This is a genomic window from Paenibacillus sp. NAIST15-1 (assembly GCF_001894745.1).
GTDB lineage: Bacteria > Bacillota > Bacilli > Paenibacillales > Paenibacillaceae > Paenibacillus_B > Paenibacillus_B suaedae.
Genome location: NZ_BBYF01000008.1, coordinates 57,672 through 115,342 on the forward strand (window position 1 = coordinate 57,672; position 57,671 = coordinate 115,342).

The window sequence follows — 57,671 nt, forward strand, 5'->3', positions numbered from 1 at the left end:
GAGTGACAGGTGAGAACAGCTCCGAACAAGCTAGCAAAGCCATCGTTTTGCTTTAGGTACGGTGCTTTTTTTTGATAAAAGGGATGCACATGAGTTGAGCGAGCAACGGAGGAATGAGATGTGAGTAAGCAAAATAGCAGCGATCAAGTTCAACGTCATGCCAATCGGAATAGCGGGTGGATCGCGCTCATTGATATAGGGGTTGCAGCTATTGTGGTTGCTGCTCTGTTATATGTGTACATATGGAACATCGATCCCGTCCTGAAGGCGGCGGTCGGAGTCCTTCTGGCGATCGCGATAATCGCGTATGCGGCGCGGCGTTCCGGTAGTCGTGAAGCAGGCCGGCAGGACGAAGTCGACACCATTGCCAAGCTTGTACTCCTGAATGAAGAGGGAGAGAGCGTAAAGGAATGGTATATCCACGGCGAAACATCCTTGCTTATCGGCAAAACCGGTGCAGAAGGCGAGGTTGACATAGATCTGTCGGATTCGGAATATGCGTCGCTTATTAGCAAACATCATGCGGTGCTCAATTATGCCTCGGGCCATTGGTTCATCGAGGATCTTGATTCCCGCAGCGGGGTGGGCATTCGAAGAGCCGGGGGAAAAAGGGTGAATCAGTTGGAGCCGGAGGAGCCATGCCGGATTCATTCCGGCGATGTCATCAGCATTGCCAACACGCGGTTACTGGCGAAATAACGAACGATACATTGACTTCATGATCATAGGAGAACTATTCAAATTGACGGGGGAATGAAGAAAGATGAGTCTGACAAGATGCGCTAACGGACACATGTTCAGTACGAGGAAGCATGGCAGCATATGCCCTTATTGCAGCATATCGGTGGAACAGCCGCAGAGTGCGGACGCGAAGAGGCCGCCGCACGTGGAGGACAATGAGAAGACGATGCCGTACTTGGGGGAAACGACTGGCATTGAGCCAGTTACTGGCTGGCTCGTATGCATCGAAGGCCCTCAGCTCGGTCAGGACTATCGAATTATGGCGGAGAAGAATTTTATCGGCCGCGCAGAGGAGATGCATATTCGCATCTTGGGCGACAATGCCATCTCGCGCAGGAATCATGCGGTAATTGTATACGATCCGAAGAAGCGCAATTTCTACCTGTTGCCAGGAGATGCCTCAGGACTTGCTTATCACAACGAAGAAGCCGTTTATTCGCCGGTGGAGCTGGCAGCGTATGACGTCATTCAGCTCGGTCGCAGCAAATTTATCTTCATTCCGCTCTGCGGCATACATTTCGAGTGGAATCACAATATGGGTTAGGGATGATGACCACAATGGATGTACAGAATTGGGTACCGTATCTGATCGTGTTGACTTGTACTGCCGCAATTCTGCTTCTGCTGGGTGTGCGGCGCCGGCTGCTGCTGGATACAGTGAGCCTTGATCCACCTGCGTCCGGCATGCCGATCGGCAATGGGCAGACGATTGGCGCCCGTGAGGAGCAGGATGATTATTTTGCTAGCGTCACGACCGCACACGGTACGGCCGCCGTACTTGCGGACGGCATAAGCGGCCTGGCGCACGGCAGAATGGCGAGTACGCTCGCGGTGACCGTATTTATTCGAGAGTTCCTCAAGCTAGAGCATATTCGGGAAGTCCAGAGCTTTTTCGCGAAGGCGGCCAAGATAAGCAATACGGAAATTTTGCGGAATTTGAAGGGCGCTCCTGGAGGAACGACGCTGGTAGCTGCCGTCATTGCGGATGATCTTCTGTACTGGGGAGCCGTGGGCGACAGTATGATCATGGTGTTCCGGGAAGACAATTTCATCCGCATGAATGAACGTCATATCTTGGAGTCGGTGCTGCAGGAACGCTGCTTAACGGGGCAGATCACAAGGGAAGAAGCAATGGAGCACCCGATGAAGAGGCGGCTCATCAATTACTTGGGGTATGAGAATTTCAAGAGCATTGAGATTGGCAGCGAGCCGTTCAGACTGCAACCGGGAGACCGGATCCTTCTCTGCAGCGATGGGGTGTACAACACGATGACGGAAGTGGAATTGGAGCAGATTCTGTCCAAGCCGATTTCGCCTCACGATGCAGCCGAGGAGATCATCGAAGCGATCGAACAGAAGAGATTGATCAATCAAGACAATGCGACCATTGTCATTGTGGATAACGCATGAAGCCTGCTGTTCCTGGCTTCGGTAGATTTCTGGGAGAGACAGATCGAATCGACCACTTTACTCGCTTTTGATTGCGTGAAGGCGAGAATTTCCTTTTTGAACACGAGCTCCGTGATAGGTATGCGAATCATGGGACAGGAGAAGCGGGGGTAAGGATGAGAAAGGAGAACAGCGACTTTAAGACCAGCTTCGTGACGGAGGCCGGTTCTTTTCTACATAATAAAGACTATTTCGCCTATGTGGAGCTGGATGATATGGCCTGCTGGGTCATCGCGGACGGCTTGGATTCGGACATGGAAGTCGACAGTGCCGAGATGGTCGTCAAGAGCATTCTTGGCCGATTTACGGAGAAGCCGACGATGTCTTCGCTGCGGTTGAAGCATTACATGCAGGAAGCGCATGAATGGCTGCGAGCGGAGAGCAAGCGCGTGCGCCTTAAGGCAAGCCTGATTCTGGTCGTGACAGATTATGCGAAGATTCGCTGGGTGGCAGCGGGCAATGCCCGCCTGTATCATTTTCGCGGCGGACGCTTATTCGGTCGCAGCAGGGATCAGAGCTTGGCACAGTCCATGAAGGATGCCGGAGAAATCTCGGAAGAAGCGATGGAGGTTCATGAAGAACGCCACAATCTTCTTCAATATATGGGGCAGCCGGAGCGCCTGGAGCCGTACGTGTCGAAAAAGGTTCCTTTGTCTGAAGGAGATGTTCTGCTGCTGTGCACCCCAGGCTTGTGGGAGGATGTCAACGCAACGGAAATGGTCGACGCATTAGCGGATGCGAAGGAGCCAGAGGATTTCACGGATACGCTTGAGGACGTGCTGCTCAGCAAGCAGCGGCAAACGGTGAGCAATTACACGGCTGTTGCTGTGTATGCGAACAAGGTGTTCAAGGAGGATCCGAAGCGTAAATGGCGTTTGCTGAAGAAGTGGCTATTGGCCCTGATCGTGCTGCTGCTGGTTGGTGGAGGCGCGGCCTTCTACTTCATAAAGCAGGCGGCGATCCAAGCGGAGAATTTGGAGAACATGCTCGAATATCAGAAAAGTGCAGACATGTATATGAAGGATAGCGATTATCCGAAGGCCATTAAGGATTACAGTGAGGCGCGCAATATGGCGATTCGGTTGAAGGACAAGTTCCACCGGGATTTTTTCGCGAAGAAGCAGCGCGTGATGCAGCTTATGGTGGACGGAGACGAAGCCTTCAAGGGACAGGACTTCGCGAAGGCGCTGGACAAATACGGGAAGGCGCAGGAGGAAGCAAAGCCATACAAAGAGTTCAATCATAAGCAGCTGGAGGAGAAAATAGACCGTTCCCGCACGTACATGCAGATTATGAGCTGGGTGCAGGAAGGGGACAAGAAGTTCGAGGCACAGGATTATGTTGGGGCGCGCAGCTCTTACCAGAAGGCACGGAAATCCGCGCTTGAGGAAGGGTACACCGACGGTGAGAAGGATATCCGAGCCAAGCTCGATTCAGCGGAGGAGAAGCTTACTGGTTTGCGGAAGGAGAAGCGGCTGCTGGAGGGCGAGAAGTATGAGAAGAAGGGCGACCAGCAGTTTGCCGGGCAAGATTATCTGGGAGCTATCGATGCTTATTCCGCCGCGCAGCAAATCTATCAGGAAATCGACATGTTGGAACGTGTGCTGGGCATGGAGCGCAAGATCGATAAGGCGCTGGGCAAGCTGAATCCGGCGCCGCCCGCTGCACAGCCGCCTGCCGCCGCGAATGGAAGCGGGGACGCAGGAGGCAATGCCGGGGGCGGAGGCGCAGCGGGCAATACGGCAGGCGGATCTGCGCCGAGCAACGCCGGGGGCGGAAGTGCAGCGGGCAATGCCGCTGGTGGAGCCGTGCCGAGCAACGCCGAAAGCGGAGCAGCTGCGAGCAGCGGATAAGGGATGCCAACGGGGAATGCTTCAACTTCCGGCAAAGGGAATGAAGCTCCATCCCCTAGCAGGGAGAACAAGGGAACAAGGAAGGAGTCCATCAGGCGCCATGAAGGAACTGATACATGATCGATTAAGCAGGATGGAGGATCTGGAGCAGCGCAAGTTATTGAAAAATGTAATGACTGGATTGTTCCTGAACCTGGTGGAATATCAGGAAGACATGAATCGGAAAATAGAGCGCAAGGTATTCGACGAAATTGAGGATGGCGAGGAAAAGCACGATATTTTCGTATCGATGTGCCGCCGCGACGATGTCGACCCGATTCATGATTTCCTCCGCCCGATGCTGCCGGAGGACACGGCACACAAAACGATAGAAATGGGAAGTCTTGTCGAGCAGATGATGCAGCAGGGGAAAGCGCTGCTGCTAACTCTGTTTTTGCAGTGTGATTTTGCAAGGCTGCATAACCTGATGTCAGGGAAAAGAACATTCCGTGGAGAGATGAAGACATCAGGGGGCAATTATGCGATTACGGTGCGCTTGTCGCAAAGCCGACTGTACATCAACGAAATCGAGAAGCTATACCGTGTCTTTCAACAGAACAGCGTTCCGTGGAAGACATTGAATCATCCATACGCTTATAAATTTTTTGACGTATGGCTCACGGACTGCGACAGTGCTTTGCGGGAAGAGGACGAGATCAACGAGATTACCGTTAATCTAGAGGAGTTCGAGCCTCATAAGCACGTGGATCTCGTACCGCTCTGGAATATCGAGCGGCTTGCCATTCAGAACGACGGCTTTCCCGAGCCTGCAGCCGATCGAATTAATTACGAACATGTTCTGGCGATTCACAAGCTGGGCAGCGAACATGGCTATCTGGTGGAAGGAAATGAGGAGCACATTCGTTATATCAAGCGAACGAGAGACGATTTGACGATTGTGTCGCCGCATGAGAAATCCGGCATGTGGACGGTCGTGAAGATTGCGCAGCCTTCGGAATCCCGGCTTGGAAGCTTGGAATACAAGCTGGTATCCAATCGCAGAGCAGATGGCTTTATCGGCAAATATGCGCGGAAGCAAGCCCAAATCGTGCGATCCAAGGGCGAGATTGTGCGGCTCGTGAATGCTTTTGAGGCAGCGCAGATGCTTCAACTGGAGCATGTGGATATCCTGGAAGCGAATAACGGCGGAGAACAATCCTATGAGATGAACTCGTTCATTAGCGACAATGTGCGGACGGTACTGGATAAGAAAATTATGCGGCTTAGCTTCCGCGCAGTCGAGGACGAAGTGTCGGAAGGAGAGCAGTTCATTCTGCATGATCTGATGAGCTTTCTCGTTTCCGAGGTGCAGATGCATTTTCCCGAGTATAAGTGCGAAGGGGTATTGGCGTGAATTACATATGGGATTTGGTCATTAAGGCAGAGCAATCCGGCCTGAGCGCGTCGGATTTTTGCTTTGTCCCCGCCAAGGTGTATTCGCCCTATATGGAGCTGAGCTTGGAGGAGCTCAACGTTTGGGCGAATGCGGTGCCGGACACAATCGAGGTGAATCCGTATTATCGGTTCTACGATCTGTTCAAGGACATGTTCGACATTAACAATGAAGAGGATGTGGAGCTGCGCCAAACGCTGTTCGATATCGTGCTTCACTTTTTGACGGAAATTGATCGTTATCAGGGGATGAACCGGCGCGAGTATTACATAAAGTTCGTGCTGCGCGACATGGAAGAGGGGAAGTTCGGTTTGCGCGTCAGCAAGGGGATCGGCCTGTTCAATCAAGAGCAGCGCGAGATGATCGCGGGGAATGTGCTGCGGCTATATGAGACGGGTGAGGCGATATACCTGCTCAAGGATACGATGCGTGGCATCTTCCGCAGCTCGACGATCTATGCGAATTGCGAGGATCGGGACGAGCTTCTCTTCTATGTCGGACAGGAGGAAAGTGAACCGGCGCGAATGAAGCTCGAATTGATTCAGGAGCTGTTCCTGCCGGCAAGATTCCATACGGAAGTGTATTGGCAGGATCATTTCGGCATTATTGGCATGGAGGATACGATGCGGATTGGAAATGTGTCGCTGTATTAACTTATAAAGATAAGAAGCAAGGCTGGACGCGAGGCGGCCGGGAGGGGGCAAAGATGAGCGAGTATACATATAGGCTTTATAAGCAGCCGGCCAAGCGGGATGCGGGGCGGAAGCATGTGGAATATACCCGGGAGGAACTATCGGAGATGACGACATTTCAGCTCCGGAACATTTGCCATCAGGAGAAGCTCATTGAAGGAATGATCCATACGCTTGATCGCGACGGATTAATTGCAACCGTCATGAAATACCGGGGGGCGGAGGAAAGCCAGCTCATTCAAACGGCTAGCCCGGTCGGGTTTGAACGGGTCGAGAAGATGGTACGAACTTATCTCCGCATGCCGCTGCCGAATGACGGAGGTATTCGGGTTCCGGCCAAGATTACGCTATACGACGGCTTGAAGCTCGATCGACATGATGGATACAGGGTGGAAGCGGGAACGGAAATTGCCGAATCGAACGTGCTGCTTGTCAATGAGCATATGGAGCTGTGCGCGATCCTCAATCTGGTGAAGGATAGTCTGCGTCCGGGCAGCTATTGGCTTGCGATGGGCGAGGGAGCGGAAGTGAGGAAGACGGCGAATCGCCAATACAGTCTGCTTTTTTTCCCGAAGCAAGTATCGGAATATGTGTATCGCACGTATTATCGCAGCACCCCGCAGCCGCCGGCCAATCTGTACTATTACAAGATTCCTGTGGCGGATTTGGATATCCGTGAGCTGGAAGAGACGGACGCGGTGTTGGCGATTGACTTCGGGACGACGAATACAACGGCAGGGGCGTATTTGCACGGTGGGTACGTGGCTTCACCAAATGCAACGGATCTACTGAACGGGCGAATCCGGCTTGATCGTATCAACTATGTGTGCTTCCCTGACGGAACATCCAAGGAAGGGGAGTGGATCGAGTCGCTGCCTACTGTAATCGGAATCGCAGATTGCTCGGATCCGGAGCGAATCCGGTTCAGCTTCGGCAGCGATGCGCTGCAGGATAAGAGGAAGAGTGGGTACAGCTCCAGCGCCTCCGTGTTCCATGGAATGAAGCGCTGGGTGAACAATTACAAGCGGCTGGAGGAAGTGACGGACGGCCATGGGAATGCGGCAACGGTAAGCAGAAGCGATTTGCTGCGCGCCTATATGCTGCATGTAATCCGAACGGCAGAGCATCAATTCAAATGCCGCTTCAAGCATCTCCATCTATCGGGCCCGGTCAAGATGAAGACACAATTCATCGATATGTTCGCGGATATGTTGCCGGAGTACCGCATTGAGACCAGGGATGCGCTGGATGAAGGCTTGGCCGTATTGTACAACACGATCGCTGATCAGATGGAGAAGCAGCGGTTTCTGGACGGCGAAGAATATCAAGCGCTCGTGATCGACTGCGGCGGAGGAACGACCGATCTGTCGTCATGCCGGTTCCGCATCGAGGATGGGCATATCGCTTATAAGCTCGATATCCATACATCCTATGAGAACGGAGATACGAACTTCGGCGGCAACAATCTTACATACCGCATCATGCAGTACATGAAGATCGCATTTGCCGACTTCTACAGGAAGGCGAGTCTGCCAGACATCGACAGCTTGATTGACATTCCGGCGACGGACATTTATCGGCATGTCGACGAATTCGGCGCAGATGCCGTCTATTCAAACTTCGACGCCCGTTATAAGGAGACGGAGCACTTTCTTCCGACTCGGTTCAAGGAATATGAGAACCATGCGCGCGATGAATATCAGCGCGTGCGGAACAATTTTTATGTGCTGTGGGAGCTGGCGGACGGCATGAAGAAGGAATTTTTCCGCAAAACGGGCATCCTTCGCAATCGATTCCACTCAGGGCCGGGAAGCAGGACAGAAAGCGACTTGAATCTTACGGCCGTGGATCGATGGTGCCTGTCACTGCGCGAGAACGGGCAGTTCCGGGACGTATACGAGCCGCCGGACATCGTGTTCAACATTCAAGAAATGAACCAGTTGATTCGTGGAGATATTTACGCCATCGTACGCAAGTTTCTGGACGAGTTCTACCGCGACGGTAGGCTGCAGGACTACTCCATCATTAAGCTGACAGGCCAATCCTGCCGCATCGACGTGTTTCGGGAAGCGCTGAAGGAATTCGTACCGGGAAGAGCAATCGAATTCCGGCAGAAGGCGGAAGATTCGGGGAAGGTTCCGGAGCTGAAGCTGGCCTGCTTGCGCGGTGCCCTGCGCTACTTGAGCGCCCGGAAGTCGGGACTTATCGAAGCGCAGCTGACGAATCATGCGCCGGTCGTTCCGTATTCGGTCAGTGCCTGGACACATACCGGGCGGGAGAAGATGCTCATCTCCGGCTACGAGCGGCTGGATCAGGCGCAGGGCTCGATTTCGCGGCCGCTTAGCGCGCATGAGATCGAGTTCCATATTCGTGGAGGCGACGGGCAATTGAGACACACAGTGACATATCGGAATGATTTTGCCGATTACAGCCCTGCTCTATACGAGGAGATCGCCGCCCAGTACGGCGCCAGCATTCCACAGGACGATACGGATTCGATTGCCAACGGCGAGGCGAAATGGTTCGTTTTTGCGGGCGATGGCAGCTGGGGCTTCAACGCAGTGCCGGTTGCGCGGGTGAATGAGCAGCTCCATATCGGGAAGAAGCAGTTCTGTGCATTCGAAAATGATTTGTCAGAGCTGGATTTCTTCGACGGGTTGAAATAAGGAATCACGAATTTTTTAAACAAAGTCTAAGGAGAAAGGAGGGAACGCCTTGTTTACGCACCAAATGCCGCATTTCCATAAAGGCCGGATTCTGAAAACCGCCATGCTGGAGAGCCTGCGCGATTATCCACGCCAGTTCGCCGACATCATCTACCAGCACTATTCCGACGGTATCATCGTGGGTGGAGAGGTTCAGGTCAATGCGGAAAGCTTGATGATTACCAAGGGCATCGTCAAGCATGACGGCCGCTTATATACCATGGAAGAGGATTTCGAGCTCCCGTATTCCTCGAACGGCAAGGAGACAGTGCTCAAAATTCGCTTTCTCACGGAACAGGCAGCGAGCGACTTCACGACGCTTCCGGGCGAGATCGTGCTTGATGAGAACGACATGCAGGTGCAGACGGACGAGCTGGAACTCGGTCGGTTCAAGCTGAAGGAGGGTGCCCGGCTGCGTGCGGATTATCAGGGTTTTGCCGACTTGGAGACCGAGTATAACACGTTCAACGTCATCCATGTGCCGTATGCCGGCATCGGAAGCAGCACGCTGTCTCCATTCATTTTGCAGTATTTCGCCAATGAACTGCTGAAGAGCGGCACGGATCACCCCTATGATGCGAGCTTTGCCATGCTCTGTCTGAACGGCGGCGCCGTGGAACGGAACGTCATTCAGCATTATCTCGGTCAGCGTCTCGGAATGGGATACCGCGAGCTGAGCAATGAGCGCATCTTCGCAGGCCTGCGGAGAATCTTGAGTGAAGCGGGAGGAGGCAGAGCGCTGTCTCCTGATGTACGGCACGGCGGCCGGCAGCGGATGATTGTGGATTGAGTCAGGGGTTCTAAAAAGCAGGAGTTACCACCTGAAGCAGCAGCGGCGAATATTCATCGGCTCACAGACCGGATGTTATTTATTCGAACGACAGCGCTTCAATTCCGATTGCATTTTCCAAAAAGTCATATTTTTTTAAGAAGGGACTACCCTTATGAACTATATGGACGAGCAAATCCTTAGCATCAAAAACAAGCTTAATCAGAATGCTGCATTTAAAAATGAAAATACGATCCTATCTCAAATGACTATAAATAATCAAGATAAAAACATAACTGAGAAAAATTCAACGTTATGGCTGGGCGATAAGCTCATTACCATGGAAATGAGAGCGATTTTGGACGGACAAATGGCGGTTAGCGTCCCGAAATTCTTTAAGCTAATGCCGCTTGCGCAAGCCAAGTTTAAATATCCTTCGGAGCATCGTCCGGAGCTCATTTATACTTCGGAGGATGGAACGGTGAATATCACTTTTAATCGAACCGAAACCCCTTTGGCGGTCGAGGAGCTACCTGATTTTGTCGAGCAGATGGCAGACGTTCTGCGGTCTGTACAACCGATCCGTAACTGGATGGGTACTCAAGTGATTGTGAATCGTTCCGGTCTATCCATCGGGCAAATCCGTTTTATAGCTGCAGGTGTGGATACGAATTTGTACAACGAGATCCTGTTGTTCATCCATGCAGGACAGGTGATGATGGGGACGTTTAACTGTGTGGAATCGGACATGGAGGTATGGCTGCCTGTTGCGGAACATACGGTACAGTCGCTCCAAACGGTGTCAGTGCCCTTGCCTCCTACGTTTGAGAAAGGAGCGTATTCGCTATGAGCATAGGCTACGAAAATATCCAAATCCATCCTTACGAGCTGGTCAAACTGGAGCAGCTTACCCTCACGAAGAAAATAAACGAGCATACCCGTCTCTATTTTACCGGGATCATCCCCGAGGAGCTACGGGACAGCTATGTGGAAAAGACAGAGAAGAACACGGTCATTCAGGTGAGTCAGCGAGACGAATCGGGCGAAAGTAAGCCGTTATTCAGCGGGATCGCACTAACGGTCGAAGTAAGGGTTGAAAGGGACGTTTACTATCTCATGGTTGAGGCCATTTCTCATACCTACCGGATGGATATCCAACAGCGTACCCGCTCTTTTCAATATACGAAGATGACGATTCCTCAGATGCTGGAGATCGTCGGCAAGGATTATGAAGGGCTGGATGTGATTGATGGGGCGACAGGCGGAGAGCCCATCAGCCGAATTGCCATCCAGTATCAGGAGACGGACTGGGCTTTTTTAAGACGCATGGCTTCCCACTATCATACGAGTCTAATGCCTGTGGCCCGTTTTGACAGTCCTAAATTTTATTTCGGCATCGAGGATAGCCCTGCACAAGTGGTGCTGGATCATACCCGTTATACCGTGCGCAAGCAAATGCTGCCTTTTCGCTATTTTCAGGAGAATGAACAGGCAAAGGTGGGCGAGAATGATTTTATTGTTTATGAGGTAGAGACGGACGAGGTGCTGGACTTGGGGGCTCGGTTAGCTTTTAAGGGACATAGTTTGTTTGTCATTGAGGCCTATACGGAGATGAGGCAGGGCTTACTGCGTCATCAATATGTGCTTACTTCGTACCAAGGATTGCGACAGAAACGTTATTATCAGGACAAACTGGCTGGTGCTTCGTTAGGCGGGGTGGTCGTGGACGTGCGTCAGGATCAGGTACGTATCCATCTGGACTGCGATGAGAAGCAGACGATCGAGCAGGCGCATTGGTTCACCTATTCGGCGGTGTATAGCGGCGGAGGACATACAGGCTGGTATGTAATGCCGGAGAAAGGGGATCCGGTGTCTTTATATTTCCCGGGAAGTCGTGAAGAAGATGGCGTTGCGGGAAGTGCGGTTCGACGTGCGGGTAGAGGAAGCGGACACAACAAGTTCTCCAATCCGCAGATAAAGATCTGGCGAACGCCCCACGGGAAGGAAATCCGTCTGGGACCGGATGAACTGGTCGTGACGGGGAAAGATGGCTCTATTTTTATCAAGCTGGACGACAAGGAAGGTATTCATATTGTGAGCAGCAAGCAGGTAAGTATCTCGGCGGGTGGCAATTTGAGCTTGTCTGCAGGGAAGAAGATGAGCTTGTCCGCAGGCAGCGAGCTGCGTCTGGACTGCAAGGGCAGTCATATTCAATTGAGCGGATCAGCGGATATGAAGGGCAGCGAAGTGAAGTCGAATTAGGCTATAGTTCGCGAACGAATGAAGGCAGTTTGATGATATGACCTATGAAGAGCTTCAGATCGTGGGGGAATGTAAATGGAGAAGCCTAAAGAAGAGCTACACCCGCAGCAAGCCGCCTCGAATCTGGCGTGGTACCTGATCCGCAGACACTGGGCACTGAAGTTCAAGGCGGTGCAAGAACAGCGGATGAAAGCCTGTATCGAGGAATTTCGTAGGTATTGCCGGGATATTCGACAAGCGCAGATTCAAGGGAGAAAGGGGAAAATCGGCTATATTACGTACTCCGCGCTTCGTACCACATGGCTGGAGGAGCGGCCTGCTTATCTTGTAGAAGCTTCAGATGCCTTATGGATGCTTGATCCCCAGCCGATCCGATTTGAATGGGATGCGAGCTGGTCATATTCCTATTGGTCCGATTTACGGCAGCAATTACAAGGGGAAGTAGAGAAGCAGTATGTTTCGCTATCGGAGCTTGAATGGGAGCATGCCATGCTGGAGGCGGCAGCACATATTCATGCACTCCTTGTAAATATGATTCGTCTCGCGATGAAGCAGGCCGTGTGCTTGCCGGAATTTCAAGAGTTGGAGCGGGAAGAGACGTTCGAGATTCGTGTGGGCGAATACATGGACCACAGTGTATCGGTGTATCGAGAAGATCGCAGAGCCATGGAGGCAGATGAGATTCGGTTATGGCTAGAGGAAAAAGAAGAGCATGCATATGGTTATCAGGCTTTGACCCAAGTCCAACTGTCGGATGGAGATTATAGTTTGCTGGATTTTCGCTATACAGCTTTTCGCCAGATTGAGATGGAGCATAGCCGTCTATATGGCTGTGTTTTAGTAGGAACGGTGTGGCAGGAGAGTCAGTTGAATGGTAGCGACTTGACATACAGCTTGCTTCATGGAGCCGATTTCAGCGGATGCTCGATGAAAGGGGCGATATTGGATGCCGTTATGGGCAGCGCCGGATATGGATCAGATGTTTCTTTGGATTGGGAGCCATTGGGTTTTGCCGGTGTAGATTTCACAGGGGCAAGCTTGCATAAGACCAGCTTTCAAGGTGCGCAGTTGCGTGGAGCCGTATTTCAAAATGCGTTACTTCAAAGAGCGATTTTTACCGGAGCGGATCTAACGGATGCCTGCTTTGCTGGGACAGATCTATCAGGCGCATCTTTTGCCGGCGCTTGTTTGATCGGGGCTGATTTTACGGGAGCTAATGTACAAGGAGTCATTTTTACAGATGTACAGCGTAGAGAAGCCATTGGATTGGATTCGGGAACCTTTGAGAAATCCCATCTATATAGTGATCCATCTGCGCCTGCACAGTCGAGGGACACCGTTAGTAAAAGGGAGTGGCTGCATTGAGATATTTTCGACTGATGGTAGACGAGCGGGTAAAGAACAGAGTGGAGCCTGCTGCGATGTCTCCTTTGCAAGTAAGAGATATCCTGGCAGATCCACAGGGACAGAACCAGCAGGAGGACCCTCTTTTTCTAGCTGTGCATACCAGTCAACAAACGGTGTACCCGGATTTTTTGGAATTTCCTCTGCCGCTGGTGTCGGATCGGATGAAATCATTATTGGAGAAATATATGCCCGGACTGGAATGGAGAGCGGTCATTCTTACCGATTTCAAGCAGGCCAAACAGGACGTATATTGGTTGCTTCGTCCGCCGATGGAAGATTGTTTGTCCGCACAAACGGAATGGTACCCCAATCAGACATTGAAGCGTTTGATACTGAGACAGGGGGAGTTGGAATCGCCTGTTTTTCGGATTAAGGGCTCCATCGAACCTCATATTTATATCCATTTGGCTGTGGCGGAAAGCCTGTTACGACGATTCTTTACAGGCATTCGATTGCAAAGAGTTGAGATGGAGGCATGAAGGGGGAGAAAGCAAGATGGAAGAAACTCAGGTGAAGCCGGGAAGTGCTGCGAAAAAAAGCTATGTCGTGGCAGGAGCGATCTTAAGCTGTAGTTATGGTACGCAGCCTACCCGTCTGAAAAGGCCTTTTAGCCATGGCGTCTACATTAAAAACAAAGCACAAATGAATATTGGAGATTACGTGCCCGGGGTGAACATCGAGTCTTTTGGGAACTGCTCCAGCCCGCTAAATCCAGCCGTGCAGGCCAGTGAAATGGTAGACATCTATGGCGTGAAGAAGGCTCCATGTGTTCCGATGCTGACCATGCCGTGGCTGAACGGGAAAAGTGATGTGAAGATCGAGGGTCAGCCTGCCTTGATGCAGAACTGTACCCTTCAGTGTCTATATTGTGGTCATATCCAAATCGAAAATGACGGGCAGGAGTTGGATTAAGGTTCGGCTCTCAAAGACGTCAGGTTTCGGAAGTGACCGCGGCTTTATGCCGCCCGAAAGGAGAGATGAGCTCATTTGAGTGCATTACATAACGAAATCGGATATGAAAGTCTGCGTTTCTACGGTCCCTTTCAGCCTCAACATATAGAGAAGCTTCAAATTACAAGAACCATCAACGATCACGCATATGTAACGGTAAGCGGCATGCTGTCAGAAGAGCAGGGAGCTGCATGCATTGGACAGAACATGGAAGAGGAACCGATCGTTATCCGCCAGTTGGATGAGCGAGGACAATCGGTAAGACGACTGTTTCATGGGATTGTAACGCGCCTATCCGTGCATTGCTTTCGGGGCGTGTATACCTTTGAGCTGGAAGCCGCTTCGCATTCCTATCAGATGGATATCCAGATAAAGAAGCGATCCTATCAGGATATTCATCGTACCTACGATGATCTGGTCACAACGATGATTCGTAAATACAAGTTTGGAGACGCCATCGATACCGTAACCAACAATACCAAACTGGGAACTTTTGTTTTACAATATGAGGAGACGGATTGGGCATTTTTAAAGCGTCTGGCCGCTCGCTTTGGGTCAGTGCTGGTGCCGGAGGTAACTGCAGCGTCGCCTAAGGTCTTCTTCGGAATGCCGGTAGGCAAACTGTACAAGCTGGAACGGGATGTAAGTTACCAGGTTTGTAGGACGTTCCATGAACTGGAGACGGGGAAGCCGGGGAGACGAGCGGGCTCGTATGTGACCTATGTGTTCGAAAGCCTGCAATACTATGCGTTGGGTGATAGCATCGCGTTACCGATTGGATCTGGGAAAGAGCTCGTTGTTGTTCGGGCAGTAACACGGATGAAGGATGGACTGCTGCTTACCCGTTACGATCTCCAGGCTGAACAGGATATTCGCTATGCCCGCTATGAGAACGATCAAGCTACGGGGATTGCGCTGACGGGCAGCGTGTTGCAGGTACAGCAAGATTTGGTACAGCTCCAACTGGAGATCGACCCTAAGCAAGACCCTGCTAAAGCATGTTGGTTCCCGGTGGCCACTCGCTATGCAGCAGAAGACCATAGTGGCTGGTACGATATGCCGGAGGTTGGGGCGCGTGTGGAGCTTTATTTGCCGACGAGCCGGGAACATGAAGCCTATGTCATGGATTCGCGACAGCATCGCCAGGGACAAGGGGAGCCAGACGTTAAAGTATGGAGACATGCGCAAGGAAGCGGCGTGGACATGTCTGAACAAGAGCTGACGCTGTCTACCTCGGGAGGATTTTCAATTACACTCCATGAAGGGAACGGCATTACCGTCAGCAGCCCGGGAGATGTGCGGATTCAAGGCGGTCACGTGAAGCTGGATGCAGGTCAGGAGCTGTCGCTTACAGCAGGAAGTGCATTGTACCTCACAGGCGGAGCCAGCAGCATGGTACTAGATGGTGAAACGGATATCAAGGCCCCGGTGGTGGATCAAGAGGGAACGGTGAAGGCTCCAGTGTTCGTCATGGATCTTCCTCCCGTGCCGGAGCCGCCACTAATGAACATCAAAGACTATGAAGCAGCACAAGCCGCAGCCAAGAAGGGTTCATCTAATAACACAAATACCCCGACCGCGAAGATCACGAACCCGGCGGATCAAAAACAAGCTGATGGATTGCTGGGTACGGAGTCCAAACTGCTAGGCGCTATTCCGATAATAGGAGCAGTAGCTGGAGCAGTAGTGGGAGTAGCAATGGGAGCAGCATTAGGCGGATTTGTCGGAGCGGCTGTGAGTACGAGTCTACTAGCAAGCGCTGCTGTTCCTGTTCGAAGTACAGGGACGAGTCATGCTGGAGGTGGAGGCGCAAAAGGTGGATTGCATCCACTGAAATATCTGGCCGGTTTGTTCATGCAAGGACTCATCAGTCAATACGAGCACGAGAAAGCCAAAGATGCCTATTATAGTAAGTGGCTGCTGGGCAAGGTGTTCACAAGTGCGCGTCATATAGCAAGTTCTGGCGGTCTACTAGAGCTGGTTCAAAACATAGCAATAGAGTCAAATGCGATGGCTCAAGCGTATAAGCAGATTCCACCTGAAGTGAGACAACGCTGGAAGGCGAACTACGATCGTAACATGGCAGAGCAGCCGAAACCGAAGCAAGAAGAATCCCGGTCATGGCTGGCTATGCTAGGCGAAGCCCAGATCCAGCAAGCGGAAGCTCAACTCGCGATGGGAAAGAAAATTGCAGATGTGGGCGCGCAGACCGGAGAAGAAATTTGGTCTGGAGTTAAAAAAACGGGAAATAGCTTTGCAGAAATAGGAATTGATTTTTGGAATGGGTTAGAAGTACGTGCAAACAAATCGTTAGATTCTCCATACGACTTTGGCAACTGGTTAACGGTAGGGGCATTTGACGAAGTGAGTAGTAGAATTGAAGGATACAAGACAAGGGCCGACATGCGCAATGAATCCCCATATGACTATGTGAACTGGTTGTCGTCGGGTATTGCAGGTTCCTTCAAAGAAGCATTTAATCCAGATGATCCATTATCTAAGGAGCATTGGATGGGTTCCTTTGACGTATTCACTTTAATTTTGGGGGCGAAAGGAGCTGCACCAAAAGGTAGTGGGCCTACTCTTCCGAAGGTGAATGCAAAGACGCCGGTGCCAAAAGTAAGGGAACAAGGTAATCTGGATGTAAATAAGCGGAAGGATGGCTTTGAGGGGGCAGGTGAAGGTACACGTAAAACTGGTGCTAATAATTCTTCATATAGTGGGCAGACTGGGCAAGGTTTAGGTAAAATAGAAGGAAAGGAACTGAATGTATCTCCGAAAGGTTTAAACATTGTTAAAGAGCATCTTTCACAAAATTTTGGAGACTTCCCTGAGAATTTAGCTATGATTAAAAGGCTTGAAGAAGCTTTAGCTAATAATAAAAAAATATCTGGTGCCGATGCAAGCTTTTACATGCACGAGGTTTCGGAATCAACGATGATGAAAAAAGGAATTGATTATGACACCGCTCATGAGATGGCGCTTCAAAAATATGATGTTTCTCGATTTAGCGTATATCATGCTGATGTTATCAAATCAATGCCAGATATATTTAATAAAAACTGGAGAAAGTTTTGGGGGGTAGAAGAATGATTATATTAGATAATTTAGGACAGTTTCGTCGGGGGAGAATATGGATAAACGATTTACCTGAAATGAGATATAAAGTAGTGGATAATTTAACGTCATCAGTTAAAGTAAAACCAAAAAATTATACTAGGCCTACTAGTTTGGCCCTAGAATTGCTGCTTTCTCGTCGGGACATGAGTAACTACGCCCTCTTAGGTGTTAAGTTTATTCCTGGTAATGATGATAGGGTGAATATTACTGTTAATGTTGGGGAGGATGAGGATGAATTATTAAATGATAATATTGCAATGAAATCAGATAATGTTTTCGTTGGAATACCGCTTGAGTACGCTGAGGCTGTTTTAAATAGTGCAGTAAATGTTATTGAAGAAACATCGCAGTTTCCGAGCGGTGATCTAGAGTTTTATATTGGTGCTCATGGAGAATCAGGCTCCAGCAAATTCTCATTTTCAAAAGTAACTGAGGTAATTGTAAAGCTACTGATAAGTGCGCCTGAATCTAAAAACACTAATGAACTGGAAACTTTTGTTAGTAGCAATCTTTAGCGAATATGAGTCTGTTTCCCTAGAGAAACAGGACTAAGAGTAGAGGAATGAATATTAGTAACGTAAAGTAAGAAACCTGAAATTCTAATAAATTTTCTACGAGGCCAATATGCTGTTGCCAATAGGCTCCGTAGTACGAACGAAATAATTAAATATGAGGGTGAACTGAGATGGATAACGTTAACTCAGAAGGTAATCATTGCATGAATTTTACGAATGAAGAGATTATGAGTTATTTGGTGAAACCACTTAAAAAGCACCCAAATATATGTGTTAAAGCTCTTACTTTAGATGAAAAAGAGGTACAGGATACAAATGAACAAATTAGATATGTAAGCATCGATGAGGATAAAGATTGCTATTTCTCTTTTTTGGGATTTCAGACTTCATTATTCGTATTAGAAGAAGAGTTTATGTTTATAGATGACGAAGCGAAAGAAAATATTGTTTCAAGTCACACTTATGGGAATGTTGTTTATGAAGGAAATTTAAGAGATAAATCCCATAAGGAAATATTAGAGTTGATGTATCAAATATCGAGTATATTAGTAAATGTAAACGAACTTGAAATTGAGGAAAGAAAGGTTTCACAAACAGGAATTCAATATCCGAAGTGTGAGTATAATGTAAAACTAGTTTCTGATGTTGTTGATAAAGGGAGCATTCGTTTTAGTAACATTCTTTTTACTTTTAAGGATAACTTAGATTAACTGTAATTTTTGACTCTAAATTAGAGACTGGGAACTGAGAGTGCAGCAATAAAAGGGTTTATAGATTGTGAACCAAAATCTAATAAACTAAAATAAAAGGTCAGTTTAAGTGGAAGAAATAAACGGATGAATTCGGAAAATTAATGTCAGAAATTTTATGTGAATCAGATTTACAACTCCAAAAAAGAAAAACCTACTTATATAGGCTTATTCCAGCAGATGGAATAGGCTTTTTTGTGCAATTATTAATGGATCCGCACAGAAGATAGGTTTGCGCGATACTGCTTGGAAAAGAATTCACCGACGTGAGAGGCTGGAGAAACTCAGAGACCAAGGAATCGCGAGTACGATTCTTGCTGACTCTCAACAAAGAGATAGAACTGGCGGCGAGCAAAATCCTACAAGATGTCGCCACAGCTGAAAAATGAAATAGCGAAGCTGATATGATAAATACAAGGATGAAAGGAACCAGTGATGGAGTTGATGCATAGTTGGTGCTATTGATGCTAGGAAAGGATCTGTACGCTAGGAAGCAGTATCTAGGAAATTAAGGTAAACTGGAGTCAAGCGACGACGTTTATCGAGGAACACCTGATACGCCGACAGGAAGCCACAGGGTGTTTGAACACCTAGATGACCCTACTAGAAGTCCCCATTTTCCTTATGTGCCAAGAAATGAAAAATAAGTGGGTGAGAGTAATTGAGTTCATTTCTGTATCATGCCTACTTGCAAGAAAATCACGAACATTTTGTTTTAGCAGAACAAGTCATGCAGTTGAACTAAAGGATCCAACACATCATGGCAATTCCGATGACTAATCTTGATCGGCTTTGCATTAGATTTTGATTGCCATCATTAGTTCATTTTATATAGAAGGGATAATGTTTTCTACTAAATCTAATAATCGTTATAGTAACGGTGGTAGAGTGAAAATTGAAAAGACTGAAAGTTTAAGACCTTTAGTTACGCCTGATTGGGTTAATTTTAAAGGCCCCTCGCTATACTCTGTGGGAAGAGTGACTTTTTACCCGACCGATTTGCCAGATTGAGATGGAGCATAGCCGTCTATATGGCTGTGTTTTAGTAGGAACGGTGTGGCAGGAGAGTCAGTTGAATGGTAGCGATTTGACATACAGCTTGCTTCATGGAGCCGATTCTAGCGGATGCTCGATGAAAGGTATCAAAACCGAGGAAGCTTAGAGCAAATGAAAATGACTTATTCTGGATAGTTGAATTGGATGCTGATTTTAATATTAGAGGGGTAAGATAAATGAGAGTAAGTCTTATCGAAGGTTTAGAAAAAAAAGAGAATCTATCAAAGAATAAAAAATATATAGTTTATTCTGTGGAAACTAACAAAGATGGCGAGGAATTCTACAGGATAGAAAATGATGCCAATCCAGTTGTCCCTTATCCAGTTGCTTTATTTAAAATTGTATCCGATAAAATCAACTCTGATTGGACATTATGGAATAAGCCTAATAAATGTTCAGCGTTATTACCTAAGCAATTTGCGTATCTAAGCTTTTGGGAGGATTATTATAACGATGAATTGGAGGCTTTAAGAATATTTAATTTAGTTAGAGAACAGCTATTTCTAGAAGAATTAGAAGAGAATGAGATACGTGAGATTTTTGAAAAAGAAAATGAGGATGAGATTGCATTCATCATTAATGCCCTTATTAAGATGAAAGACATTAGATTTATTAATCCAGTAATTCAATATGTAAAATCAAAACTAGAAAAAAGTTATGGAGAAGATAGTGCTACATTACTTGCATTTCGATATCTGAGCCTTTTCAATCAAAGTGAAGTAGAAGATTATTTCATTTATTACTTGACTAACATTGAGTTAGGAAATGACCAATTAACTGCAATAGTAAATGAATATTTTGCTTAAAGGGTTCACAGTCGTCTTCACTCCCATTATCATTGTGGGTGAGGAATAATCAATAATTTTGTGTAAACTTATTTACAATCCCAACAACAAGAACGCACAATACAACCAACAAACAAAACACTAAAAACTTGATCTACACGTTTAATAAACTTTCAAAGGCTTATTCCAACTTGAACGATAGGGAGGATGAGCCTTTTTAATATGTCAATAAAGAAAAATGTTAGTTGTCCTTATCGTGGATCAACAGAGAATCGGAAATGAAATTGTCGAAATACACAGCAGTTAGTATGTAGGAAGAAGTATACAGTTCATCCAGTTTATACACGAAAGAGAACCTTGTATAATTAGAAAATACAGGATTATCGAATATAATGAGGCTTCTTTATAGGGAGACAAAAGGTGGTATCGAATGGAAAGTGATTCAGAATCATTAATTAGAAATGAAATAGAATACTTGGAGGAGACATATGGACAAAAAAATCATCTCAACGATATATGACTTTTGTTTAGAAGAAGATTATGATAGTACTTTGGCAGAAACGCTAAATTTATTAAAAAATAGCTCTGCTATAAATGCATTAGAAAGCGATAGTATTGCTTTTCTTGCTAGCATGATTCCCTTGGTTGAGGATAACAGTACAAAGGCTCAAATAATTGAAACTATTATCGAGTCTCCGCATTATGTTAGCAACGATACTAAACTGTTAGACGAGTATATAAGATTGGTGTCGTTAGGGGAAGTGGTTTTTTCGGAAGCAGTAAGATGTTTTAACTCATTTACAGTTACTGGCGTTACTATGAACGAAATTTTCACGAAATTGGCGGAAACTCCAAATAAAGAACTAGCAATTGAAATCTTAGTGTTAATGTCCGAAAGCGATTGGGGAGATTTACCTAGTCACTTGGAGTCATTCGCTAATGAAGTTAAAACGCTCAAGAGGATAAGATACCGCTCCGGGGTAATCTCAACATTTTTGTTAATTGTTCATCCTTTGTGTTCAAAGTATGCATATATCGGTTCATTGTCATTTGGATATCCGTCTTCTGAAGTAGCGGTAAATGATTGGGCTTGGGAAACACCAGAAAGCACAAAATATATGTTAGATCGAAAAATTGTCAGTCCAAAAGAAGCAAATATATTAGTAGAACTAGGGCGTTTAATACGCAGTGACAAGAACAACCTAGGTGCAGCAGATATGAAAAATTTGTATACTCGTTTTTTTGAAGATAAGAATCCTTTTGATGTGATGTATACTTTGCCCGAATAATATAAGATTTGTAGATAGGGATCAAAACACATTCTGCAGCCAGTCCGAAAATCACTCAGCGACTGGCTATTTTTTTTCGTCTGAATGTGAATTGAGTTATAGCCAGGTACTATAGCGGTCACGTGAAGCTGGATGGTGAAACGGATATCAAGGCACCGGTGGTGGATCAAGAGGGAACGGTGAAGGCTCCAGTGTTCGTCATGGATCTTCCTCCTGTGCCGGAGCCGCCACTAATGAACATCAAAGACTATGAAGCAGCACAAGCCGCAGCCAAGAAGGGTTCATCTAACAACACAAATACCCTGACCGCGAAGATCACGAACCCGGCGGATCAAAAACAAGCCGATGGATTGCTGGGTACGGAGTCCAAACTGCTAGGCTCTATTCCGATGATAGGAGCAGTAGCTGGAGCAGTAGTGGGAACAGCAATGGGAGCAGCATTAGGCGGATTTTTCGGAGCGGCTGTAAGTGTGAGTCTGCAAGCAAGCGCAGCTATACCTGTTCGAAGTACAGGGACGAGTCATGCTGGAGGTGGAAGCGCAAAAGGTGGTTTGCATCCGCTGAAATATCTGGCCGGTTTAGTCATTCAAGGACTTATCAGTCAATACGAGCACGAGAAAGCCAAGGATGCTTATTATAGCAAATGGTTGCTGGGCAAGGTGTTCACAAGTGCGCGTCATATAGCAAATTCAGGCGGTCTACAAGAGCTGGTTCAAAACATGGTAATAGAGTCAAATGCGATGGCTCAAGCGTATCAGCAGGTTCCACCCGAAGTGAGAAAACGGTGGAGGGCGAGCTACGATCGTTATACAGCAGAGCAGCCGAAACCGAACCTCGGTCATGGCTGGCTATGCTAGGCGAAGCCCAGATTCAGCAAGCGGAAGCCCAACGCGCGATGGGGAAGAAAATTGCAGAGGTGGGCGCGCAGACCGGAGAAGAAATATGGTCTGGAGTTAAAAAGACGGGAAATAGCTTTGCGGAAATAGGCATCGATTTTTGGAATGGGTTAGAGGTACGTAATAACAACAAGTTTGATTCCCTGTACGACTTTGGCAACTGGTTAACGGTAGGGTCGTTTGACGAAGTGGGCAGTAGAATTGAAGGATACAAGACAAGGGCCGACATGCGCAATGAATCCCCATATGACTATGTGAACTGGTTGTCGTCGGGTATTGCAGGTTCCTTCAAAGAAGCATTTAATCCAGATGATCCATTATCTAAGGAGCATTGGATGGGTTCCTTTGACGTATTCACTTTAATTTTGGGGGCGAAAGGAGCTGCACCAAAAGGTAGTGGGCCTACTCTTCCGAAGGTGAATGCAAAGACGCCGGTGCCAAAAATAGAGGAACGAGCTAATCTGGATGTAAATAAGCGGAAGAATGACACTAGGGCGACAGGAAATGCTTCCGAAGGAAATCCATATCGGGGTGGGGGTGGCAAAATAGATGATACTCCATCTACTATAAAATATTTAGAAGACATGATTAAAAATGAAGGATTTGAACATGGTGTTATATTTGATAGTAAAGGTAATGTATTAAGTAAATTAATTACAGATAGCCATCCTACGAAAATTAATTTTTCGCCTTATAAGGATCAAATTAAAGACGCTATTGTAACACATAATCATCCAACAAATGGGATGTTTAGTTGGCAAGACTTTGAAACTGCCATTGCTTTTGATGCAGCGGAAATTCGTGCATCTCTTCCAAATAATGTTACATTCAGTATGAAAAGGGGGTCAAACGGCTGGAGTGTCTCTTATAACGATATAAGGGATATTTTTGCAGAAACTCAAAATTCTTTTAGGAATAACCCGGAAATAATGAAAGTTTATAGAGAAGAAGGGTATGCTAAAGTTAACGATATGCTAATGGAAGACATAGCTAATAAAATTGGAGGAATCTATAGTGTTTACAAATAATGATGACACCGGCTTAAAAAGAGATTTATACGAACAATCAAAGCCTGGGATAATTGATACTTCATCGGTGAGCCCTAATTGGTTTACTTTTATTGATCATGAATGGGATGCACTACAGAAGGATTTCTTTGAAAAGCCTCTCGATGGTTTGTTAGTAGATCTAGTCTCGATATTTAGAAAAGGGAATCCCAATTACATCAATTTAGGTAGCCTATTCGGTACTGAAAAAAAGAGAATTGAAGATAGTAATAAGATAATCTACAGTGTTAATCAGGTGAATCGGAAGGAAAACGATATTACTAATGTTACAATGTTCCTTGATCCTGATAGCCACAAAATTACAGAGATTTATATAAGTGTACAAATATTACCTCCAATGAATGAACTCAAATGCAAAATAGAGGATAGTTATTCTGATTTACTTGTTAGTGTAAGCAATGAGTTTTTGATTATTGATAATGATTTTAAATTAACACTTAAAAATAATTAGGTAAAATAATTCACAATGCGAGCTAACTGATATGCTTCCATCATAGTAGACAGTGGAAAAAACAAAACTTCTAATTCTACAATGATGGAAGTTTTTATATTGTCCAAAAGAGTCCAGTTTCCTTAGAGGTAATTAAATGTAGTAAAGTGATGCCTTCAAGCTTAGATTATGAAGCGAACAGTTGGAGATAGATAAAAAACAGGGCAAAATAAGGTTGTCCCAGAAATAACATGAAGATTGAAGGTGTATTCAAGACAAATTTAGAGAAAATGTTGTAGATGCACTAACCGTATGGTAAATAAAGGGGAATAATAATTGTGAACATTAAGGAATTTAAACATACTTTATTCATAGGTAGAGCTGCATATGGAATTAGTTGTTTTGAGAACACACTTACAGCCCAAATATGATCTTAATGATTGGAAGGTTGAAGGTTGTTTTGAACTATTTATGGTGAGTTCACTAGTATACAGTACTTAGATGATTGGAATGATTGGCTGTTGAGTAAAAATGAATTTGTATATTTGTATAACATATATCAAAATATTGATGAATCAATTGATATTTTACTACGGATATCTATCAGCCATGTTTATACTGAAATTGAACGATATGGTGAGGATAGTCTTAAAAATTGGAGAGGATTATCCATGTCATGATTGTTAACAACTTTCCATCACCAGACATTGAGCCTTTTTTGAAATTTTCTATAGAAGAAAAAAGAGGAGGGGGGAATAAGTTTGAGGGTACAAAATTATCTAGAATTCTGTAACATCAGGTATTGTAAAGACTTTCAAAGGCTTATTCCACTTGAACGATAAGGAGGTAAGCTCTTTTCATGCCCAGAATCAATCAAGCTTTCTCTTCATTATGATTACCGATCGCCAATTTCCCCTCTTTTAGCAAGGCTTTATAGTACCATGGAGTTTATGCCCATGTATGTTTCCGCGTGTCTCTTCCGGAATCCGGAACCATAACGTTTCTAGTGCTAACTACTGCTTTTTCCTCTTGGACTTTATAAACTCTTTAAATTTTGTTATCTCTTCGATTTCTTCTTGTGTCCAGTCTTCTTCTTTATCGATATCTTCTGTACTTTCTCCAATCAGTTTTGATACCTTGACTCCTAATGCATTCGCGATTGCTTGAATTGACTCGAAACTGGGATTATATCTTTTTCTTTCAACATCCGCAATATAAGATCTGGATAGATTCGCAAGCTCTGCTAATTCAAGCTGAGTAAGACCTTTTTCCTTGCGAATTGCCCTCATGTTCTCTGATAAAGCCATTTTAGTTCCTCGCTTTTGCTTGTATTTCCGTCTTTTTCTCTAGTATATCTTGTGAACTGTGAGAAAACAATGAGGATGATGACGTGATTACAAGCAACATTTAGAAAAATGACGTAAATACAAGATATAACCCTATTGTTTCTGTGAAATTATTGAAATTGATTCAAAATAGATATTTGCTAATAATACGTGAATACTGTACATTATAACCAAAATGACGTGATTACAATACAAAGATGATTAGGAGGAGCTGTGATAAAAGTGAATAGCGAACCATATGCAATGATGCTACCGTAACTTATATCGATTTCAGGAGATTTTGAAACGGTCATCGTCTAGTTAAAGACGAGCTGGAAGGAAGATTCAAGGTTACATATACGTATAGCGAAGCACTGTTACGTAAGAAAGTAGGTGAGTTGGGAATGAGAAAGGCAGTCATTGAAATTGGGCGGGAACACGATATCATGCATATCGACGGATACTTAGTTGCGGAAGACTGTCTTATTGTAATCGAGAAATATGTAATGTGGATGTATAAAGTGTATGTAAAAGACGAAAGCGGAATATTCGTGAGTGATCAAGCCGGGTTATGGCTAGGAAAGCTGCTGCGCGAAGAAGACGATGAGCAGGTGCTTATATTACGAGTTCTCAACTTCATGCAAAATATGTCCTTTTTTGGATTTATTCGGAATCATCGCGACTGGTCAATTGACTACGATTTTTGTTTCGTTGAGGCGATGCTTTAGAAAGCAGTTAAACATGCGCAATGAAACCCAATATGATTATGTGAACTGGCTGTTATCGGGTATGGCAGATATGTTTAAAGGGGCATTTAATCCAGACGATTCCTTATCTAAAGAGCATTGGATGAGTTCCTTTGACGTACTCACTTTAATTTTTTTGGGGGAGAGGAGCTGCGCCGAAAGGTGGTGGGCCTACTCTTCCGAAGGTGAATGTTCAAAAGAAGACTTCGGTACCAAAGGTAGTGTGGGAAAATAAACTAAAGATTTATAAGCTGAAGGTTGGCATTGAGGGTACGGTTAAAATCGATGATTTTGCTAAAGAGCCGTTTTTACCAGATGAGTACTATCAAAAAATTGATAATTATCTTGCTAAAGCTACAACGGCTAGAGATAACTACTGTTGTAAACTTACTTTGCTGGGTTTTACTTAATGCTTGTATTCTCGCTATCTCTGCAGAGGATTTAGTAATTAGTAAGTTTATTCCGCCTAGTAATGCGAATATTATAATGACTTCTGCAATTAGACCATGGACAGGAGAAGTTATTGCAGTATGTACTAGATGCCAGACAAAGTTTCCAGTAAATCAGTTTATAAAAGGGACGGTGTTTGATTAATGCAAGAAGAAAAAGTGGACTATGGTTCAAAGGCGTGTATGCAATTTTCTAATGAAGAACTTTGGAAATATCTCATAACTAAATTTGAAAGTAATCCAGCTGTAGCTATAAGAACATTGTCTGATGATGATAGAGAGATTGAAATAACCTCAAGTACACCAATTCAATTTATATGCTTTGATGGAGAGAAACAAGATTTGTTTATTAGTTTCAATGGAAATCAAACATCAATTTTTGTTAAAGATGAAGAGATAATGTTTATTGATGAAAATACAAAAGGTATTTATACAACAAGTGATACTTTTGGAAATGTTGTATATGAGGGGGATCTACGCAATCTCTCACATGTTGAGATACTATCTCTATTTGCTGATGTTATTTCATGCTTTATCGGTGCAGTAGAAGTTGAAATAATTGAGAAAGAAGCTCCTTACAATGAAGAGAATAAGCAATACAAGTATTATAAACCGCATATTTATGAAATAAATGTGAAAAATAAAAATTTGGACAGAAAGATTAAATCTTTCGAAAATATCACCATAAGTTATTAATTGAGCATTCTACATGGGTCTTTCAAGGATTTTGAGTAAACTCATTTACTATTCTTACAACAAAATCATACAATACAACCAACAAATCAAACACTAAAAAACTTGACAAAACACTTGATAAACTTTCAAAGGCTCATTCCATTTGAACGATAGGGAGGATAAGCCTTTTGTGCCAATAATGAAAAATGTTAGTTACCCCTGTCGTGGATCAGCCCACAAACGGAAATGTAAAATAGCGGATTTTACTGGCGGCGTAGCAGGATTGGCTGTGAATCCAGGAGGAGTAGGCACGAGATAGAACTTGTTAACAACAACGAATAAGATGGTAAGTTCTTTGGCTGCCACCAAAGGTGGGCAAATTGTACAAAATACGAAGTCCAAGTCATTGCTGCACATGATAATCAAGTAAGATAACAGGTATGGATACTGTTTGGCGCTCATTTAAAATAGAAAATCAGTATCCATATGCAGAAAATTCAAACCAAATGAATCCATGTTTAACGTGTAGTGATATAAAAAATATAGAGGAGTATATGAAATATGCAAATGCCAATAAAAAGTAATCACATCCCATCCATAGGAGATTGTACAAATCTTTTTGAACGATTATCAAAATATATATCCAGATTTGATGAGAAATGGGTAAATGAAATAGAACCAGCAAAAAAAGAGAGCATAGATACGCTAAAAAATCTAACGCAAATTAATAATTATAACTATCATTATCCTAAAGAATACGAGATTTATTTAAATTATATGGGGCAGGATGACAAGGGTTTACTTAGAACTCAACTTCCAGGATATGCTTCAATTTCTGAGATAATTGATACTTATGAAGGGATACATGAAGAACAACCAGACACTTTAAGTGATAAGTATATCCATTTTTTTCAAACTGATTTATATTATGGTCAACTATCATTTGATTTTACCCAGACTGATAATCCCCAGATTGTTATGACTGATGAGGATAGCCAGTTTGTAAGTTATTTTGCAGATAACTTTGAAAAATTGTTATTTCAATGTGCATTTAGTAAATATGAAAGATTAAATTATGATAAGTGTATAATGTTTACTGGATCATCTAACATGCTTAAAGAAGCAATACAGAGGCACAATGAGTCGGATGTTCTTAGCATAATTGATAAATTTTCAAAAACATATGATTTTCAAAGAGCATGGTTTAGTGATTTGACTCATCACATAGGTTTTAAAGACGGCATTAGCTTTTACATCGATAGTAGGGATAATGCTTTGTGTGGGTTTATTGTAGGTGATTTAGATAAACAAATCGACAATATTGGCGAAACCTTATTAGCTGAACTAAATGTTAATAAAAACAATTAAAGCTTTCATATGCAAAGTTTCATGTCACATAGGGACAGTCAATAATTTGTGTAAACTTATTTACAACCCCAACAAGATCGTACAATACAACCAATAAACCAAACAATAAAAACTTGACTGACACGTTTGATAAACTTTCAAAGGCTTATTCCACTTGATTGATAAGGAGGAGTAAGCCTTTTTAATAGATAGAATGTAATATGAGGTGCGACTGTTAGGGATCAGTCATAAGTTACAGAACGTCGTCTCCGAGCACGTCGGATCGAAGAGGATGGGAAGAACATAAAGAGAGCTTTCCTTAGAAAGTAGAAGATTCTACTTTTGGGAAAGCCCTTTTTTATTGCGTGCGTGTGCTGTTTATTCTATTCTTATGGCTGAATTATCATCTTGATCGCATTAATGAGGCAAGTCGTTGGACACGACGGATTGCAGGGTGCGGTTTCTGTCTGCGTTCAGTTCCCAGAACATCGCGCCGCGTAATCCTTTGGATTTGATGAACTCATTTTTCAAATGAATGGATTGCTCGTCATCATACGAAATAAAGACTTTTGTAGATGGGTTGTAGAGGGATGGCGTTTGCGTCACATTGTTCCAGTAGCGGATATACCCTTGGCCAGCAACGGTATATTTACCTGTGGAATCAGCAGACAGCAGGCCAGTATTCTGCATGTGGGCGAAGTCATACGTCGAGCCGCTGGAACCGCCAGTGGCTTCACCGCTGCAGCTTTGGTACAGTCCGTTGTTATTTGGGCCAGCGTTGCATCCTTTCCAGCCATAGCCATAGAATGGTTCGCCTATGGTTATTTTGTTTGCAGGAATGCCTTTGTTCAAATAGTTGGTCACTGTGGAATTGATGTTGAATTGACTGCTGCCGTTTGTGTTGGCTGGGTCGTTGTACAATGGCGATCCGATGCCGCTTGTCGCATCCCATGGGCCATAGTAGTCGTAGGTCATGATATTAATCCAGTCCAAGTACTGTGCAGCGTTGGACAGCCAGTTGTTGGTGCCGCCTGCATCGGCAAGGAAGCTGGAGTTCGCGCTGGAAGCGATCGTAATGTAGTAGCGCTTGCCGTCTTGCTGTCCAGCTTTATCAAGAGCTTGGCGAAGGGTTTGCAGCAGCAGGATGTAGTTGGCTTTGTCAGCTGTACGTTGGCAAGTCTGACCTGACGCGCAAGGTACGCCAACGCTGTTCGGATATTCCCAGTCGATGTCGATGCCATCGAATTGATATTGGCGCAAGAAATTGACGGCAGAAGTCGCGAAGTTGCCTCTTGTCACAGGGTCATTCGCCGTGTTGGAGAATTGGTTGGACCACGTCCATCCGCCGACAGAGGCGAATAATTTCAGATTTGGATTGGTGTTTTTCAGCTGTCTGATTGTAACCAATTGGTTGTAACCGCCATCAGCTGTACCGTCTGTAAATGAATCTCCAATTACGATGGAACCGTTCGGCGCATTATTTGGGGTGCCATTGCCGTTTTGGCAGGTCCATGTGTTTGGATTTGGATTATCGGGGCTGTTGGAAGGATTTCCATGTCTGCCGTTCCAGCAAATATCAAGGAATGCATAGTTGATAACCGTTACTTTTGTCGGGTCAATTTTGGCAGGCGTGAAGGACGGCGTATCGTAAGCAGCCCAGCTTGGGAAGTATCCTATAATCTCATATTGGGATGAAGGTTGGGAACGTGTTGTAACGGTGAGCGCATTACTGGCGGCGGATACATTACCCGCGGCATCTTTTGCTTTCACAGTAAAGGTGTAAGCGGTGTTGACAGTTAAGCCTGTAACGGTGTAGGAGGTTGTATTCGAAGAACCTGCCAACGTCGTGCCATTATAAATATCGTATCCGGTGACGCCGATGTTGTCTGTCGAAGCAGTCCAGCTTAATGATACGGAGTTTATCGTTACGGTAGGAGCTGTTAAGTTGGCGGGCGCTGTTGGTGGCTCCGTGTCTATAATAACAGCGCTTGTCGTGACATTGACTGGTGAGCTGGCAGCGGATACGTTGCCGGCGACGTCTTTCGCAGTGACCGTGAACGTATAGGCAGTGCTGGCATTCAAGCCTGTAACGGTATAGGAGGTAGTTGTCGAAGAACCGGCGAGTATGGAGCCATTGTACACCTCATAACCTGTGACACCCACATTATCCGTTGAAGCCGTCCAGTTCAATGTAACCGAACTGCTGGTCACGTTGGAGGCGGTTACATTAGCAGGTACTGTCGGAGGCTGGGTATCCGGAACAATAGCCAATGTCGTTGCGCTTACAGGCGAGCTGGCAGGGGAAATGTTGCCGGCAGCGTCTTTGGCTTTAATGATGAAGGTATAAGTGGTATTTGGAGATAAACCTGAAATGGTGAACGTTGTCGTTGCAGTCGAACCCGCCAGTGTCGTTCCGTTATAGACGTCATAGCCTGTAACACCGACATTGTCGGTAGATGACGTCCACCCAAGGGTGACGGATGCGGTTGTGATATTGCTAGCTGTAACATTCGCTGGAGCAGTCGGCGGCTCCGTGTCGGCAGGAGCTAATTGTTTGCTCCAAAGTGCAGGAACGTTTGGCGGTTCCCATCCGACAAGAGAGGTATGTCCTTGTACACATTGGTAGGTATCGGTTCCATAGGTGACGAGATCCCCTGTTTTATAGGCCGTATTCGGTGCCCATGGTGAAGCGGCGAAGGCAGACAATGGTACGGCTGTGAATACCAGAATGAAGACAAAAAACAAGATCGCACAAACTTTTTTGGCCTTTCTCAATTTGAACCACACTCCGTTTCATATTGGATTAGATGCATCAGATCTGCAGAATAGGGTGAACATCTCCTTTCACTTATAAATCTATGTAATCGCATTCAAATTTCTTAGAACGATAGATGGATGCTAGGTGGATCAGAATGCGAAATTACATGCCAGGGCGGGATTGTGATGCTCAAATTAAGGCGGTATCTAAGACAAACAATAGAAACGGCATAGTCTTGTATGTGATGAAGTTAGTGAAGTGTGAAGAAGGCGTTATTCATCCTAAGAATCCATGTGTTATAAAGAGGAGGAAGAGGCGGAATAAAGCGAATCGCTTTAACAATTTGCAGTCATCGGTTTACGTGTTGCTTGAAATTTGGTAGTTCATAAATATTGGGTCAAGTCGAGGGAGATCACATTTATAGATTTTCCAGCTAAACGTTTTAACACGAAAATAAATATATGCACAATGTGAAGTGAGTATGAACGTTATGATGCCGAATGAAGCATGGGCTAGGGCAGGCCTATTTTCTTGATTTCCATTATGAGGATGGTGTCTGAAGCAGCTGCCTTATATAATAGAAATGGGAGCAGATAGAAGAAAGATTAGGAATGCGGACTTAATTATGGATACGTTTTGCAAGCTTCCTCGTAGTAGTAAAGTAGTGAATGTAGTGTATATCTTCATATTAATACAATCAGTTGATATAGGGAAGTAGAAACGATCCCTTTCGATGTGTATGGCTCCATACTATTATTGGCGGAGGTACTGCAGAATATGGCGATTATTGATGTAATCAAATATGATGGTTCACCTGATGTATTTGCATGGAAGTTTCCCAATCATGAGCTGGCAACGTGGTCGCAGCTTATCGTAAATGAGTCTCAGGAAGCGATTTTGTTCAAGGGCGGGCAAGCGCTCGATAGCTTCACAGCGGGCAGGCATACGCTTAGCACGGCGAATATTCCGATATTGAATCATATTGTTAATTTACCGTTCGGAGGGGACTCTCCGTTCACTGCGGAAGTATGGTATGTCAATAAGGTTCATTCTCTGAATGTAAAATGGGGCACGCGTACACCGCTTCAATTGCAGGATCCTAAGTATCAGTTGTTCGTGAAGGTGCGTTCCTTCGGGCAGTTCGGCATTCAGATCGAAGATGCGCGCAAGTTCTTGGGTAAGCTTGTAGGCACACTGCCTGTATTCAATCAAGATACGCTGACCGAATATTTCCGCGGCGTGCTTATGATGAATATTCACCAGCTGATCTCTTCCTACTTCGTGCATCGCAAGATTAGTATATTAGAGATCAATGCCTACATATCGGATATTTCCAAGCATATTCAAGAGCTGGTTGCACCGGTGTTCGAGGAATATGGCATTCGTCTGCTTAATTTCTATGTAGACTCGGTCAATACGCCTGAGGATGATCCAGCCACACAGCGTTTGCGAGAAGCGCTGGCGAAGCGGGCTGAAATGAATATTATCGGATTCACCTATCAGCAAGAGCGTACATTCGATACGCTTGGAGAAGTCGCTAGGAATGATAGTGGAGTGAAGTCAGATCTGATGAGTGCCGGAATGGGCCTTGGCATGGGGTACGGCGTTGGCGGTGCCGTAGGCGGCGTCATGACGCAGATGGCAGGCGAGCTTCGAGTTGATGCGCATGACAAGGTATGTCCGAAGTGCAATCGTGGCAATCAGCGAGATGCCTCCTTCTGCACAGGTTGCGGTACATCGCTGGCTGTAAGTGGCGGCACGGAGAAGCCGGTTGAGGTGAAATGTCAGGCATGTGGGGAGCAGATGCCGCGTACGACCAAATTCTGCCCACACTGCGGGGATCCGTATAATCCATGCCCAGAATGCGGGGCAGACAATCCGCCGGATCAAGGTGCTTGTATCGAATGCGGACAAGCAATGCCAGTTCCATGCCGTCATTGCGGCGAACCGGTGTCCAGCAAGGTCAAGTTCTGTCCGCACTGCGGCGAGGTGACGACGCTTACTTGCAGCGGGTGCAACAGCGAGGTTAAGCCAGGGCAAAAATTCTGCGTGGAATGCGGCAATAAGCTGGTATAGGGGGAGAATATCATGAAGTGGGCATCACGGTTCAAGTGGATTACATCAGCGATATTTCTCATTCTAGGAGCGGTAACGGTTGGTTTATTTTTTGGCCTGAGCGATGTCGAATCCCGCGGCTTCTCATGGTGGCTGTCCTTCGGCTCGCTCATGATGGCAGGGGTGATCAGCTATCTATTCTGCATGAGTATGCTCGTCCATCTGTCCAAGCACAAGGATGAGGTTCCTATGAATTTATCAATGGGAGCCATCGCCTTCATTTACAATATTGCAGTTCTTGTACATATTGTGCTGTTTTGGCTCGTCCTGGATGTATCCGAGAAGCTGTACATGTGGATTCACATCATCACCTTTGCATTAGCGTTCATTTTGGCGCTCCTCATTGGCCTCACGCGATTATCTGTTGGCCGCTTGCAGAAGGATGAGAGTAATCGAATGCAATTTAAGAAGCGACTTCAGCTTAGTCTGCATGGAGCACGACTGGAATTGGAAGGCTGGGAGCATGCAGAGCGTGATGTGCTGCTGGAACAGATGGGCAAGCTGGAGGAGCAGGTGAAATATAGCGATCCGATATCGGTACCGGCTATGGTACTGGAGGAAGGACAGATCATGGATCAGGCTGCTCGCCTGGAGGAAGGTGTACGATCTATGGTGCGTGATCGCAACACGGTATACAGCGCTGATGAGCTGCGCGATATGATCCGGCAGTTGTCTAACGGAATGAAGCTGCGCAATGAGCAGTTAGCAGCGGTGAAATAGCAGTGGCAATGAATAGTTACGATGGATAGACAACGACAGATTTAATATGAATGTATGCTCAATAGTTAAATAGATAGAAAGGTGAACTGAATTCCATGGGTGGTTTATTACGCACAATAGGAAGAGTGCTGCTCTTTTTGCAAGTTGCTTTTATTTTTGGCTTTTTCGTAAGCTTATCTCGTGTTACTCCTGCTGATGACCCGGTAGGGAAGCTGGGATTCTCTGTATTTGTATTCGGGATTCCAGGGCTTATGTCGTTCATCGGCGGCAAGTATTTGAAGAAACGTAAGGAAACACGGAAGAGGATGCGGGAGCAGAATCTGATTCCGGCGCGCGATTCGTTAAGAGTGAGCGACTTGCTTCGATTCATCGGCTATATCATATTGTTCGGCATCGAGTGGAAGTATCTCACTGTATTGGCGGAGTGGCCAGTACCTAAGTCTCAATTAACGACAATCTATGGCGTAGGGCTATTCTTCTTCATCCTTGGTATCTTCATGCTCTGGCGGGCTTCTCGAATCGATGCGAAGGCAGATGCGTTGTACATGCAGCAGCAAGCAGAGAACATGAACCCCTCAGACGAAGATAACGAAGACGATGAAGAAGAGAATGAGGATGGGTATGACGAACCGGTACATAGTCGTGCTGCTGCAGAGGTGGCTGCCAGTGCGCCATTGCTTCCGAAGATGGTCAGCTGCCCCGGATGCGGCGCTCAGACCGAGGTACCTCCTCGATCTACTGCTTCTTGCGACTATTGCGGATCTGCGGTTCCGTATGAGTAAGTGTAGCACATAACTAAGCGATGATTGTTGCTGAGCAGTAGAGAAATCTAGAGAAATTCGAGATTGTTAAGCGAAATAGGGCTAAATACAGGGCTATAGATGATTTTAGTAGAATTCAGGAGGAATGGGAGACATATAATGAAGAAAGGCTCTTTTTTAAAAGTAGTAGGCGGAATCTTTTTATTTTTCCAAATCAGCTTTATCCTCTCGTTCCTTCTTAACTTGTCACAGCTTCACGAGATCGAGGATTGGTTCGGGAAATTGTTGTATTCTGTATTCGTATTCGGCATTCCAGGAATTTGTCTGTTCCGCAAGGGCAAGCAGCGAAGGACAAAAGCCGAAATCGAGCTGCAGCTTCGTCAGCGGGGCATATTACTGCCTGCCAAGAAGCTATGGAGGGCCAGCAATTTCATGCGAGGCTTGGGCTGGATGATGATGTTATTCGTAGAGCTTGTGTTGCTGGGAAATATGATGATCTGGTCGGATATGCAGGAAGAAGTAGAGATGCTGTTTGTTTTTGTATTATTACTGGGTGTTCCGGGTGCTCTTCTCGTGTGGGCAAGCACGAAGCTAGATCGCAGTGCGGATGAAAAAGCTATGGTAGAACAGTATCGGGTACAATTGGGGAATGAGATGACCGATCACGATGAAAGGGACGATAACTTTAAACCTTACGAACGTGCGGCCGCAAATTCAGCTGCTGCCAACAAGCCGACGCTACCAAAAGTAGTCGACTGCACGGGTTGTGGTGCCCAGATAAAGGTGCAGCCTGATTCTGTAGCAGCATGTGAGTATTGTGGCTCCATGATGGCATACGATGCAGTGTAATATTATGGAGCTACTATGATTCAGAAATGATGGTACAATGAATGGGTTCATTTTATAAATAGGTGGGATATCCTTGGAGATGTCGTTACGCAAAGCGCGGATATGCAAGACACCGCTGCTTTTTATTTTGCTTTCATTTCTGTGTGTAATTCTCTTTTATATGTGTGGCGTCTTCATGGGGTACAGCCCAGATATGCTTATCCAAGTCCCATTCATTATGGCAGGTTATACAGCTTTTGTATTTATTTTGGCCTATCTAGCTTATCGGCATTTGCATGAGGAACGGGCATTTATCCTTTTTATCGCATGCTTAGCCTTCTGTATCCGGTTTATGTGGGTGCTTGTTGTTGATACGAAGCCGGTGTCTGACTTTCACATTATGTACGATGCCGCGGTGAAAATGTCGGTAGGGGATTTCTCGTATAAGTACAGCGATTATTTCCAGGCATGGACCTATCAATTAGGCTTCACGATGTATCAGGCGCTGATGATTAAGATCTTCGGCACAAGCTTGCTGCCCTTGAAAATCATAAATGCACTCTGGTGCGCAGGCATCACGGTGTTGGTATATAAAATTGGACGGAATCTATTCCATGAATTTGCGGCGAAGTTCGCTAGCATCACTTACTGCTTCTTCATTCCCAGCATTGTAATGAGCTCGGTATTGACGAATCAGCATTTGGCGACGTTTCTGTTCTATCTCGGGTTTTACTTTTTGCTCCAAAAACGAACGCCCAAGTGGAAAGTAAGCATGGTAATAGCGGTGCTGCTGTCACTTGGCAATCTCATACGTCCATTGGGCATTGTGATCCTATTAAGTATCCTGTTTTATGCCGTGATCTATTTAATCGTACTGAAGAAGGAGTCCATCAAAAAAGTGGTCGGCTTCCTTGTTATTTTCATGACGACCTATTTTGCTATCTTCTACCTGGTTAGCTTCATTGCGGTAGGAACGGGAATCTCGAATACGCCATTAGAGAACCATGATCCGATGTGGAAATTTGTGTTGGGCTTCAATCGTGGGACAGAGGGGGCCTATTCGGAAGAGGACTTTAAAACAGTGTCGCAATATCCGTTAGGAGAAGAGCGAACGCGTATTGAGAAGGAAATGGTGTGGGAGCGCCTGTCCAATGTTGGAGAGCTGTCGAATCTCTTCCTAAGTAAAATTCGGCTTATGTGGGGCGAGGTTGATGCGTTATTTTGGAGCCTGAATACGAACAGCGTGAGCAGTCTATTCGGTTTGATTCATACGTATTCGTATGTCAGTTACTTTGTCATTATCTTACTGCTGTTCTTAGCCGTTGATCTTCTTATTCTGCGCAGGGATACCGAACATAAGTATCTGTTCCTCATTCTATTAATTCTCGGCTATATGGGTGTGCATCTGTTCATTGAAGTGCAGCAGCGGTACCGATACTTCATTATGCCATCGATGATTATCATTGAAGGGTATGGTGCTTATGCGCTCGTTGTCGTCATGTCCCAGTGGAAGGAGCGCATCCCATTCCGCCGGCTGCTGCGACTGCGCGTGAAGGATGCACGACAAGAAGTCGCCGAGGAAGCGTGACCTTGCTTTTTTAAACCAAACTTAAACGGGAAACATAACCTGTTCGTGGATACGATCCATCCATCACGACGGATGGCACAATAATATAGGTTGAATAGGGCTGCATACGGGATGCGGCTCTTTTTTTGTGTGTGCTGGAGGAGGATTCCCGCCTGCTGATTTCGCCTTTTCAATTGCACATTCGGTATCGCCTGTTTGGTCAATCATGATATGATAGAAGAGAATGGTTTCCAAGCTAACCCAGATTGGATTGGGAACGGAATCAGAGAGGAAGAGGAGGGGAAACCGATGATGCTCGAGCGTCGAGAGTTGCAGCAGAAGCCCATGCCACAGGATGTCCAATTTTATCGCGCTGAGAGCGAGATCGGAACACCGCTGCCTTTTAAAATATATCGTTGGAACCATGCGGGTGGCAGCATACGTGATCATACGCATGACTATTTTCAAATCTGGTATGTCGTGAAGGGCGAGTTCATGCATACGATCAATAATCACACGTATCGGATGGTGAAGGGCAATATTTTTGTAATCCCACCATACGCCGTTCATCGGGTGACATTAGTGGCCGGTCAAGGAATTGACATTATTGGACTTGAGTTTCTCCCGCATTTTATTGACGAGCAGTATCAGCCGCATAATGGGAGCAGAGGGAGGTTCGACTACTCCTATCTGGAACAGTTCATGCTGGATGAGGAACATGTGACCCCGAAGGTGGCATTGTCGGGAGCGACTGATCTTGAGGTATCGAAGATTCTGAATGATATGCTGGACGAATATCAGCAGGCTAATCGTTATTACGAGCTGGTACTTAAGGCGGATCTGCTGAAGCTGATGACGATGCTTGTGCGAGAGATGGATCGACAGCGCAATTCCGATGACGTGGATGAACGATTGGGCAAATTCAAGGAATTGATGACGGCCGCGATTCATTACATACATGAGCATTATAATGAAGAGCTGCGCCTAGAGATGATCTGCCGCAAGTTTAATATTTCGAAGACATACTTCTGTGATTTATTTAAACGATTTACCGGTAAGACGTATAATGATTACTTGGTCGATATTCGGATTCACAAGGCGGCCGCGATGCTGCTTGATACCGATATGTCGGTAACGGATATATGCTTCCAAGTGGGCTTTAATGATGTTCCGTACTTCTCCCGAGTTTTTAAGCGCAAGACGGGGGTTACGCCGAGCCATTTCAAAAAGAACGCTTTGTCTGTGTGGCAGCATAGCTAGATGAACTCAGGAGATGTCTATGGCAGGCTCAAACTGTAACCTCTTGCCTTCCGTAGATGAGGGACCAGCATGTAAGGAGAGAAATAGCTCCAAGTGAGTAATGAGCAGTTATTGCTGCATCGTATGCAGAGATATTGATAGCGAAAATAAAAAAAGATCGGGTCCAGCACATCAGAGACATCTGACTGCTGAAACCCGATCTTTTTTACATGGTTGTGGGCGAATATGTCCAGACGAATCTAATCAATGTTTCAGATGTGTATCCAAAAACTTCACCATGGCATTGTAGAATTCGATGCGGTTTTCCTCATTGTTGAAGCCGTGGCCTTCGTTGTCCTTCACCATATATTCGACGTCAACGCCTCTCTTCTTGAGGGCTTCGACGATTTGATCGGATTCGGCTTTGTTCACGCGCGGATCGTTGGCGCCCTGCGCAACAAAGAGCGGCGTTGTGATTTTGTCCGCATGGAATACAGGAGATACGGACTTCAGCATGTCTTTGTCCTTCTCCGGATGGCCGATGCGCTCATAGAACATGTTGCGGTTCGCTTCCCAATAAGGCGGCAATGTATCAAGCAGGGTGAAGATGTTGGATACCCCGACATAATCGACGGCTGCTGCATACATGTCCGGTGTGAACGTAATGCCGGCTAGTGTCGCATATCCGCCGAAGGATGCACCGTAAATGCCGACGCGCTTCGGATCGGCGATGCCTTGCTTGATTGCCCATTGTACGCCATCCGTGATGTCATTTTGAATGTTGCGGCCCCACTGCTTGTTGCCGGCGTCGATGAATGCTTTTCCGTAACCCGTAGAGGAGCGGAAATTAACCTGCAGCACGGCATAGCCGCGATTAGCCAGCAGCTGAGCTTCTGTATTGAAGCCCCACATGTCGCGGGTCCATGGACCGCCATGCGGATTGACGATCAGAGGGAGGTTCTCCGGTGTCTTATTCTTCGGCAGCGTTAAGTAGCCATGAATCGTCATGCCGTCTCTGCTCTTATAGGAGATCGGGTGCATGTCCGCCATCTGCTCTGAATTGAGCCAGTCACTCAGGTTGGCGAGCAGCGTCAATTGATCCGTTGTGGAATCATAGTAATAATACTTGCCCTGCACTTTGTCAGTGGATAGGCTGACGATGAGCTTGGTCTTGTCTTCATTGTAGTCGTTGATGCCGATTTCGCTTTCTGTTGCATGCAGCTTGTGCTGAAGTTTTTTGTGCAAAGCCTCGAATGATTCATCAAAATATTTCACATGTACTTTATCCGTTATATATGCAGTCATGAGCAGTTTATCCTGCTTATGGTCATACACCGCTCCTGCCAGATCGACGTCCGGATGGGAGTAGATCAGCTGCTCATTGCCCTGAAGGTCGTACTTGACGAGCGCGGACTTGTCGCGACCTTTGTTGGATACAGCATAGATCGTCTTATTGTCCTTAGAGAAGCCGAGCGGGCTAACATTGTCGCCGCCTGATGTCGTAATGAATGGCTTGAATTCGTCTTGCTCTGTTGCCCGGTACAATACGACGCCCTCGATGCCGTCTGAAGCAACGGCAAGGCGAATTTTGCCGTCATGGTCGGCAATCCACTCTTGAATGTCGCCAGGATTTTTCGCGACCAGCTTCGTTTCGCCTGTCTTGATGTTCAGCTTGTACACGTCGAATGCCTTGGCGTCTTCTTTGTTCATGGAGACGAGAATCTCGTCCTTAACGCCGGACAGTGCACTGACTACGCCGACTCGAACCTTATCGAATGGCGTTAATTCCTTCTCTTCATTGCCGTTGAACGCTGCGGAGTACAGGTGGAAGTTCTCGTCCCCGCCCTTGTCCTTCAAGTAGAGGATATGATCGCCTTTCCAGAAGAAGCCGGAAATATCGCGATCCTTGGAGCTCGTTACGCGCACTGGCTCGCTGGAACCGTCCATCTTCTGTACGAAGACATTCGAGCGATTTTCCCACGGTGCTGCATAGGAAATATAATTGCCGTCCGGAGACAGCTGATAGGAGAAGCTTCCAGGGTTGCGCATGAAATCCTCGACGGAAATTTGCGGCACGCCCTTATTGTCGATGCCTGAACGGCTCAGCTCCACAACGTTCTCGAGTGCGGATGCAGCCTCGCGCAGAGTTGCTGCGTTATTCTCATGCAGTTTCCCATCTGGGAATCCCTTGAGCAAGCCCAGCGTCTTAGCGCGTTCCGCATAATCGGTCAAGCTCTTCTCGTCTTGCTCCTTGCCAAGCGCACGAACGAGGATGCGGGCAATCTCGCCGCGCTTAATCGGCGCATCAAGAGAGGCGAAATCTCCGTCAGCTACCAATCCCGCATTCTTAGCAGCCTTCATTGGCTCGATTCCGTGTTGGTACGTGAGTGCCAAGACAGCAAGGCGGACGAACTCGTCAACGGAAACCGTAGACGTCAGCTTCGCATGTTCATCCAAAATTCCTTTGGACGTAAGCGTCTGAATCCCATTCTGGTACCAAGTTGCAGCTTCGGTTGGCTTCTGTGCCATGACGGACGTCGGCAGCGATGCGGCAAGCACGGCCGCGAGTGATGCAGCAATCCATTTCTTTTTCAATGACATGAACCCCTTTGTATATGCTCATAATTTTAATTACTTCAAGTATATACGTAAATATTGGGATTACAGGATTCATGTAAAATATAACAGTTCAAGAAATATATTGTTCTTACACATCGCCATACATACAAAAAAAAGGGCCCTTTCTCATGGAAAAGAGCCCTTTTATGGATTGGAAGCTATTTTGTTAAATGGGTATCCAAGAACTTCACCATGGCATTGTAGAATTCAATTCGATTCTCTTCGTTGTGGAAGCCATGGCCCTCGTTGTCCTTCACCATATACTCTACATTAATGCCTCTCTTCTTGAGTGCTTCAACCATTTGATCAGATTCAGCTTTATTTACGCGCGGATCATTGACCCCTTGTGCGACGAAGAGCGGTGTAATGATCTTATCTGCATGGAACACAGGGGATACTTCCTTAAGCAGCTCCTTATCCTTCTCTGGATGCCCAATCCGTGCATAGAACATATTGCGGTTCGCTTCCCAATACGGCGGCAGCGTATTCAGCAGGGTGAAGATGTTGGACACGCCTACATAGTCGACGGCTGCTGCATACAGATCCGGCGTGAAGGTTATGCCGGCCAGCGTTGCGTATCCTCCGAATGATGCGCCATAAATGCCGATGCGGCTTGGATCTGCAATGCCTTGCTTGATTGCCCATTTCACGCCGTCCGTAATGTCATTTTGAATATCGCGTCCCCACTGCTTGTCGCCAGCATCGATGAATGCTTTGCCATAACCTGTTGAGGATCGGAAGTTAACTTGCAGCACGGCATAGCCGCGGTTAGCGAGCAGCTGAACCTCGGGATTGAAGCCCCACTCATCGCGAGCCCAAGGCCCGCCATGAGGATTCACGATAAGCGGGAGCTGTTCGGGCTGCTTATTTTTGGGCAGTGTCAAATAGCCGTAGATCGTTAAGCCATCTCTGCTCTTATAGGAGATTGGATGCATATCGGCAAGTTGATCCGTTGTAAGCCAGTCGCTTAAGGCAGCAAGGAGCGTCAGCTTATCCGTCGTTGAATCATAGTAGTAGTATTTTCCCTGCACCTTGTCATTCGACAGACTGACGATGAATTTCGTTCTTGCGTCGTTGTAATCATTGATTTGGATTTCGCTTTCCGTTGCCTGCAATTTATGTTGCAGCTTTTTGTTCAGAGCTTCGAAGTCCGCATCGAAGTAATAATTATGCTTCTTGTCTGTGATATAGGTAGCCATGAGCAGCTTATCTTGCTTGTCGTCATATACTGCACGATCTAAGTCGACCTCAGGATGGGAGTAGAGTAGCTGCTCCTTGCCCTGCAGGTCGTATTTGAGCAGCGCAGTTTTATCGCGGCCCTTGTTCGATATCGCATAAATGTTCTTGTTGTCCTTCGTGAAGCCAAGCGGGTAGACGGTTTCACCTGTATCCGTTGTGATGAAAGGCTTAAATTCTGCGTCCTCTGAATCGCGATAGAGCACTGATCCTTCAATGCCATCCGTAGCAACAGCCATGCGGATGGCGCCATTGTGATCGGCAAGCCAAGATTGGATATTGCCAGGGTTTTTCGCTACAAGCTTGGTAGCCCCTGTCTTCACGTTCAATTTATAGACATCGAATGCTCTCGCGTTATCCTTGTTCATCGTAATGAGTATTTCGTCCTTCACATTGGACAGTGTGCTGACTACCCCGACGCGAACCTTATCGAATGGAGTGAGATCCTTCTCCGCATTGCCGTTGAATGCTGCCGAATATAAGTGGTAGTTTTCATCTCCGCCTTTGTCCTTTAAGTACAGGATGTGATCGCCCTTCCAGAAGAACCCCGCAATATCGCGATCCTTGGAGCTAGTGATGCGTGCAGGCTCGCTCGAGCCATCCATCTTCTTCACGAATACATTCGTCCGGTTCTCCCAAGCTGCCGCATAAGAAATGTAGTTGCCGTCCGCAGACAACTGATACGAGAAGTTGCCAGGGTTGCGCATGAAATCCTCAACGGAAATGAGCGGTACACCCTTGTTGTCGATTTGAGCTAGACGGAGCTTGCGCAGGTTGCGAAGTGCAGAGGCGGCTTCCCCGATAGTCGCGTCTTTATTTTCATGAAGGCTGCCGTCTGGATAGCCAGTAAGTAAGCCAAGAGATTTAGCACGCAGCGTATATTCGGTTAATGTCTTCTCGCCGCGTTCCTCTGTGCCAAGTTCATAGGCGCGAACGAGGATACGGGCAAGCTCCCCGCGCGTAATCGGTGCGTCGAGAGAGGAGAATTCCTCAGCGTCGACCCAGCCTTCATTCGCAACTGCCTTCATTGGATCGATTCCATGCTGGTAGGTGAGCGATAGTGCGGCATAGCGGATGAAGTCCTTTACCGGGATTGTGGACGTTGGTTTTGTCTGCTCGGGAAGAATTCCTCTGGAGACGAGCGCCTGAATCCCTTCTGTATACCATGATGAGGCGGCAGTAGAAGTAGACTTCTGTTGCGCCATGACCGTCAGCGGAAGCGATGCAGCGAGCACAGCAGCAAGTGCGGCGGATATGACTTTCTTTCTCATGAATTGAATAACCTCCTTATATGTACAGACCCATATATGTATATGATGGAGCTTTTTATTTAGTATTTGGATCAATTGTATGTATTAGGTAGGTTATATGGAATCGTGTGAAATATACGCGAACACCCCGGATAGACGCTGACTGCTGACGTCCGTTCCAGGGTGCTGCAAGTAGGTGTGAAGTTATTGGATGGAGTAAGGAAGCTTGAATGTCCACAGTTCAGTGCCGTTGTCGGACGAGCTGCTGTCCACACCGAAGTCGTTATCATTGACGATTACGAGTTTGTTGCCGTCTACGAGGGATACACCTTCAATTTTCTCATACGGATATTTGAATTCAACTGCATCCAATACAGTGCGCTTCGCAAGCGGCAGAATGCTGTTGGATTTCAGATCAGCAAGAGACATTTGCTCCAGTGTCTTGCCAGACTTCTCGTCGTCATACTTGCCAAGAATATTCGTTGCTGTCGTGAGATCGACCGCATAAATGCGCTTCAATTGAGCTTTATCGCCTGCATTTTTGTCACGTTCGTCAATCAGCAGCGTATTCTCGTTGATGGCTACCACGTCCGAGATGACAATGTCTGCTTGATCCAGACCGGTGAACTGCTTGGCATCCTCTGTCACATATACATATTCAGCCACTGGCTGCAATGTCGCAAGATCGAACTTGATGATGCGTAGTTGACGCGAGTTGTCTGTAGACTTGTCTGGATTGCGCAGCGGGCTTTGCATAGACATGAACATGTACTTGCCGTCTGGCGTAATACCGACGCCTTCAGCACCGCGATTTTGGCGAAGCTTATTGTATACGGATGGAAGAACTTCTCTAGCTGGTACAAGCGGTGTAGAGACTTGTGCAGCCCATCCTTTTGGAACAATGCGCTCAATAATCGTACCGTCGCGCTTCACATGAACGATGGAAGGGCCGTATTCATCCGAGATCCAGAACGTGTCATCCTTCGCGTTATAGGCAAGACCCTCGATATCGAGTCCGTATGGATCGTAGGCTAGCCCTTTTTCCCCTTTGGCATCGAATGGGGCTTCGTCACGACCTTTACTATTCGGAAGTCCGGTAATATGAGCATTTCCCGTCGTCGGATTTTTACCATTCACCTTGAGTGGGATTTGCTCCAATATTTTAATTTCATCTTTATCGATTTGAATCTTGTATAAGCTAGGCGTATAGCTTGCTAACGGGAACGTCCGGCGAGTTTTACCGCCAACCTCAACTTGGCCATTCGGGCCACGGTCAGCAGTGGAGTAGAACACATTGTCAGGATCGCCAGGCACATGAGTCAAGGATGAACCAATGCCCATCTTAATTCCTTCAGCTAAGTTCGCTGCATTGAGCTTGTACTTGCCAGTCAACTCAGGCTTGTCCGTCAACGCAACACTGCCTCTGAATTCATCCCAATCTACATATTTGCCTGTTACTTCACTAAGTGCGCGAAGAGGCATATACAGACGGGAGTCGATTTCTACAGCCGGCGAAGCAGGCGTAACCGTTTGCCCGTTGCTCGTGTACGTAACGTGAGATGCCGGTACGCTTTCGGCAGCTTGTACCGAAGTAATTCCTGTTCCAGCAGTCAATGTCAATGCGGTTGCTAGCGCGATCATAGCTTTCTTTTTCATTTGTTATGTCCCTCCATAAGACGAATCTATAAAATGTGCATTCTTGTCTGTTCACCTGGATTATAGCAACCGCTTGTTAAGGTTATGTAATGGAAGGGTTAAGGAGATGTAATGGAAAACTTGAGAGTTTGTAAATAGAGGGGCATACAAATAAAAACGGAAATCGGGAGGTAAAGTCTAGCGATAGGCTTGTATGCTTCTAGCATCATTATCTGCTCGATATAAGAGTAAAAATTCATATCAGAAAATCCCAATTTTGAACGTAATATAGTTGACAGTAAAAAATAGACTAGGTACACTATTACTATATTGTTAGCACTCTGTGTAGTGGAGTGCTAATCCATTACTTACTATAATGATAATGACTACGTGTAAGTAATGACATGAAAAGATATGAGAGGGGATTTTTATTCATGGCTAAGAAGCAATTCAAAGCAGAATCCAAGCGTTTGTTGGAAATGATGATCAACTCGATCTACACGCAGCGGGAAATCTTCCTTAGAGAGCTCATCTCCAATGCGAGCGACGCGATCGACAAAATGTACTATAAAGCCTTGTCTGATGACAATGTGGTGTTCAATAAAGAAGATTACTTCATTAAAGTATCGGTTGATAAAGAGAACCGTACGTTGACAATAGCCGATACAGGGATCGGGATGACGAAGGAAGAACTGGAGAACAACCTCGGCGTTATCGCGAAAAGCGGCTCCCTTGCCTTCAAGACGGAGAATGAAGCGAAGGATGGCCATAACATTATCGGCCAATTCGGTGTAGGCTTCTATTCCGCATTTATGGTTGCTGATGTCGTGACGGTAATTAGTAAGGCGTTCGGCAGTGATGAAGCGTTCAAATGGGAATCGAAGGGTGTAGACGGGTACACGATTGAGCCTAGCGAGAAGGATGTGCCGGGTACGGTTATCACATTGAAGATCAAGCCGAACACGGAAGACGATCAATATGACGAGTATTTGGATGAATACCGTCTGAAGTCGATCGTGAAGAAATATTCGGACTTCATCCGTTACCCGATCAAGATGGATGTGACGAAGCATCGTCCGAAGGAAGATGACGATAAGGAATTCGAAGCGTATCAAGAAGAAGAAACAGTGAACAGCATGGTTCCGATCTGGCGCAAAAATAAGAATGAGCTGACGACAGAAGACTATGAGAACTTCTACAGTGAGAAGCGTTATGGCTTCGACAAGCCGCTGAAGCATATTCATATCAGCGCTGACGGCGCTGTTGTATATAATGCGATCTTGTACATTCCAGAGAATACGCCATTCGACTATTATACGAAGGAATATGAGAAGGGGCTTGAGCTGTACTCGAACGGCGTGTTGATCATGAACAAATGCGCAGAACTGCTCCCAGACTACTTCAGCTTCGTGAAAGGGATGGTCGATTCCGAGGATCTGTCCTTGAACATCTCACGCGAAATGCTGCAGCATGACCGCCAGTTGAGCTTGATCGCGAAGAATATCAAGAACAAGATTAAGAGCCAGCTGCAATCCTTGATGAAGGACGAAAGAGAGAAGTACGAGCAGTTCTTCCAATCGTTCGGCAGACAGTTGAAGTATGGTGTGTACAGCGACTATGGCATGAACAAGGATGTGCTGCAAGACCTGATCATGTTCTACTCCTCCAAGGAGAAGAAGTTGGTATCGTTGGATGAGTACGTAGAAAGAATGCCAGAAGATCAGAAATACATTTACTACGCAGTTGGCGAATCGATCGAACGTATCGAGAAGCTGCCGCAAACTGAGCTTGTGTTGGATAAGGGCTATGAGATTCTGTACTTCACAGACGACATTGATGAGTTCGCGATTAAGATGCTCATGAAGTACAAGGAGAAGGAATTCAAGAACGTATCGAGCGGCGATCTCGGCATCGAGTCCGATGGCGATGACAAGTCTGCTGACGAACAAGACGAGAACAAGGAACTGTTCGAGGCGATGAAGGACATCTTGAAGGATAAGGTGAAGAGCGTTAAAGCCTCGAAGCGCTTGAAGTCCCATCCAGTATGCTTGTCTGCAGAAGGCGAAGTATCCATCGAGATGGAAAAAGTGTTGAATGCGATGCCGAACAACCAAGCGGTGAAAGCCGATAAGGTGCTCGAAATCAACGTGAACCACGAAGTGTTCCAATCTCTGAAGAATGCTCATGCATCCGATGAAGAGAAGCTGAGCCTGTATACGAACCTGCTGTACAGCCAAGCACTCTTGATTGAAGGCTTGCCGCTGCAGGATCCAGTGGAGTTCACGAACGATATGTGCAAGATAATGGTGTAACGAAGAGGTTCTCTTCGATACAATGAAAGAAATCATGATGGAAGATAACCCGCTGTCGGCCCAAGCGCTGGCAGCGGGTTTTTGCGTTTGGCTATCTGCACTTCAGGAGGACGTCAATGGCCTTGAACATAATGCGAACTGCCTTAGCGGTGGATCGCAGTTGATTCAAACTGCAGATCAGATAGGCATCGAGGGCGGGATGATAGAACATAACGGTTCCGGAATAGCCCCATGCGCCCCACGCATTATATCTTGCCGGGAATAAGATTGGAACGGTTCGAAAGCGGACGATGCCGTACCCATAATCCACGCCCGGCCTGAACTTCGTCCATACTTGCATGCGCTGGAGGCTTTCGTTGGATATCAACTTGCCGCTCGTAAGAGCCTTCATGAATGTCAGCAAGTTCTCTGAGGTCGATATTAAGGCGCCGCCTGCGTATTCCATGCTGATGCTTTTGTAATGGGTGATTGCAGTCTGGCCGGCATATAAGTCGGCCATGGGATAAGGGTCTTCTACTGCCGGTGTAGAATAAAACGCCATATGCGTATGATGGAGCTGCAGCGGTTCGAATAAGTAACGGCGAAATGCTTCATGGAGTGGATTGGATGTAATGTTTTCAATGAGTAAGCCTAGTAAGTGGTATCCGGTATCCGAGTAATGGATTCCCTGTCCGGGAGGGAAATGGGAAGTCAGATGCTCTTTGGACCATTGGATAACCTCCTGCGGCGTCCATTGGCGCGAAGGTTCCGAGGTGAACAGATCGAGCATCCGCGGGCCTTGCTTGGGGCGATCCTCAAAGTAATCGTTCAATCCGGACGTATGGCTGAGCAGATGCTTGATTTGAATTTGAGTAGAGTAATCGGTGCCCTTGTAAACATGCAGTTTGTGCATCAGCTCAGAGGGAAGGTAATGATGGATGGGATCTTCGTAGGTGAGCTTGCCCTCTTCGGCGAGCATTGCCGTAAGTACCGAGGTGAACAGCTTGCTTATGCTGGCAATATAATAGCGCTGCTGCGGAAGAGATGGCTGACCTCGTGTCGTGCCTTCCGCCATGTTCAGATGAATGCCCAAGGGCTCGCAATGTACGAGAAAATAGGCATTATGAAGCTTGCGATTACGCTGAATAACGCTTCTAAACTGCCGCTCGATTCGACTCATCGCTTCCTGACGGTTCATAATTGCTCCCCTTTCTGCCGCATGCGGGCGGCAGCGATAATATCGGCGGACGTACTGTCCATGACCTCAATGTCATTGAAGCCTTCTGGCAGCAGGCCATTAGCCGTCATAACGGACAGACCTAGTGTAAATATTCTCATCTTAAGCAGAATAGGCATCAGCTCTTCGTCTGTGAAATCGGCAAGCTCCGGATCGGTCTTCATTCTGTCGATAATGCTGTTCATCTCGCCCGGCTCATGCTGCAAATAGGGGTTCGGTCTCATGACCATGTCGCGGAACAGGAGCGGGTATTCCCTTGCGAAGCGGAGTGTGGCAACGCCAATATCATGAAATGGCTGGCCCGTATCCTGACTGAGGAGATAATCGTCGCTGAAAGTAAAAATACGCTGTACAACCACTTGAATGAGCTCCGCAACATCTGTGAAGTTGACATAAATAGGCGCAATTGAGCTTCCCAGATGTTCTGCGACCTTGCGAATCGTAATGCTGTAGATTCCTTCTCGCATGGCAATGTTGAAGGCAGCATCAATGATCGTATCCCGCGAAAATTTCGTCTTAGGCGGCATAGCGGGTTTCCTCCCTAGTAGGCATCCAAATCCAATGAAATATCATCTGATACATATCAAATGATATTTATATAATCAGTATATATGTGACAGGTAGATTTTCAATACCTCATCAGGAAAAAAACGGAAAATATATTTATACATCTGTTCGACCCTTCTTAAATGGGGAGGTTTGTCATGAACGGCTTTTTGTCCTGCCAAAATGAAATGTTGATTGGATGGAACCAACTTCCTTCATAGCCAATCTAACGTAATAGAATAAGCTTATTCAAATCTTGAGGGAGGATTATCAATGTGCTAACGGTGGACGAAGTAAGGCTGGCACAGCAGGGAGATTGCGAAGCATTTATTCGTCTTATTACAGGTATGGAGCGCAGTTTATATCGGGTAGCACGTTCCATCTTGAAGCGGGATGAGGATTGTGCTGATGTGATTCAGGAGGCGATATTCAAGGCGTTTCGCGCGATACATACTTTACGAGAACCTGCCTACTTCCAGACATGGATGTTCCGTATTGCAATGAATGAATGTCATCAATTAGTCAGCAAGCAGAAGCGGGTTGTCATCATGGCTGATCTTCCTGCAAAAGCCGCACCTGTTGTGGACAATGAGCATATCGAGTACTTGGATCTGATGGCGGAGATTGATCGGTTGGAGGATAATCACCGCATCGTCATTTCGCTGCATTATTTTGAGGACATGTCTGTGAGAGACATTGCGGAGCTGCTGGACACAACAGAAGGAACGATTAAGTCGCGCTTGCATCGGGCCCGTGCAGCGTTGGCGAAGGTGATGGACAATCCTTTTGAAAGGACGGGCGACTATGAAACATGTTGATATGGAGCATGTGCTCAAGCAGGCGGCGGCCAATGAGCCGCTCGAAGTCCCTGAAGTGGTGCGGCAGCGCTACGACGCTACCTATGCGCAGCTGCGAGACCTGGCGGCTAAGCGGGATGCTGTGCCAGATGTTGTGAAGCAGAGTGTTGTGAAGTCCGTTCACGCGCTGCGATCGAATGCAGCAAGTCGACAAAAGAGACGCTTGCGCCAAGTCGCCGTCATAACGGCAGCGGTATCTTTTATCGGCATGGGCATTATCGGTTCTGGGTTCGTGTCGCCGGTGATGGCGCAGACATTGAAGAAGATTCCGCTTCTGAATACCGTGTTCACGATTGCGGGGGACTTAGGGCTGCAGGCAGCGGATGAAAAGGGGCTCGTCGATAATGTCAATCAAAGCGTGACGATAAACGGAGAAACGCTGAAAGTATCCAAGGTCATCTACGATGGGGCAAGATTATCTGTGGGCTTCGTTCAAACAGCGCCTGGGCGGAAAATCGAACAGGTAAAGCTGGCGATTGACGGAGAACTCGATCATTTTGCGAGCAGTTTACGGGATAGCATCCTATCGGAAGACGGCAAGACGGTAAACAGTGTCATTAACTTTACACCTAACTGGAATCTGCCCGATGAGTTCGAATTGAAGCTGTTTGTGTTCTTGGAGGGAATGGAGCAGGATCGATTCGAATTCAGCTTCCCCGTAAAAAAGGTTGCTTCGCTAACCATCACATCGGACATGGTAAGAAAGCACGGGGAGTCCGTCGTGAAAGTAGATAAAATCGAAATGTCGGAAGTGTCAACGCGGGTTATTTTGAAACACGAGCATCCACATCGTCCTAAAGAGTTAGAGCCATTGGGACTTAATGTTGCCATCTTCGATGATCGCGGAAATGAACTCCAGCCAATTAACGGGAGGGATGGATCAGGGACGTTGATTAATGGGATCGAGCACATTACGTGCAACTTCAATTTCGCACCGTTCCAACATCCATCGAAATCGATTACGTTGAAGCCGTATTTCAGAACATTTTCTAAGAAACCGCGGTCTCAAAATAAAACTATGGTTAACGAGATGCCAAGCGAAGAGAAGCCACTTATTCTCAGCCAAGGAGCGGCTGGACGTTTGGAAGTGACGCGCTTGGAATGGAAGGGCGACAAACTATTTGTCTATTACAACAAGGTTGGCGACAATCCGTTTGATAACGGTCGTCGTTTATATTTGGAAGATGAGCAAGGGCAATTGCTCATCGATGAGCAAATCCGGGTGATCGATCCCGAGAATTATCGCTTTGTCGCGGAATATGACCAGGTATCGCCCGATCAGAAACTGACATTCGTGACGGAAGATACACCACTGGTGGATTACATCAAAGACTTGGAAATGACAATCCCCTTAACGGATTAGATACACAGAAAAGGAACACATAAACTGACAATGCTGAAGGGAGCAATTTCAAATGAAATCATGGAACAAAGTATGGATATGCATGACGGCAGCGGCGCTTGTACTGACAGCTTTACCTGCAACGGAATCTTATGCATCGAAGAAGGTCGCACAGGCGAGTGAACAGAACACGATGAAGCTAACAGATGTGGATAAGGAAACCCAAGAGAAAATAAAAAAAGAGGTTCGTGATTTGTCAGGCTTGTCTATCGTTGAGGCCGATGTGAACTTGGAAGGAGTGAATTTGGCGATTACTTTCAAAGACAATATAGGGAATATGATGATGAACAAGAACACGAAGGAAATCGTGTTCTTGAACCTGAAACTCACCTTCGATCAACTAGAAAAGGCCAAGTCAGGACAAGATGATTAGCTTGCTTAAGGAGCTGAATAATAACCGGAAGTATGCACCGAAACAAGTGGATCTACATAAATCCCCGAATGAAACCCGTATTTCGATGCTGGGTGAGGATTTTGCCGCTTCCATGACAGATCAGGATCATACCGCTTATATCGACTTCTCCTATAAGGATATAGACGCTTCAGTACGTAAAAATGCAGAAGAAGCCTTGAAGAAGTTCTCGAACGGCGGAAATCAAAAACTAACGAGAGCTCAACTGCACAAGTTCGTGAACAACGATCCGAAAATGAAAGAGGATTCTTACGTATGGCGAATTAGCGGCGGCGATGAAGAGCATTGGGTAGGCCTGGAGATTGGCGCTGTTACGGGTAAAATCTATGATGTTCTTATAAAGAAAATGGATGTTCCTGATAAAGATAAAGCATATGCGGATTTGGACATCAAGAAGGTGAAGGCTGCAGTAGAATCCAAAACAAAGTCAATATTCAATGTAAGCTTGGGCGGGTACGAGGCGAAGCAAGAGTCGAAGTATGGAAATAAATTTGCCTTCACGAAAAAAGGAAGTCCTACGATAGAAGCCAGAGTGGACTTGAAAGGGAATTGCTACGGTATCAGTCTGTTGCCTGAGAATGGAAAGAGGAACTAATGGGTAGGAGGAGGATATCTTCATGAAACGATGGAACGTAGTTCTATCTGTAACCGCAGCAGCGCTGCTTATGGTATCTATTCCGGCACCGACATCCGATGCAGCGGCAGCGGCCAACTCCAAACAACAAGGCGAGCCGGGATTCATGAAGACCGTTAAGGATTTGGACAAGGAGCTGGTGGAGAAGGCGCAGGAGGCTTTGAAGCCGTTTGTAAATGAAGAAATCGACTTTGAAGGCGTACGGTATTCGTATAAAATCGATGGGAAGAAAGAGCCTACTCTTTATTCGAAAGCCTATCGAACCGTAACGCATCCCGTAAAGGGAGCGGAGAAAATATTTGCTGCTGAGGTTACGATCAAAGCACAAACCGGTGAAATTTATCAAATCAATCTCGACCCTCAGCTCTCTTCCTTGGACGAGGGCATCCGGACAAAGATGAAGGCAGCCATCACAGAAACAGAGAAGAGCCTCTCGTATGACGATATTACAAAATTGAACATTGATGGAGCAAGCGGCGAAGTCAGTACGCTAGGCCCTTACCAGCTTGTCATCGACGCGAAAAGCGGCAAAGTGCAAATGGCAATTTATAATGTGCCGAATTCTAAGGTTGATCAGAGGGCTGTCCAAGCTGCTCAACAATATAAATGAAAAAGGAAAGGTCTTCGTATTAAACAGAGAACTAGTTGCGAAATCAAAATAGAAGACCGAGGATGTTTCGACGGAGAACAGAAGACAGAAGGCAGAAAAAATCAGAGAGGCTGAGTGCCCTCTGATTTTTTTACATATGATCCGGTTTCTTATGCAAGCCCTACACCATTTGCAGTTCTTGGCTGTGAATATCCACGTACCGTGCGATATATTCTTGGAAGGTGAACTTCTCATCTCCCAGCGAATAGATTCGCGCACCTGGCTGTAGAAATCTCAGATCCAAATGCTTAATGACGCTTGGATAAATAGGGTGAATCAAATCGATGAAGTCCGAATCGTAAAAGGCTTGCGCAATTTCTATCGTAGAAATTCCGATTCGCTGCAAAATGTTCATCGCTAAGTAGCGGATAATATGGTAGCGGGGATGGCACACCGTGCAGAATAGATGCTCCTTCTGATAATGCTGCTCGATGAAATTCGCAAGTGGAATATCAATGTCGAATTCGCGTTGGCGGAGATTATACATGAATTCGTTGTGGATCATTTGCAGTTCTTTGGCGGAATAGAATTGCTCGTCAGACAATATGGCGACAATTCGCTCCTTGCTCTCTCCTTGCTTCAATAACCGGAGAACGTTCTGATCCTCGTATCCATACAGCGTATTCTTGTTATTGTAAGTAAATTGAGGGTAGTAGGATTTGAAGTAGGCGTTGCCAATGCTAATTTTCTTGCAATGGGGCGGCAGCCTGCTTAACAAGTAATCACTAGACAAGCGCTCGCCGTAGGCATCACTCGTCTTCATGTAAATGAACAAATCACAATCGTTCAGCACATGATCGCCGATACCGATCTCTTGATTGCAGTTTTGGATAGGGAGCACATCTACCAGCTTATAACTGTAACGGAATGTGTGAGATGCCATCAAATACCTGCGTATGGGAAATACGTGACAATTGCCGAATACAATACATTTTTTCATTCGATATACACTCCCTCATTCTATCTATGATAGACAGAGATAATCGAGCCTCGCGTTCCGTGTTCAGGGGTTACGTGACAGGAAGATAATTGTCAACGGGATTCAGCGGGAAATGATTGAATGGAAGGTGGTAGGTCTCTTTCCCTAGAGTACCGCCCCACTTGGTCTCATAATAGTAGTGGTACAACGGGAAGGTAACGTGATGGAGATGGGTGAGCAGGGGATTGGACTTAACCGTCGAAGCCCCGGCATTATGATGGGTCACGCCCAGTCCGGTTGGAACGATCGGGTATCCTGCCAGCACGACTCTTCGGTACCAGTCCTGATCGGAGAAGTACATAGGAAGCAGGTGGTCCCACGGTCCAGCAGCCCTAATTGCGTCCATGTGAAATGCAGCGAGCGTATCCAAGTTAGTGAAGGCGACGCCCCATCGATGCCCAGTCTGCTGCCATGCTGCTAACGTAGCGAGGAATGCATCCGGAACGCCTTCATGAGCTTCTGCGTCGGAATGCATATAGAGAACTGCGTTACATTGCCGCTCAGCGCCCCATCGATGCAGCATATTTTGCGATTGACTATGTGAGAAGGGAACGGGGGGCTCGTAAATCGAAACGATAGAGGATAACGCTTCTTCATGACGCAGGTCATGGCTGTCTGAATTATCGATGATAACCGTATGCGGCCAGTAGGGCTGGATACTGGCAATGGCCCGATACAATAGATCAAGGCGATTCACATAAAAGATGCCGAGCATGTATTTCATCCTAGCGACCCTCCACAGGTTCATGCACGAAGCGGATAGGAACTGACCTATTGTTAATATATAATGCACGGCATTGGCTATTGGTCAGGGACAAAATGTCCCTATTTGTAAAAAAAAGCGTCTGAAGCCAAATTTCCCGAATCAGTGAGGGAAAGTGAGGGGAAGTGAGTGAACCGCACCGCCTTGTACTTCATGCTTTTAAGTGCATGATCGCTGTGGTATGCTGTGATTTACAACTAGACCGCTTACCGACTTCGAAGAAGATAAGTCATACTGCCAGGGGAGGAGATCATGGTCAGACTGAAAGATATAGCAGAGAGGGTCGGAGTCTCGATATCGACTGTCTCACGCGTTATAAATCATGATGACAGCAGGCGAGTAAGTGAAGAGACGAAGCAGAAAATATGGCAGGCCGCCAAAACACTCAATTATCAGGTAACACCTATAGCCAATCCCAAAGCGCGTACCCGAACGCGGCATCACACATCTCCTATGTCCACTCATGCGATTGGCTGCATCCTATCACTTCCTGACAACAAGTACAATCATCCTTACTTTTCTCCGATTATTCAAGGAATAGAAGCCAAGCTGCTTGAGGCAGGAGCTTCACTTGCTTTTTTACATACCCAAGCTGAACTGAGAAGCACCACGTTGTTTGAATCCCTATTGAAGTCGTATCAGCTTAGCGGAATCATTTGTGTAGAAGGAATGGATCCTGCTCAATATAAGTGGCTGAAGGAGAGAGTGCCGAACATTGTTGGGATCGATGTAGCAGATCCGTCGATTCCAGTTATTTCCTATGATCGGATGAATGCGGCAAGGGTGGCGGTTGGTCATCTCATCACGAATGGGCACCGCAAGATTGGATTTATTGGAGGGAAAGGGCTTCTTGGACAACTGGAGCGGGAGAAGAGGTATCGGGGATACCGAATCGCTCTTGAGGAAGCGGGCTGTGTGTGGAACCCGAATTGGGTCATTGACGCTGAATGGGATGCGGATCGCAGTTATGAACAGATGAAGCAGCTAGTACAACAAGTAGATCGGCCTACTGCGATGTTCTGTGCCAGCGATATGATGGCGATTGCTGCGATGCGGGCAGCAGCGGAAGAGGGACTGTCCATTCCCGGGGATCTTGCCTTCATAGGCATTGATGATATTGAGTTCGCCAAGTACAGCTCTCCGCCATTGTCGTCTATTCATATTCCGAAGTACGAGATGGGGTATGCTGCTGCGAAGGCTTTATTGGATGGGCTGACGGATCCATATCCAGCGCCTTTCCGAATGCTGCTCCCTTTTTCTCTGATTGTACGCAAGTCTACCTGAGCGGATGCGGCTGTCCTCAATAGCTGTTAAACAGGAGATCAGTCCTATAAGATAAACGAAGACGCCTTTAAAACCACGGTTTTAGTGGAGAAAAGGCGTCTTTTGTCATGCAATGTTCACCCCCATGTAGGGGGGCAAAATGTAAGACGGACTTTTGAAGCGGATCCTTGTGTGTTTTACTTCGAGCCTGTCCTATTACGAACGGGAACTGATAATCGATGTAATGAGTTGAGGATACCAGTCCTGAATCGAGTCGAACTTGAATCCGTGCTGTACTGCCTTGCTTGTATTCAGGCCCCATCGATCCGGCACGCCGAACGGAGACAGGTGAGCGGTATCGAATGCTGCTGCCTGCTGTGGATCGGAAGTGTCTACGATTAGCGCGGATTTGCCTACGCCCTCTTCGATAAGCTGAATGATCTGACGGATCGACAGTACCCCGTCTGAGCAGGCATTGACAGGCCCTTCGAAGTGCTGGTTTTTCAGCCAGAATAGGAAGCGGGCTGCTTCATCCGAAGTGATATAGCTCATCTCGGCTTGTGGATTCGGAAGTCCGATAGGAAGCCCCTGTTGTACATGCTCGATGTGGAAATGAAGCCGCTTCGTATAGTCATCCATGCCAAGCACGATTGGAAACCGGACGGCACATACGGGGAAGGAAGCATGCTGGAACAGGACGGCTTCAGCAAGCCGCTTGCCTTCGCCATATGCGATTTCCTGCGGAAGATTGGCTGGAATGGCGTATGTATATGGGGAGAATTCCTCTTCGGAATAGCCTATCTGCCCGAAGGGATAGACAGACAAGGTTGAAGTGAAGATGTACCGCTTCACCTTGCCAGCAAATATCTCACAAGCATGGAACGCATCCTGCGGGTGATAGCCGATATTATCGTACACGACATCCCATTCCGTGTCGCCGACAGCCTGCCGCAATTGTTCAGGCACTGTTCGGTCAAGATGGATACGCGTCACTTGATCACCGAAAGAATCCTCCGTATGTCCTCGTGTTGCAACGGTAACATCCGAGCCTTCTTGAATAAGCAGGTTTACAAGCTTCTTGCCAAAGAAGCGGGTTCCCCCGAGTACTAGCACTTTACTCATGTCATCAAACTCCTTCTCTTACCTGTTTATAGTGTGAAGGGGACGATTAATTCTACCTATGTTGTATTCGCCGATTGC

The 57,671-nt window shown here is 46.4% G+C and carries 49 protein-coding genes and 2 pseudogenes; 40 read left to right on the plus strand and 11 right to left on the minus strand.

Annotated features, from left to right (window positions below):
* Positions 1–120: 120 nt before the first annotated feature.
* The 22 genes and pseudogenes from PBN151_RS17600 (at position 121) to PBN151_RS17705 (ending at position 24,189) form a co-directional block, all read left to right on the plus strand.
* Positions 121–699 (plus strand): FHA domain-containing protein, encoded by a 579-nt coding sequence (locus PBN151_RS17600; RefSeq protein ID WP_072730057.1) that lies wholly within the window; start codon positions 121–123, stop codon positions 697–699.
* 64 nt (positions 700–763) lie between these two features.
* Complete coding sequence (locus tag PBN151_RS17605) at positions 764–1,285, plus strand: FHA domain-containing protein (RefSeq protein ID WP_072730058.1); 522 nt, start codon at positions 764–766, stop codon at positions 1,283–1,285.
* A gap of 14 nt (positions 1,286–1,299) precedes the next feature.
* Positions 1,300–2,151 carry a PP2C family protein-serine/threonine phosphatase gene (locus tag PBN151_RS17610; protein ID WP_175560742.1) on the plus strand — a complete coding sequence of 284 codons (852 nt, stop codon included), beginning with the start codon at positions 1,300–1,302 and terminating at the stop codon, positions 2,149–2,151.
* Positions 2,152–2,306: 155 nt separating this feature from the next.
* A complete protein-coding gene (locus PBN151_RS17615; protein ID WP_072730060.1) occupies positions 2,307–4,043 on the plus strand; it encodes a PP2C family protein-serine/threonine phosphatase in 1,737 nt (578 codons plus the stop codon).
* Between the two features lie 100 nt (positions 4,044–4,143).
* Positions 4,144–5,436 carry a normocyte-binding protein gene (locus PBN151_RS17620; protein ID WP_072730061.1) on the plus strand — a complete coding sequence of 431 codons (1,293 nt, stop codon included), beginning with the start codon at positions 4,144–4,146 and terminating at the stop codon, positions 5,434–5,436.
* On the plus strand, positions 5,427–6,128 hold the full coding sequence (locus PBN151_RS17625; protein WP_072730184.1) for an iron-dependent peroxidase: 702 nt from the start codon (positions 5,427–5,429) through the stop codon (positions 6,126–6,128). The genes PBN151_RS17620 and PBN151_RS17625 overlap by 10 nt, the downstream gene beginning before the upstream one ends.
* Positions 6,129–6,181: 53 nt before the next feature.
* Positions 6,182–8,833, plus strand: a complete 2,652-nt coding sequence (locus PBN151_RS17630; protein ID WP_072730062.1) for an Hsp70 family protein — start codon at positions 6,182–6,184, stop codon at positions 8,831–8,833.
* 49 nt (positions 8,834–8,882) lie between these two features.
* Positions 8,883–9,662, plus strand: a complete 780-nt coding sequence (locus PBN151_RS17635; protein WP_072730063.1) for a DNA and RNA helicase — start codon at positions 8,883–8,885, stop codon at positions 9,660–9,662.
* Positions 9,663–9,816: 154 nt separating this feature from the next.
* Positions 9,817–10,491, plus strand: a complete 675-nt coding sequence (locus PBN151_RS17640; RefSeq protein ID WP_072730064.1) for a hypothetical protein — start codon at positions 9,817–9,819, stop codon at positions 10,489–10,491.
* Positions 10,488–11,903 (plus strand): phage baseplate assembly protein V, encoded by a 1,416-nt coding sequence (locus tag PBN151_RS17645; RefSeq protein WP_072730065.1) that lies wholly within the window; start codon positions 10,488–10,490, stop codon positions 11,901–11,903. The genes PBN151_RS17640 and PBN151_RS17645 overlap by 4 nt, the downstream gene beginning before the upstream one ends.
* A gap of 75 nt (positions 11,904–11,978) precedes the next feature.
* Positions 11,979–13,268: a pentapeptide repeat-containing protein gene (locus PBN151_RS17650; RefSeq protein WP_072730066.1), complete on the plus strand. Its 1,290-nt coding sequence runs from the start codon at positions 11,979–11,981 to the stop codon at positions 13,266–13,268.
* Between the two features lie 14 nt (positions 13,269–13,282).
* Positions 13,283–13,789 (plus strand): hypothetical protein, encoded by a 507-nt coding sequence (locus PBN151_RS17655; RefSeq protein ID WP_072730185.1) that lies wholly within the window; start codon positions 13,283–13,285, stop codon positions 13,787–13,789.
* A gap of 16 nt (positions 13,790–13,805) precedes the next feature.
* Positions 13,806–14,222, plus strand: coding sequence for a DUF4280 domain-containing protein (locus PBN151_RS17660; RefSeq protein WP_021261075.1), 417 nt, complete (start codon positions 13,806–13,808; stop codon positions 14,220–14,222).
* Between the two features lie 75 nt (positions 14,223–14,297).
* Positions 14,298–17,354 carry a contractile injection system protein, VgrG/Pvc8 family gene (locus PBN151_RS17665; protein WP_083545198.1) on the plus strand — a complete coding sequence of 1,019 codons (3,057 nt, stop codon included), beginning with the start codon at positions 14,298–14,300 and terminating at the stop codon, positions 17,352–17,354.
* Positions 17,351–17,896, plus strand: coding sequence for a hypothetical protein (locus tag PBN151_RS17670; RefSeq protein ID WP_072730067.1), 546 nt, complete (start codon positions 17,351–17,353; stop codon positions 17,894–17,896). Before PBN151_RS17665 ends, PBN151_RS17670 begins: the two co-directional genes overlap by 4 nt.
* 170 nt (positions 17,897–18,066) lie before the next feature.
* A complete protein-coding gene (locus tag PBN151_RS17675; RefSeq protein WP_072730068.1) occupies positions 18,067–18,606 on the plus strand; it encodes a hypothetical protein in 540 nt (179 codons plus the stop codon).
* Between the two features lie 1,042 nt (positions 18,607–19,648).
* Positions 19,649–19,783 (plus strand): annotated as a pseudogene (locus tag PBN151_RS30795) (pentapeptide repeat-containing protein); the annotation flags it as partial.
* A gap of 94 nt (positions 19,784–19,877) precedes the next feature.
* Positions 19,878–20,507, plus strand: coding sequence for a hypothetical protein (locus tag PBN151_RS17685; protein WP_072730070.1), 630 nt, complete (start codon positions 19,878–19,880; stop codon positions 20,505–20,507).
* 467 nt (positions 20,508–20,974) lie between these two features.
* Entirely contained in the window at positions 20,975–21,775 is an 801-nt protein-coding gene (locus PBN151_RS17690; RefSeq protein ID WP_072730071.1) for a hypothetical protein, read from the plus strand.
* 128 nt (positions 21,776–21,903) lie between these two features.
* Positions 21,904–22,578, plus strand: a pseudogene (locus PBN151_RS17695) (hypothetical protein); the annotation flags it as partial.
* A 47-nt stretch (positions 22,579–22,625) separates the two neighbouring features.
* Entirely contained in the window at positions 22,626–23,699 is a 1,074-nt protein-coding gene (locus PBN151_RS17700; RefSeq protein ID WP_072730073.1) for a hypothetical protein, read from the plus strand.
* Positions 23,686–24,189 carry a hypothetical protein gene (locus PBN151_RS17705; protein WP_072730074.1) on the plus strand — a complete coding sequence of 168 codons (504 nt, stop codon included), beginning with the start codon at positions 23,686–23,688 and terminating at the stop codon, positions 24,187–24,189. The genes PBN151_RS17700 and PBN151_RS17705 overlap by 14 nt, the downstream gene beginning before the upstream one ends.
* Positions 24,190–25,181: 992 nt before the next feature.
* Here the strand turns inward: PBN151_RS17705 and PBN151_RS17715 are convergent.
* Entirely contained in the window at positions 25,182–25,475 is a 294-nt protein-coding gene (locus PBN151_RS17715) for a helix-turn-helix domain-containing protein (RefSeq protein WP_072730075.1), read from the minus strand.
* A gap of 422 nt (positions 25,476–25,897) precedes the next feature.
* Here PBN151_RS17715 and PBN151_RS17720 point away from each other — a divergent pair, with 422 nt between their 5' ends.
* The 4 genes from PBN151_RS17720 (at position 25,898) to PBN151_RS17730 (ending at position 27,384) form a co-directional block, all read left to right on the plus strand.
* A complete protein-coding gene (locus tag PBN151_RS17720) occupies positions 25,898–26,221 on the plus strand; it encodes a hypothetical protein (RefSeq protein WP_072730076.1) in 324 nt (107 codons plus the stop codon).
* 13 nt (positions 26,222–26,234) lie between these two features.
* Positions 26,235–26,474, plus strand: coding sequence for a hypothetical protein (locus PBN151_RS32010; RefSeq protein WP_138184373.1), 240 nt, complete (start codon positions 26,235–26,237; stop codon positions 26,472–26,474).
* Positions 26,461–26,649 (plus strand): hypothetical protein, encoded by a 189-nt coding sequence (locus tag PBN151_RS31380; protein WP_227774808.1) that lies wholly within the window; start codon positions 26,461–26,463, stop codon positions 26,647–26,649. Before PBN151_RS32010 ends, PBN151_RS31380 begins: the two co-directional genes overlap by 14 nt.
* A 183-nt stretch (positions 26,650–26,832) precedes the next feature.
* Complete coding sequence (locus PBN151_RS17730) at positions 26,833–27,384, plus strand: hypothetical protein (RefSeq protein WP_072730078.1); 552 nt, start codon at positions 26,833–26,835, stop codon at positions 27,382–27,384.
* 192 nt (positions 27,385–27,576) lie between these two features.
* On the opposite strand, the gene PBN151_RS31385 is transcribed toward PBN151_RS17730, so the two are convergent.
* On the minus strand, positions 27,577–27,825 hold the full coding sequence (locus PBN151_RS31385; RefSeq protein ID WP_175560743.1) for a hypothetical protein: 249 nt from the start codon (positions 27,823–27,825) through the stop codon (positions 27,577–27,579).
* 99 nt (positions 27,826–27,924) lie between these two features.
* On the opposite strand from PBN151_RS31385, the gene PBN151_RS17735 reads away from it, so the two are divergent.
* Positions 27,925–28,731, plus strand: a complete 807-nt coding sequence (locus tag PBN151_RS17735) for an SMI1/KNR4 family protein (protein ID WP_072730079.1) — start codon at positions 27,925–27,927, stop codon at positions 28,729–28,731.
* Positions 28,732–29,127: 396 nt separating this feature from the next.
* Here the strand turns inward: PBN151_RS17735 and PBN151_RS17740 are convergent, their stop codons facing one another.
* Positions 29,128–31,455 (minus strand): glycosyl hydrolase family 18 protein, encoded by a 2,328-nt coding sequence (locus PBN151_RS17740; protein WP_483311012.1) that lies wholly within the window; start codon positions 31,453–31,455, stop codon positions 29,128–29,130.
* Between the two features lie 790 nt (positions 31,456–32,245).
* Here PBN151_RS17740 and PBN151_RS17760 point away from each other — a divergent pair.
* The 6 genes from PBN151_RS17760 (at position 32,246) to PBN151_RS17785 (ending at position 38,719) form a co-directional block, all read left to right on the plus strand.
* Positions 32,246–33,544, plus strand: coding sequence for an SPFH domain-containing protein (locus PBN151_RS17760; protein WP_072730081.1), 1,299 nt, complete (start codon positions 32,246–32,248; stop codon positions 33,542–33,544).
* A 12-nt stretch (positions 33,545–33,556) separates the two neighbouring features.
* Positions 33,557–34,303, plus strand: coding sequence for a hypothetical protein (locus PBN151_RS17765; RefSeq protein WP_072730082.1), 747 nt, complete (start codon positions 33,557–33,559; stop codon positions 34,301–34,303).
* A gap of 95 nt (positions 34,304–34,398) precedes the next feature.
* Positions 34,399–35,085, plus strand: a complete 687-nt coding sequence (locus tag PBN151_RS17770; RefSeq protein WP_072730083.1) for a TFIIB-type zinc ribbon-containing protein — start codon at positions 34,399–34,401, stop codon at positions 35,083–35,085.
* A gap of 138 nt (positions 35,086–35,223) precedes the next feature.
* Positions 35,224–35,913: a hypothetical protein gene (locus PBN151_RS17775; RefSeq protein WP_072730084.1), complete on the plus strand. Its 690-nt coding sequence runs from the start codon at positions 35,224–35,226 to the stop codon at positions 35,911–35,913.
* A gap of 79 nt (positions 35,914–35,992) precedes the next feature.
* A complete protein-coding gene (locus tag PBN151_RS17780; protein WP_227774830.1) occupies positions 35,993–37,480 on the plus strand; it encodes an ArnT family glycosyltransferase in 1,488 nt (495 codons plus the stop codon).
* Between the two features lie 288 nt (positions 37,481–37,768).
* A complete protein-coding gene (locus PBN151_RS17785) occupies positions 37,769–38,719 on the plus strand; it encodes a helix-turn-helix transcriptional regulator (protein WP_021255396.1) in 951 nt (316 codons plus the stop codon).
* 243 nt (positions 38,720–38,962) lie between these two features.
* Here PBN151_RS17785 and PBN151_RS17790 read toward each other — a convergent pair whose 3' ends face one another.
* The 3 genes from PBN151_RS17790 to PBN151_RS17800 all read right to left on the minus strand — a co-directional run bounded on the left by PBN151_RS17790 (position 38,963) and on the right by PBN151_RS17800 (position 45,459).
* Positions 38,963–41,293 carry a S9 family peptidase gene (locus PBN151_RS17790; RefSeq protein ID WP_072730086.1) on the minus strand — a complete coding sequence of 777 codons (2,331 nt, stop codon included), beginning with the start codon at positions 41,291–41,293 and terminating at the stop codon, positions 38,963–38,965.
* 182 nt (positions 41,294–41,475) lie between these two features.
* Positions 41,476–43,824: a S9 family peptidase gene (locus PBN151_RS17795; RefSeq protein ID WP_072730087.1), complete on the minus strand. Its 2,349-nt coding sequence runs from the start codon at positions 43,822–43,824 to the stop codon at positions 41,476–41,478.
* 183 nt (positions 43,825–44,007) lie between these two features.
* On the minus strand, positions 44,008–45,459 hold the full coding sequence (locus PBN151_RS17800) for an esterase-like activity of phytase family protein (protein WP_072730088.1): 1,452 nt from the start codon (positions 45,457–45,459) through the stop codon (positions 44,008–44,010).
* Positions 45,460–45,872: 413 nt separating this feature from the next.
* Between PBN151_RS17800 and htpG the strand changes: the two genes are divergently transcribed.
* Positions 45,873–47,750 carry a molecular chaperone HtpG gene (htpG, locus tag PBN151_RS17805; RefSeq protein ID WP_028531964.1) on the plus strand — a complete coding sequence of 626 codons (1,878 nt, stop codon included), beginning with the start codon at positions 45,873–45,875 and terminating at the stop codon, positions 47,748–47,750.
* Positions 47,751–47,841: 91 nt separating this feature from the next.
* Here htpG and PBN151_RS17810 read toward each other — a convergent pair whose 3' ends face one another.
* Positions 47,842–48,927 carry a serine hydrolase domain-containing protein gene (locus tag PBN151_RS17810; protein ID WP_072730089.1) on the minus strand — a complete coding sequence of 362 codons (1,086 nt, stop codon included), beginning with the start codon at positions 48,925–48,927 and terminating at the stop codon, positions 47,842–47,844.
* Complete coding sequence (locus PBN151_RS17815) at positions 48,924–49,493, minus strand: TetR/AcrR family transcriptional regulator (protein ID WP_072730090.1); 570 nt, start codon at positions 49,491–49,493, stop codon at positions 48,924–48,926. Before PBN151_RS17815 ends, PBN151_RS17810 begins: the two co-directional genes overlap by 4 nt.
* 294 nt (positions 49,494–49,787) lie before the next feature.
* Here PBN151_RS17815 and PBN151_RS17820 point away from each other — a divergent pair, with 294 nt between their 5' ends.
* From PBN151_RS17820 to PBN151_RS17840, 5 genes are read left to right on the plus strand one after another with little or no spacing between them, the layout of a single operon-like run.
* Entirely contained in the window at positions 49,788–50,330 is a 543-nt protein-coding gene (locus tag PBN151_RS17820) for a sigma-70 family RNA polymerase sigma factor (RefSeq protein WP_083545200.1), read from the plus strand.
* Positions 50,317–51,732, plus strand: coding sequence for a DUF4179 domain-containing protein (locus tag PBN151_RS17825; protein ID WP_072730092.1), 1,416 nt, complete (start codon positions 50,317–50,319; stop codon positions 51,730–51,732). Before PBN151_RS17820 ends, PBN151_RS17825 begins: the two co-directional genes overlap by 14 nt.
* 52 nt (positions 51,733–51,784) lie before the next feature.
* Positions 51,785–52,144 (plus strand): hypothetical protein, encoded by a 360-nt coding sequence (locus PBN151_RS17830; RefSeq protein WP_072730093.1) that lies wholly within the window; start codon positions 51,785–51,787, stop codon positions 52,142–52,144.
* Positions 52,137–52,778: a hypothetical protein gene (locus PBN151_RS17835; protein ID WP_072730094.1), complete on the plus strand. Its 642-nt coding sequence runs from the start codon at positions 52,137–52,139 to the stop codon at positions 52,776–52,778. The genes PBN151_RS17830 and PBN151_RS17835 overlap by 8 nt, the downstream gene beginning before the upstream one ends.
* A 22-nt stretch (positions 52,779–52,800) precedes the next feature.
* Positions 52,801–53,427, plus strand: a complete 627-nt coding sequence (locus PBN151_RS17840; RefSeq protein ID WP_072730095.1) for a hypothetical protein — start codon at positions 52,801–52,803, stop codon at positions 53,425–53,427.
* A 160-nt stretch (positions 53,428–53,587) separates the two neighbouring features.
* On the opposite strand, the gene PBN151_RS17845 is transcribed toward PBN151_RS17840, so the two are convergent.
* Positions 53,588–54,406: a WcbI family polysaccharide biosynthesis putative acetyltransferase gene (locus PBN151_RS17845; RefSeq protein ID WP_072730096.1), complete on the minus strand. Its 819-nt coding sequence runs from the start codon at positions 54,404–54,406 to the stop codon at positions 53,588–53,590.
* A 70-nt stretch (positions 54,407–54,476) separates the two neighbouring features.
* A complete protein-coding gene (locus tag PBN151_RS17850; RefSeq protein ID WP_072730097.1) occupies positions 54,477–55,169 on the minus strand; it encodes a glycosyltransferase family 2 protein in 693 nt (230 codons plus the stop codon).
* A gap of 291 nt (positions 55,170–55,460) precedes the next feature.
* Here PBN151_RS17850 and PBN151_RS17855 point away from each other — a divergent pair, with 291 nt between their 5' ends.
* Positions 55,461–56,492 carry a LacI family DNA-binding transcriptional regulator gene (locus PBN151_RS17855; protein WP_072730098.1) on the plus strand — a complete coding sequence of 344 codons (1,032 nt, stop codon included), beginning with the start codon at positions 55,461–55,463 and terminating at the stop codon, positions 56,490–56,492.
* Positions 56,493–56,687: 195 nt separating this feature from the next.
* On the opposite strand, the gene PBN151_RS17860 is transcribed toward PBN151_RS17855, so the two are convergent.
* Positions 56,688–57,593, minus strand: a complete 906-nt coding sequence (locus PBN151_RS17860; protein ID WP_072730099.1) for an NAD-dependent epimerase/dehydratase family protein — start codon at positions 57,591–57,593, stop codon at positions 56,688–56,690.
* Positions 57,594–57,671: the final 78 nt, after the last annotated feature.

Excerpts from the sequence above, each read along its gene's own strand:
- PBN151_RS17730 (WP_072730078.1), top strand. The coding sequence starts at position 26,833 with ATGCAAGAAGAAAAAGTGGACTATGGTTCAAAGGCGTGTATGCAATTT.
- PBN151_RS17720 (WP_072730076.1), top strand. The coding sequence starts at position 25,898 with ATGAGAAAGGCAGTCATTGAAATTGGGCGGGAACACGATATCATGCAT.
- PBN151_RS17690 (WP_072730071.1), top strand. The coding sequence starts at position 20,975 with ATGGACAAAAAAATCATCTCAACGATATATGACTTTTGTTTAGAAGAA.
- PBN151_RS17785 (WP_021255396.1), top strand. The coding sequence starts at position 37,769 with ATGATGCTCGAGCGTCGAGAGTTGCAGCAGAAGCCCATGCCACAGGAT.
- PBN151_RS17685 (WP_072730070.1), top strand. The coding sequence starts at position 19,878 with ATGAGAGTAAGTCTTATCGAAGGTTTAGAAAAAAAAGAGAATCTATCA.
- PBN151_RS17765 (WP_072730082.1), top strand. The coding sequence starts at position 33,557 with ATGAAGTGGGCATCACGGTTCAAGTGGATTACATCAGCGATATTTCTC.
- PBN151_RS17610 (WP_175560742.1), top strand. The coding sequence starts at position 1,300 with ATGGATGTACAGAATTGGGTACCGTATCTGATCGTGTTGACTTGTACT.
- PBN151_RS17735 (WP_072730079.1), top strand. The coding sequence starts at position 27,925 with ATGCAAATGCCAATAAAAAGTAATCACATCCCATCCATAGGAGATTGT.
- PBN151_RS17775 (WP_072730084.1), top strand. The coding sequence starts at position 35,224 with ATGAAGAAAGGCTCTTTTTTAAAAGTAGTAGGCGGAATCTTTTTATTT.
- PBN151_RS17630 (WP_072730062.1), top strand. The coding sequence starts at position 6,182 with ATGAGCGAGTATACATATAGGCTTTATAAGCAGCCGGCCAAGCGGGAT.
- PBN151_RS32010 (WP_138184373.1), top strand. The coding sequence starts at position 26,235 with ATGCGCAATGAAACCCAATATGATTATGTGAACTGGCTGTTATCGGGT.
- PBN151_RS17640 (WP_072730064.1), top strand. The coding sequence starts at position 9,817 with ATGAACTATATGGACGAGCAAATCCTTAGCATCAAAAACAAGCTTAAT.
- PBN151_RS17835 (WP_072730094.1), top strand. The coding sequence starts at position 52,137 with ATGATTAGCTTGCTTAAGGAGCTGAATAATAACCGGAAGTATGCACCG.
- PBN151_RS17860 (WP_072730099.1), bottom strand. The coding sequence starts at position 57,593 with ATGAGTAAAGTGCTAGTACTCGGGGGAACCCGCTTCTTTGGCAAGAAG.
- PBN151_RS17830 (WP_072730093.1), top strand. The coding sequence starts at position 51,785 with ATGAAATCATGGAACAAAGTATGGATATGCATGACGGCAGCGGCGCTT.
- PBN151_RS17795 (WP_072730087.1), bottom strand. The coding sequence starts at position 43,824 with ATGAGAAAGAAAGTCATATCCGCCGCACTTGCTGCTGTGCTCGCTGCA.
- PBN151_RS17850 (WP_072730097.1), bottom strand. The coding sequence starts at position 55,169 with ATGAAATACATGCTCGGCATCTTTTATGTGAATCGCCTTGATCTATTG.
- PBN151_RS17825 (WP_072730092.1), top strand. The coding sequence starts at position 50,317 with ATGAAACATGTTGATATGGAGCATGTGCTCAAGCAGGCGGCGGCCAAT.
- PBN151_RS17815 (WP_072730090.1), bottom strand. The coding sequence starts at position 49,493 with ATGCCGCCTAAGACGAAATTTTCGCGGGATACGATCATTGATGCTGCC.
- PBN151_RS17780 (WP_227774830.1), top strand. The coding sequence starts at position 35,993 with ATGTCGTTACGCAAAGCGCGGATATGCAAGACACCGCTGCTTTTTATT.
- PBN151_RS17770 (WP_072730083.1), top strand. The coding sequence starts at position 34,399 with ATGGGTGGTTTATTACGCACAATAGGAAGAGTGCTGCTCTTTTTGCAA.
- PBN151_RS17855 (WP_072730098.1), top strand. The coding sequence starts at position 55,461 with ATGGTCAGACTGAAAGATATAGCAGAGAGGGTCGGAGTCTCGATATCG.
- PBN151_RS17650 (WP_072730066.1), top strand. The coding sequence starts at position 11,979 with ATGGAGAAGCCTAAAGAAGAGCTACACCCGCAGCAAGCCGCCTCGAAT.
- PBN151_RS31385 (WP_175560743.1), bottom strand. The coding sequence starts at position 27,825 with ATGAGCGCCAAACAGTATCCATACCTGTTATCTTACTTGATTATCATG.
- PBN151_RS17760 (WP_072730081.1), top strand. The coding sequence starts at position 32,246 with ATGGCGATTATTGATGTAATCAAATATGATGGTTCACCTGATGTATTT.
- htpG (WP_028531964.1), top strand. The coding sequence starts at position 45,873 with ATGGCTAAGAAGCAATTCAAAGCAGAATCCAAGCGTTTGTTGGAAATG.
- PBN151_RS17615 (WP_072730060.1), top strand. The coding sequence starts at position 2,307 with ATGAGAAAGGAGAACAGCGACTTTAAGACCAGCTTCGTGACGGAGGCC.
- PBN151_RS17675 (WP_072730068.1), top strand. The coding sequence starts at position 18,067 with ATGGATAACGTTAACTCAGAAGGTAATCATTGCATGAATTTTACGAAT.
- PBN151_RS17645 (WP_072730065.1), top strand. The coding sequence starts at position 10,488 with ATGAGCATAGGCTACGAAAATATCCAAATCCATCCTTACGAGCTGGTC.
- PBN151_RS17670 (WP_072730067.1), top strand. The coding sequence starts at position 17,351 with ATGATTATATTAGATAATTTAGGACAGTTTCGTCGGGGGAGAATATGG.
- PBN151_RS17660 (WP_021261075.1), top strand. The coding sequence starts at position 13,806 with ATGGAAGAAACTCAGGTGAAGCCGGGAAGTGCTGCGAAAAAAAGCTAT.
- PBN151_RS17800 (WP_072730088.1), bottom strand. The coding sequence starts at position 45,459 with ATGAAAAAGAAAGCTATGATCGCGCTAGCAACCGCATTGACATTGACT.
- PBN151_RS17845 (WP_072730096.1), bottom strand. The coding sequence starts at position 54,406 with ATGAAAAAATGTATTGTATTCGGCAATTGTCACGTATTTCCCATACGC.
- PBN151_RS17605 (WP_072730058.1), top strand. The coding sequence starts at position 764 with ATGAGTCTGACAAGATGCGCTAACGGACACATGTTCAGTACGAGGAAG.
- PBN151_RS17655 (WP_072730185.1), top strand. The coding sequence starts at position 13,283 with ATGGTAGACGAGCGGGTAAAGAACAGAGTGGAGCCTGCTGCGATGTCT.
- PBN151_RS17700 (WP_072730073.1), top strand. The coding sequence starts at position 22,626 with ATGCTAGGCGAAGCCCAGATTCAGCAAGCGGAAGCCCAACGCGCGATG.
- PBN151_RS17620 (WP_072730061.1), top strand. The coding sequence starts at position 4,144 with ATGAAGGAACTGATACATGATCGATTAAGCAGGATGGAGGATCTGGAG.
- PBN151_RS17810 (WP_072730089.1), bottom strand. The coding sequence starts at position 48,927 with ATGAACCGTCAGGAAGCGATGAGTCGAATCGAGCGGCAGTTTAGAAGC.
- PBN151_RS17715 (WP_072730075.1), bottom strand. The coding sequence starts at position 25,475 with ATGGCTTTATCAGAGAACATGAGGGCAATTCGCAAGGAAAAAGGTCTT.
- PBN151_RS17840 (WP_072730095.1), top strand. The coding sequence starts at position 52,801 with ATGAAACGATGGAACGTAGTTCTATCTGTAACCGCAGCAGCGCTGCTT.